Origin of the sequence: Parapedobacter soli, assembly GCF_025460835.1 — a bacterium.
In the GTDB taxonomy this organism is placed as follows: Bacteria; Bacteroidota; Bacteroidia; order Sphingobacteriales; family Sphingobacteriaceae; genus Parapedobacter; species Parapedobacter soli.
On sequence record NZ_JAMXAY010000003.1, the window covers coordinates 57672 to 114972 of the forward strand.

Below are 57301 nucleotides of genomic sequence, written 5' to 3' on the forward strand. Positions count from 1 at the left end.
AAATCCGGTGAGGTGCCTGAGTGGCCGAAAGGAACAGTTTGCTAAACTGTCGTACTGGAAACGGTACCGAGGGTTCGAATCCCTCCCTCACCGCCAAGGCAAATCAATGCGGACAGTCAACCGGATTGTCAATCAAATTGGATTTTTATTTTATGAGCCACCCTATCGGGGTGGCTTTTATTCTTTTGGTCCATTTTACCTTATGATTTCTTATATTATGCCAGCACTGTTGTTTTTCAATGGTTGGCATGAAATCGATAAAGTTGCTTTTGTGTGCAACTTTATCTAAGTTTGTGTTTGAAAGGATTTGATATGGCCACCGTGTTAAAATCACATACCGGATTGAACGAGATACAACTTACCTTATTGAAGCTGTTTAATCGCCCCATGTCCGACCAGGAAATCGTCGAATTGCGGGATGTATTGGTTGAGCATTATGATAAACTGCTAAAGGAGGAAGTTGCCAAAGTCGTTGCTGAAAAAGGGTATACCCACAAGGATTTCGAAAAAATGCTGAATAGCGACAGTTGATGCGGATAGTTATCGATACCAATTGTTTGCTTGTTTCCATCCCGCCCCAAAGTGAATTTTATTGGCTATATGAAGCTTTTAAAAGCAAACGTTTCGAGTGGGTTATCCGCAATGAAATCATAATGGAATACGAAGAACAGCTCACTGCCCGGTATTCAGGTAACACCGCTGCACTTGTGTTAAGTATTCTCACCTCCGCAGCCAATGCGACATTTGCCGAACCTCATTTCAAATGGCAATTGATAACCAGTGATCCAGACGACAACAAGTTTGCAGATTTGGCGATTTCCGAAAACGCAGATTATTTGGTTTCGAACGACAAGCACTTTAACGACTTGAAAGCCGTTGACTTTCCTAATGTCAGGGTGATCGACATTTATGAATTTAAGTGTATTTTAGGGGTGTAGTCAGCGGGACACGTTATTAAATTTTGTCCGAATCTTTTATGATTTCATCCACAACCTTCAAAATTACCTCAAGGTGTTCTAACTGAATCTCCTCTTCCCCGCCAGCCAAAACGAAGCCCGACGAAAGTGGGGTTTTTCTGTTGAGTAGGATGAGCCAAACTTGCTTGAGTAAACCCCGTAAATAGCAAATAGCAAACACATGAGCACAGCGAATGGCTTCATTTTGGTTGAAGCCATCCCCAAAAGGGGAGCTCATCGGTAAAAAAATTATCGAAACAAAAGCGGCACTTCGGTGTTTTCTTCTAAAAAATCAAAAAGAAATGAGAAGTTTCCTCTTCACGTTAGCTGTCGTCCTTTTAATCGGCTGGGGGATAGGAGTTTTTTTCTATGCACTCAAAGGACTATTCAACATCGTTATTTTATTGGCTGCGATTGCATTTATTGTCGCGATCTTCAACAAATCGCCAAAGACGTAAGCTTAGGCTTGTGCGGTAGGGCCACCGAAATTCAAAGGGAATGGTGGCTCATCTCGGGTATCGATTTTACCGTTCGCCACTTCATATTTGGCCACATTGTCTTCTAGCGCATGGAGCAGGCGCTTGGCGTGCTCGGGCGTAAGGATAATCCGCGATTTCACCTTGGCTTTGGGGATCCCCGGCATGACACGTATAAAATCAAGCACAAACTCGGTATTTGAGTGGGTTATGATCGCCAAATTTGAGTAGGTGCCTTCAGCGATGTCTTCAGCGAGTTCAATATTCAGTTGGTTTTCTTTCTTATCTGCCATGATTTGAAGCTTACATATAACGCTTGTGCCGTTACGCACACCCGCAAATGTGCAAAGAAATTTACAATTTTGCATCATTTATCGGCCAAAGCCTTGGTAGCGGTGCCTTATCCGTAGATACCCCAACCGGAATACATCAAAGAAAATAGTGGCCACAATAAGGGCTGCCGGAATCAGAAAGGCATAATAAAGGTACCGCTCGAAGAAAATTGCCCCCAGCACCCCTCCTATCAGGAAAAATAAAATGATATTGGCTTGTAACACGATCCGCTGCCGCAATCCCTTTGTCAACCGGAACTGCGCCCGGATGGCCCTGGATAGCGAGATACCGAAGTCTGTCATTATCCCGGTCAAATGGGTGGTCCGGACTACCGACCTTGAGATCACTGTTACCAGCGCATTCTGCATACCCATTACAAACAGCAGGCTGCACGCGATGTAATTATTCCGGACAGTGTCAATGCCAGATGCGCTATCTTGGAACGCAATGATAAGAAGCACCGTAAACTCTATAAATAAAGGCACCGTATAAACGTACCGTTTATGTTTTCCCATAAAACTGGTGTACCAGCCGGAAAAAATGGCACCTCCAAGGAAAAGGCATAGCCAGCCCAGCGCAATCGCAACTGCGGTTATATCACCATTTGCCGCATCGATAGCCATAGTGGCCGCATGGCCGGTGATATTCGTAGTAAGAATAGAAAATGCAAGTAGTCCCGCAGCATTCACAAAGCCCGCCACAAGGCAAAGCAGTACAGCCAGCCGAAGGTTATGCCTGTAAGTACGCCGCTGACCTGTATGACGCAACATATCTTATAAGATAGGCATTTTTATGCTAATGTGCAAACGTTCTAAAATCGTGGTCCGATTCTATCGCCAACAAGGTCTCGTAAATCAGGCGGATAACGTTGTCGACATCCTCTTTATGGATCATCTCCACCGTGGTATGCATATAACGCAGCGGCAGTGAAATCAATACAGAAGGCACCCCTTCGTTCGAATAGGCAAACGCATCCGTATCCGTACCTGTCCACCGGGAGGAAGCCTGCCGCTGGAATGGGATGCCATATTTTAACGCCGTGTCTACCAACAGCTTATTGAAATTGATCTGTACAGAAGGCGCATACGATACCACCGGGCCTTTGCCGCATGCGAGGTCGCCCTGCGTCACCTTATTAATCATCGGGGTCTGTGTATCGTGCGTCACGTCGGTTACAATCGCTAAATCGGGCTTTATACGGTGGGCAATCATTTCGGCACCGCGTAGACCGATCTCCTCCTGCACCGAATTGACAATATACAGGCCGAAGGGCAATTTCTTCTTGTTTTCCTTCAGCAATCGGGCCACCTCCGCCACCATGAAGCCACCTGCCCTATTGTCGAGCGCACGGCCTACGTAATAGCGGTCGTTCAGCACCATGAATTCGTCTTCATAGGTCACCACACAACCGACATGAATACCCAGGGCTTCGACCTCTTCCTTGCTGGTGCAGCCACAGTCCAGGAAAATGTTCTTCAATGTCGGACTCTCTTCCTTCTCTCCAGACCTGGTGTGTATGGCGGGCCACCCGAATACCGCTTTTACCGTACCCTTGTCCGTATGGATATTTACGCGTTTTGACGGGGCTATCTGGTGGTCAGACCCACCGTTTCTGATAACGTAAATCAAACCGTCTTTAGTGATGTAGTTCACAAACCAAGAGATTTCGTCCGCATGGGCTTCAATGACCACTTTAAAATCAGCCTTCGGGTTGATAACAGCCACAGCGGTCCCGTAAGCATCGGTAAACGTTTCGTCTACATAAGGTTTCAGGTAGTCTAACCACAACCGCTGCCCTTTCCACTCAAAACCGGTGGGTGAAGGATTGTTGATGTAAGTCTCAAAAAACCGGAGCGACGACGGGGTGACAACCGGGATATGCTTCTTCTCTTCTTTCTTTGTTTTGGCCATGTTATTTTTGAGATATAAGGTTACTTTATACTATGTAATTATCACTTGCATATCGCCACAACTTTGCCTAAGTTTAATGGTATCTATGCATAGGACCAATAATGGACAGGCAAAATTACAAAATAATTGCTGCTATTGTGATGACTACCGGTCAATAGAAATACGCCGAACATGAAAAAAGAATTGTTCAAACTAGTGGTCAAACTCAACAATAAACTATTGCCACGCTACGCGGGCAAGGATCCCGCAAAACTGTCGAAGGTCCAACGGGCCGTGTTGGGTTTCCGGTATTGGGCACTCATCAACTCCCTTTGATACTCATTCAGCAATAAGCGAATCGATGAAATCAGCCACCTCCGGCCGGCTGTAATCCGCCATACCCTCGTGTCGTGCCGCAATCTCCCCCCGCTTATCCAGTATCACCGTGGTGGGGATAGCACTACTCAACCAGTGGCCGGGAATATCACCGGCAGGCACATGGACCGGGAGGTTCAGATTGCGGTCTATCATGAATTGCTTGGACTTCTCATACTGGCTATCCACATCAGCCATCACGAATACGATGTTATCGTTATCTTTATACTGTTGGTACAATTTATCGATAGATGGCATTTCTGCGATACAGGGCGGACACCACGTAGCCCAGAAGTTGATAAACACCACTTTACCCTCTTGGTTAGCTGCATCGATCCGGTTCCCGTCGCCATCCGCGAAAAACACCGACGGTTTAGACGGTATCGCGTCCGTTGTTTCTTCCGCAGCGACATCGCCATTATCGGCTGCGATCCGTTCCAGGTCAGGTTTAAACAGGCCGATTTTCATCAGTCCGCGACTAACCCATGCTTTCGTGTCTGGGCTGACAATCAGCAGGACCACGAACAAACCCAGAATAATGGATACAATGGTTGAAATTTTAATTTTCTTCATATTCAATCGACTCACGAACTAAAGGAGCAAAGGTAGGCAAAAAAAGCATTCATCATGGCTAGAGTTCACCGGCCACCCCCAGTCCAAATAACGCGAAATCATACTTCACCGGATCGGTGGCATCGAGCCGCCGAAGGTTATCGGTAAGCTCACACGCGGTCTTCCAATCGGATTGCTTGCGTTGAATCAGGCCCAACTTACGTGCCACCCGCTCCACATGGACGTCGCATGGACACACGAGCTGCGATGGCTTGAATTGGTTCCATAAACCGAAGTCAACGCCGCAGTTATCCCGCCGCACCATCCAACGCAGAAACATATTCAACCGCTTGCATGCCGAATTCCGGGCTGGCGAGCTGATGTGCTTACGTGTACGTGCCGGATGCTCGGGCAGGGAAAAGAAGTAGCTCTGGAAATGATTCAATGTAGAGGTCATGTCCACCTCCCTGCCATTGCCGTGCAGCTTGCCGAGATAGCATGCCGGTGACGACAGTGACGCGTCACCGGCCCCCGCCATAAAATCATCCAGGTACTCGCTTCTGAATTCGGACTGCGCACCGGCAGGCACAAACGCCGTTTCCAAGGAAAGGTCACGGCTATAGTGGTCACGGAAAAAACGGACGAAATACAGCAAATCGGTATCGTTAAACGTGCGGTGCTTGAACCCCTCCAGTTGCTTCAGATCGAGTTCACTATGGCCGGTTACGAAATCAAAAGGCTCACCGTCCATCCTGTCGATAAGCTCCATACACTTATTGATGATGGTTTTCCGCTGACCCCACGCCAGTACCGCGGCGAAAAAACCCATGATCTCGATGTCCTGCTTACGGGTGAACCGATGCGGGATACATATCGGGTCGCCGTCGATAAATTCGGGGCGGTTGTATTCATCCACTTTCCGGTCGAGAAAGTCTTTCAGTGAGTTCATCAAATCTACTGTTGTTCATTCGTTAACCGGCCGAAAGCGCCTGCTCCAGATCGGCCAATAGGTCATCGATATCTTCCACACCCACGCTGATCCGGATCAGGTTGTCTACCACCCCTACCCGCTCCCGCACTTCTTTCGGTATGGAGCCGTGCGTCATGGTAGCCGGATGGTTAATCAACGACTCCACGCCACCCAATGACTCTGCCAGTGTAAACACCTTGAACGAGGAAGCGACTTTGAATGTCTCATGCAGCCCAGCATCCTTCAACACAATGGAAACCATCCCACCGAAGTCGCGCATCTGCCTTTTGGCGACAGCATGCCCGGGGTGGTCTTCAAATCCGGGCCAATAGATTTTCGCAACCTTTCCGTGGCCCTTGAGGTACTCGGCTACCTTCCGGCCGTTCTCGCAGTGCGCCTTCATACGCAAGTGCAGGGTTTTAATACCCCGCAACACCAGGAAACTGTCTTGTGGCCCCGGTGTACCACCACATGCGTTGTAGTAAAAAAACAGTTCGTCATACAGCGCCTTGTCATTCACCACCAATGCGCCCATCACCACATCAGAGTGCCCCCCGATGTATTTGGTCACTGAGTGCATAACGATGTCTGCCCCCAAATCCAACGGATTTTGCAGGTACGGCGACGCAAACGTATTATCTACCGCAAAAAGGACGTCGGCTTCTTTAGCTATGCGGCTTATTGCCTCGATATCGGCCAATTTCAGTGTGGGGTTTGTCGGTGTTTCCACCCAAATTAAGCGGGTATTGCCGTTTATTTTTTCGGCGATACGCTCCGGATCGGCGGTATCCACGAAGTGGAACTTAATACCATAATGTTCAAATACTTTCGTGAAGATACGGTAAGAGCCGCCGTAGAGGTCGTCTCCGGTGATTACCTCATCACCCGGTCTAAGCAGCTTGAGCACAGTTTCGGTAGCAGCCATACCACTCGAGAACGCCAATCCGTAGGTACCATTCTCCAACGCCGCAATGCAGTCTTCCAGTGCTTTGCGGGTAGGGTTTGTCCCGCGCGAGTATTCATAACCCTGGTGATTGCCCGGCGCGACCTGCCAATAGGTCGACGTCTGGTATATCGGTGTCATCACTGCACCGGTTGTCGGGTCAGGCTGCTGTCCCGCATGAATGGCCTTCGTTGCAAATTTATATCCCATAGTATCCAGAATTTTCATGATTCAATCATTCCGCCACGCGGCTTTTGAAAGGTAAGATAGCGGCCTCAATTGAAATAAACAATCAAGGTCTCCCTATCACAAACTTAGATAAACTTGCATATAAAAGCAAGTTTATCTAGGGCAGCATATAAAATGTAAGCAAATGCCCTCAATAAACAAACGGAGCAAATACCCCGTTGTTTATTTAGAACTCCAATGGCGAACGGTACTCAAACCGATAACCCAAGTCAGCGATCAACCGTTCCGGCGACACTACCTTAGCGGTGTGGTCGGTTTCCGAGAAAGCTGCGGGCATGCCATAGCCGTATTTCGCCGCGGACGCCGCAATCACATCTTTTTTCAACGGATGCTCCGGGCAAACCACGTTGTAGGTTTTTCCGCGCGATTCCGCCGCAATCATCGCCAAGACGATGCCGTGGATATCCACCACGTGCACAAAATTGGCTGTCTGGTAGCCAATTTCGCAGACCTTACCAACAAAATGCTTTGCCATTACCCGTTCGAAGCCAAACAGTCCACCCAACCGCAGTATGTTCAACCCGGGGTAGGCCGCCCGTAGTGTCTGTTCACCCGACAATAGTTTCGGTTCCAGCTCCACATCCGGAAAGGTGTCCTCACCGATTATGGCACTCACCTTGGGATAGATGCCCACCGAGCCGAAAAAGAACGCCTGCCGGAACGACAATCCACCGAGGAAAGCCACCAATCCCGCGAAACGCCGGTGTATCGTTTCGACACTATCTTTATGCGTTATGGGCACGCTGATGATTGCCAGGTCGAACGCCTGCCGCCCCAACCCGGGGGGCACCTCACCCTTGTCGAAATCGACAACCCGTGCTTCCAGCCCAAGGGCCGCCAGCCGCCCCGCCTTTTCGGCTGACGTGCATGTCGCCCAAATGCGGTGCCCCGATTTCACCAGCTCGGTAGCCATATAAGTACCCACCCAGCCACAACCGACAATCAATATATCCATCCCATTGGAGCTATATAATCAATCCTTACTATTTAGTATGCTTTGGCAAACAGCACGCGCTGCGCAGAAGGTTTGCCTGTACGGATACACACTCCCGCTTCCTGCTTGTTGTTTAGCGGAATACAGCGGATTGTCGCCTTTGTTTCTTCTTTGATGAGCTGCTCCGTTTCCACTGTTCCATCCCAATGGGCCGACACAAATCCTCCCGGACCATCAAGCACCGCCTTAAATTCGTCGTATGAATCCACCTCTACCGTATGCGAATCACGGAATGCCAATGCTTTTGCATAGATATCGCGTTGCATATCGGCCAAGAGCCGTTCCACACGGTCTGCCAGTCCCGATTGGGCAACGGTCTCCTTGTGCTGCGTATCCCGCCTCGCCAGCTCCACGGTGCCATTCTCCATATCACGGGCACCTATAGCGATGCGTACGGGAACACCCTTCAACTCCCACTCGGCAAACTTAAAGCCCGGCCGCTGTGTGTCGCGGTCGTCATACTTGACGGATACGCCTTTGGCCTTCAGTTCAGTCATCACACGGTCTGCGAGATCACCGATGGCCTGTTTTTCTGCATCTTGTTTATAAATCGGTACAATGACTACCTGGATGGGGGCCAGCTGTGGCGGCAACACCAGGCCCTGGTCGTCGGAGTGCGCCATGATGAGTGCACCGAGCAGCCGAGTGGAAACACCCCATGAGGTAGCCCACACGTAATCCAGCTTTCCCTCCTTTGAGGTGAATTTCACGTCGAATGCTTTCGCGAAATTCTGCCCCAAGAAATGTGATGTACCCGCCTGCAATGCCTTCCCATCCTGCATCAATGCTTCGATACATAGCGTATCCAGCGCCCCTGCAAACCGCTCATTCTCGCTTTTCCGGCCACGAACCACCGGCAGTGCCATCCAGTTTTCCGCAAAATCGGCATACACTTCCAGCATCTTGTTCGCTTCGGCTACGGCCTCTTCTTCAGTGGCATGGGCTGTATGCCCCTCCTGCCACAGGAACTCCGCCGTGCGCAGAAACAGCCGCGTGCGCATCTCCCACCGTACCACGTTGGCCCACTGGTTCACCAAAATAGGCAGGTCGCGGTACGATTCGATCCACCCGCGGTACGTATTCCATATAATGGTTTCGGATGTTGGCCGCACAATCAGCTCCTCTTCCAGCTTAGCCGCTTCATCCACAACAATCTGGCCGTTGCCATCGTTCTTCAGCCGGTAGTGGGTTACCACTGCACACTCCGTTGCAAAACCTTCCACATGGGAAGCTTCCTTGGAGAAAAACGACTTCGGGATAAACAACGGGAAATAGGCGTTGCTATGTCCCGTATCTTTGAACATTTTATCGAGTGCTGCCTGCATCTTCTCCCATATCGCATAGCCGTAGGGTTTGATCACCATGCAGCCACGCACGGCCGAATGTTCGGCGAGATCAGCTTTTACCACAAGTTCGTTATACCACTGGGAGTAATCTGTCTCACGGCTCGTAATTCCTTTGCTCATCGTTGATTTTCTGTGAAAATATTATAAAACTTCCTCTAAAAAACGCTTCTCATCAGCACTTATACTTTTTTTGCTTACTCGGGCAAATATATCTAAGTTTGCGGAGTGGATACGCGTTTGAATTTCGCTTAGCAAAGGTATATGCTTTTGTCAAATTACCGAATAAAAAATGATCCGGCGATTAAACCAATCGTCCCAAATTCAGTCAATTACTGTAAAGCAGTGGGCTTTAACCAAAGGAAAGGATTTTTGAAATGAAAGCCAATAGATTAAGAATCAGCGCCATAGCTCTAATAAGCTTGTTCGTGTTCGGTGCGTGTAGCACCTCCCGGCAGGTAGCGTTCCGCGATGACGTCTATAACAATAACGCGAAGGCCAGGGAAGTCAACTACCAAAGCCCCGATTATTACTATGACGAAGGCACCGCGCAGGAAGAACAGTATGCCGGTGAGGGGTACTATGCAGATGATTATACGGACGAAGGTTACTACGATGACTATTATGCCGACGAATACGGCGACAGCGAATATGCCAACCGCATAAATCGCTTTTACTACAATACACCGGGCATGAGTTACTACGACCCGTGGTTCGACCCATGGTACGGTTACGGCTGGAACAGTGGGTTCAGCCTTGGTTTGGGTTGGGGTGGCTGGGGCCTCGGTTGGGGCAGCAGCTGGTATAACCCTTATTATTATCCATACTATGGTGGCTATTGGGGTTGGGGTTCGCCCTATTACGGGCGTGGCTATTGGGGCCCATACGCTTACAACCGCTGGGGTTGGGGCGGCTATGGCTACGGTTATGGGTATTATCCCGGGACCATCATCGTGAATAACCGCCACATGGCAGCGCGCTCATCGTCCCGCGACCGGATGAACACACGCACTTCACGCGCCTCTACACGCAATGCTACACGTACAGCGATTTCACGGGATGCCAACGGACGTATTTCGACCCGTACAGCGGTTACACGCAGTTCAGGCAATAATTCGGGTGTAAGGAGCAGCTCCTCACGCAACACCGAAGGTGTCAGAAGCGGTACATCAACGCGGTCTACGGGCCGGCAAACTGCACGGCCACAAGCTACCCGGCCACAAACGACGCGTCCATCGGCTACAGGGCGCTCGTCGGGCAGCAGTGCACGTCCGGCAAGGCCAAGCAGTTCACGGCCAAGCAGCAGCGCTAGGCCAGCATCTACGACTCGGCCCAGCACCTCAGCTCCACGCTCATCTGGCAGCAGTTCCCGCGGTTCGTCCGTATCACCGCCGTCACGGTCGTCCGGTTCGAGTTCGAGCGGTAGTAGCAGAGGAAGCAGCGGCAGTAGCAGCCGGGGCGGCAGGGGCCGGTGATCGCTTTGACCGATATTGGAATTTCATGGGCCAACTGAATCGTTTCCAGAAGGGATAAATCCGGGAATTAGTTTGGTTGGCCTATTTTATGAGCTTAATCGAGAGCAACCATGAATATGTATATCAGAAAAATAGCACTATCGGGACTTATGTTGGGTACACTCGGTCTCACCGCACAAGGCCAGTATCTCCAAGACGTTCTCCGATTTTCACAACCCGAACTGGGTGCAACAGCCCGGTTTAAAGGACTGGGCAACGCACAGACGGCGCTTGGGGGCGACCTCAGCTCGATTTCAGGCAATCCCGCCGGATTGGGCTTCTTCGGCCAGTCCGACTTCAGCATATCGCTCGACTACTCCAACGACCTCAATAAGGCCAGCTACTTTGGCACCAACAGCCAATACAATGTAGACAAACTGGGCTTCAACCAGATCGGTGCCGTTTTCCATATCCCTGCCCGCCGCGCGCGCGGAAGCGACCTGACTTCAGGATGGCTGAATTTCAATATCGGCGTGGGCTACAGCAAAACGAACAACTTCAATACTACGGTGGGCTTCACCGGCATCAATAGCGAAAGCAGCATAGCGGATTTCATGATGTACGAAGCCTATGAACCGGGCAATGTATACGGCGACTTCGGCTGGGATGCCGGGTTCATCGATGAACGACCGGTAGCGGGCGACTATGAGTATGTCCCGATGACAACATTAGACAATAAACAAACGGTAACCAATCGCGAAACCGGTTTCCAATCGGAAACGAATATTTCTTTTGGCGCCAATTACAGCAACATGCTTTACATCGGTGCGGGTATCGGGTTTACCCACATCAACCACGATGTCAACTATTTGTATATGGAAGACGGCGCCATGGAGAATTTCGGTTACATATTCAGTATGAACCCTGATTCGCGCTTTGTAGACCCTACAAATGCCGATTACGATGTTTACAATCCTTTGCTGGAGTCGGAGTACGAGTACGACAACGAATACTGGTCTAAAACTACTGGGAATGGCTTCAACGCCAAGATTGGGCTCATTTACAAACCCATAGACTATCTGCAGATCGGTGTCACAGCCATCTCGCCTACATGGTACAAGCTGACGAACGATTATGAAGACTATTTGAGTGTTACCAACTACCTGACGGACGGCTCATCGGAGAGTTTCCCCAGCGAGGGGGAACCTAGCTATTTCGATTATAACTTACGGAGCCCCTACCGCATCAGCGGCGGGGTTGCAGCTATTTTCGGTGGGGGACTCATCAGTGCCGACGTTGAATATTTGGACTACGCCAGCATGACGTTCTCGTCTGTCGACTCGAATACCGACAACATCATGAACGAGCAAATCCGTGACAACTTCACCCAGGCTGTCAACTTCAGGATCGGCGGCGAATACCTCGTGGCCCCGGCATTCCTTATCCGCGCAGGGTACGGCCATACGGGCAGCCCCTACAGTGGCTTCGAATTGACCACACAACGGGTATCTGCAGGGATAGGATACCGCGTAAATAATGTCTATATCGATTTGGCCTACCAGAACCTCACACAGAAATACGGCTGGCAGGTTTACGAGCTCGACGATGCCAACGAGTTTTACAGCCCGGTGGCAGACATCAGCAACTCACGCAACAGCGTGTTCCTTACCCTTGGATTCAAATTCTAAGTGTTTAAAATAAAGCCCGTGAAAAAGGCGGCAACCGGAACCCCGGCTGCCGCCTTTCTATTTGCAGAAAATCCGATCGTCTAAGCCTTCTTATTATTCACAAACGCTCGGAGCATCCAGTTCTGCTTTTCGTTAAATTGCATAAAAGCATTGACCATATCATTGGTCCCTTCGTCTTCCGCCTCGGATGTAATTTCCAAGAGGTCGCGCTGCATGGCAATCAATGCTTCCAAATCATCGATAATAGCCTTTACCATATCAACATCTTTCATACCGATGGTGTCCACCTCTTGGAGGTCAGCATGTTTCACATAATCCGCGAATGTACTGAAAGGCGATTTTCCCAGTGTCAGGATACGTTCTGCCAGCTCGTCGATCGTGGTGAGGGCGTTGGTATACAGCTCTTCAAACTTCGCGTGCAGCGTGAAGAAATGGCTGCCGCGCACATTCCAATGGCATCCGCGCAGCTTTTGGTAATGGATATGGTAATTCGCTAACAGGTCGTTCAGGTTATCAACAACAGGCCTTAATTTTTTCGCTTCTAAACTGATTACTTTTGTGCTCATAATGTTCTACTTTATTCGTTTCGTTGATACAACACTGAAAATTACGAAATGTTTACGAGAGTATCAGGAAGTACGTTTTTTTCTGACAAACAGATTATAGTTCTCGTGCTTCTCCACGTAGACTTCCTCCCCGATATCGATAAAGCCGTCCAGTGCAACCGCATCATACCACTTGCCTTCGATCTCCACCTTGCCCGAAGGCCTGAGCACCGTCTTCGCAACCCCTTCCTTATCCACCAATTCCAGGTTTACTTTTGATGAGGTATACCCTTCGGCCGATCGTTGCTCATCCTGCAGCACCAAACGTTTGAAAGCCCGTGTGTTGAGCAGGCTTTTACCAAAAATAACCATCACGATGGTGGCCACCACCATCGAGGCGATTACCAATAGAAACGAATTGAATAACATACCGGGTTCTGCGATTGAAAAGTCAAAATAATCATTCACCACCATACTGAACGCCAATCCGCATACTAAGCAGACAATACCCAATATACCAGCCACGCCGAATCCCGGGATGACGAATAGCTCCAATAAAATCAATACTATACCTACAAAGAACAGGGCAATTTCCCAGTTGTCTGCTAGTCCCTGTATATAAAGCGGTGCAAAGAACAACGCGGCAGCAATTATCGCGACGACCAGTGCGAATCCGATACCAGGGGTCTGCATTTCGAAATAGATCCCCCCGATGATCAGCAAGATCAGAATACCGCTCACCGCCGGATTGATGAGGAACGAGACAATCCGGTCTATCGTGGTTACCTGGTGCACGGTGATGTCAGGCGCATCCACGCCTTCGGCCACCAGCACCTCGGCCACGGATGAAGTCTCTGCTTCGGCCAAACCGATATCCACGGCCTCGGTCGAAGTAAGCGTCAGTATTTTCCCCGCGGGCTTGATGCTCGGTAGGTCTACGTCACCGTCCACGAAAGCTTCGGCTATCTTCGGGTCCCGCCCCTTCGCTTCCGCTGTGGCACGCATCAGCCCACGCATGTACGACTGGTGCTTTTCGGGCAGCAGCTGGCCCGACTGGTCCACCACACTTGCTGCTCCGATGCTAGACCCCTTGCTCATGTATATCCGATCGGCAGCGAGCGATATCAGCGCACCCGCCGACGCGGCATTATGGTTGATGAGGACTACCGTCTCCAGCGGCGAATCCAATATCCGGCTGCGGATGGAGTCGGCGAAGTTGACCATACCACCAAACGTATTCATCTCAATAAGCATCAAATCGACCTTATCTCCTTCCGCTTTGGCATACGCATTTTTTACCAGGCGCCATGCGCTGGGGCCGATGTCTTCTTTGAGGTCAAATCGGTAAATATGCTGTCCTTGGGCGGTGAATGCGAACAGTATCAAACAAATGACGGCCAACAGCAGGCCCAGCAATCCCTTTTGTTGTTTTTTTTCGTGCATATGATGCAGAATCGTTATATTTTTGAAGCCAATGAGGGCACATGGATAAATATACACTAAAAGTCGCATTCAAAAAAAGTTTTTTCGGAATGGTTTGGCGCATCGAAGCGGATACCGCCCGCAATCTACTCGCAGTGGAAACGCGCAACACGGAAACCGGAAAACCCTTATTCTCGGCATTCGATAGCCGCACGGGAGTGTCGTTTATCCATGAAAAACCCTATGGCGACCGGAACTGGGCGCTGGCCGGTACGGCCGACCGGAAACTGGTGATCAGGTCGTACGGCCAAAACAGCCCCGAAGGGGCCGGCATCGCCTGTATCGATGCTAATAACGGCCATGTACTTTGGGAACAATTCCATTATGTATTGGTGGGTATGGCCGGCACACGGCTCGCCGTACGCCACCGGAACCTGGCCGGTGGCTACGAGCAGCACCTCGACCTAGCTACGGGGGATTTGGTAAAAACAGGCACAACGGCTGGACACCCCGAGGAAGCCCCACAGGTTGTCATCCCACTTCGGTATGCGTACGGTATACCCGACAGTTTAGCCAATTACCCCGCCCACGGCGATATATTCTATTGCGAAATCGGCTCCCGGCAAGTGTGGGCATTCCATGAAGCAATACAAGATATGTATCGCGTGCGGATCGTCATATCCAGCGGGTTAACTATTGTGGCAGACCGGGTTGTACTCCCCGATCTGGTTAAGATGTTACCCGAATTATTCTTCGTGATCGGCAACCAGCTTTTCATTGTGAGTGATAATAAACAAGAAATTGTATCGTATTTAGTATAATTGCAACAAAATTTAAACATGAGCATACCACCTACATATCTGTCCTATCTATATCGCATATCTTTTTCCTTACTGGCAGTCCTTGCTGGCTGTCTCGATTTGTCCGCAAGTACCCCATGGTCGCCCCCGGATTCGGTGGGCGTGGAATACGAAAATGGCCGGAAAATAATCATCCATCAACTGGAAGCCAAAGAAACGTATTATGGCCTGAGCCGAAGATACCAAGTGCCGGTAAAAGACATCATCGCGGCCAACAACAACAAGGCCCTGAAAATCGGTGATACCGTGCGCATACCACAGGAAACGGTAGCCGACGCTGCGATTACCACAGCCGTCGACACGGCCGCGCAACCGGAGGTAGTCGTTCCTATATTGGCTCAGGGCGAGTATACCGCCTATAAGGTCGGGAAAGGGGAAACACTATTTACTATCTCGAAACGCTTCATCATTTCCGTAGAAAGTATCAAACGGGCAAACGGCCTTACCAGCGAATCGATACAAGCCGGCACAATATTGAAAATACCCAACGAAGAACTCCCACCCCCTCCACCTACCATCGACGAAATCATTGTGCACGACGCCGACACTGCAGCGGAAACCGGATTGGAGATCCCGGCCAACAAGTACGGTATCCGCGAGATGTCTGAAAAAGGCATCGGCGTATGGATAGACAACCTCAGCCAGGAGGGCGGCAGCATGCTGGCGTTGCACAAAACGGCGCCCGTGGGTACGGTCATCAAAATCACCAACCCGATGACCCGGCGTACCACATTCGCCAAAGTGGTTGGCAAGTTTGCCGACACCGCCGACACCAAAGATGCCATTATCGTCATATCCAAATCAGCTGCGTCGCTGATCGGCGTCCTGGATCGGCGCTTCCAGGTAGAAATAGCATACGGTGCACCAAATGAACCGGACTAGCGCACCTTTCGTCGTCGGTATTGCCGGGAGCAGCGGGTCGGGGAAAACATTTTTCCTCCACTGCTTCCTCAACCATTTTGCAGCCCACGAAGTGGCCCTTATTTCACAAGACGACTATTACATCCCGGCCAATACGAAAACCAAAGAGGAGAATAAACTGTATAATTTCGACCTGCCCACGGCTATCGACCAGCCAGCATTCGAACGCGATATCAAGCTGCTCCTTCAGGGGGATACCGTATACCGCCAAGAATACACCTTCAATAACCCGGCGCTCAAGCCGAAGATGATCGAAACCAACCCCGCGCCGATCCTTATTGTCGAAGGGCTGTTCATTTTCTATTACAAGGAGGTCAACGCGCTGCTTGACCACCGCGTATTCCTGCACGCTGATGAGGAGGTAGCCCTGCAACGGCGGCTGAAGCGGGACCTTGTGGAGCGCGGCTACGACGAAGACGATGTCCGGTATAAATGGGTAAACCACGTGATGCCCGCGTACCGCGAATACCTGCTCCCCTTCCGGGAGCAGTGCGACCGCGTCATCATCAATAACACAGATGACCCCAAGCCGATCATAGCCATTACCAGTGAGATATCTGCACATCTACGGGAAAAGGTCCTCGGGCTCAGCGGCCAATAGCCTATAACCGCCTACAGCTGCATTTCGGGAATATCACCTTCAGCAATGAATTTTCCGGCGGTGGCATTGCGGATTTCGCTTACGCTAACCCCCGGTGCCCGCTCGCGCAGGTGGAATCCACCGTTTGCTATATCAACCTCAAAAACAGCCATTTCGGTAACTATCTTTCGGATACAGCGCACCCCAGTGAGCGGTAGCTTACAGGTGGGGAGCAACTTGCTTTCGCCCGCCTTGTTCGTCTGCTGCATCGCCACGATGATATTCTTTGCCGACGCCACCAGATCCATCGCCCCGCCCATCCCTTTTACGAGCTTCCCCGGGATTTTCCAACTGGCGATGTCGCCGTGCTCCGATACTTCCATGGCCCCCAAGATGGTCAAGTCAACCTTCTGTGCCCTGATCATCCCGAAACTCATCGCCGAATCAAAGATTGCCGCCCCGGGCAGCGTGGTAATGGTCTGCTTCCCCGCATTGATCAAATCGGCGTCTTCCTCGCCTGCCATGGGGAATGGCCCCATCCCCAGCAACCCATTCTCCGATTGGAGTACCACATCGATGGTATCGGGGATATAATTGGCCACCAGCGTCGGTATACCAATTCCCAGGTTCACATAGTATCCGTCCCTTATTTCCTTTGCGATCCGTTTCGCAATCCCGTTCTTATCAAGCATGTTTTCCGATTTAGTGGTCCTGCCGAACCGTCCGTTGCTCAATCCGTTTCTCGTAGTTTGTACCCTGAAAAATCCGGTGCACGTAGATGCCGGGGGTGTGGATGTGGTCTGGGTCGAGCTCCCCGGCCGGCACCAGCTCCTCCACCTCGGCAATCGTGATCTTGCCGGCCATCGCCATCACCGGATTGAAGTTGCGCGCCGTCATGCGGTACATCAGGTTGCCTGCTGTATCGCCTTTCCAAGCCTTCACCAAGGCAAATTCGGCCTCAAATGCCATTTCCAGCAAGTAATCTTTGCCTCCGAAATTCCGTACTTCCTTCCCTTCGGCAACTTCGGTACCCACACCGGCCGGTGTAAAGATGGCAGGCATGCCATATCCAGCCGCCATGCAGCGTGTCGCCAACGTGCCCTGCGGCACCAGTTCCACCTCCAATTCGCCGGTAAGCAGCTGCCGCTCAAACTCGGCATTCTCACCTACGTAAGAGGCAATCATCTTTTTCACCTGCCGCTTCTGGAGCAGCAGGCCTATCCCGAAGTCGTCTACCCCCGCATTGTTCGAAATACAGGTTAAACCTGAAATCCCCCGTTCCGCAATCTCATGGATGCAGTTTTCGGGGATGCCGCACAAACCAAAACCACCAAGCATCAACGTCATCCCGTCAGATATGCCGGCAATGGCTTCTTTGGCATTAGCAACTACTTTATTAATCATAAGCGTCTTCAATTGGTTACCCCCCACAACCGGGGATGTTGACAAGTTACGAAAGTTGCTTTATCCATGCAAATCGAAGTAACGAAACCGGCAGCACCTAAAAATTCAAGCCATACTAATTGGAATTTTTCTAAATAAAGTATACTTTTGCAGCGTTATGTTTGAGGAGCAATCACTTACAGGTCTCGAAGCCGCCCATGGTACCGACCCGCAGCATTTCAAAGGATTGAATCCTTATTGCGACGGATGCGGCTGTGATTTCAAGAAGTGCTGCAAAAAGTACAAACGCGGCAAACGCTGCAAGAAATGCCCCAAACGCTAATCCTCCACAAAATCCAGATCCCGGTCAAAGCTTTCTTTCAATTGACTGATTGCGAATATCGCTATCCCCGTAAGCAGGAAGATCATGATGTAGGCAGCGGTGATGATACCGGTCCGTTCCACAAAAAACTCAAAAAGCAGTGTTGACGGGATCAACGCTCCCCGTACAAAATTGGGTGCCGTGGTGGTCACGGTAGCCCTCAGGTTGGTTCCGAACTGTTCCGATGCGATGGTCACAAACGTCGCCCAGTAGCCAATGGATATCCCCATGAAAAAAGCGACCCAATGGAAGCGTGTTTCGGTAATCCCTTCGCTGCTAAGGTACCAGACCGACGATGCAATGATCATGAGCTGGAAGATGAATACCGCCAGGCGACGCGATTTTGTTATTTGGGCAAACAAGCCCGCTGCCATATCACCCAGCGAGAGGCCCAAATAGGTAAATAAAATCCCCTTGCCGGCGCTCAATGTTACCGGGGCCCCCAGTGCCTTGCCGAACTCCGGCGCCTGGGTCACCAATATGCCCACCACAAACCAGATCGGCAGGCCGATGAGCAGGCAATACACGTAACGTTTAAACCGGTCGGCATTCGTGAACAGCATACTCAGCCTGCCTTTTTCGATGGAGTTTGCCGATACCTTTTTAAACATACCCGACTCAAACGTCCCCACGCGCAGGACAAGTAGCAGCAACCCCATCCCGCCGCCAACGAAATACGCATGGCGCCAATCGAAAAATTCGGAAACAAAGTAGGCAGCAATCGCGCCCAGCACCCCCACCGATGCAACGATCATGGTGCCATATCCCCGCTTGTTTCTATCCATCGCCTCGCTCACCAAGGTAATGCCCGCACCCAGCTCGCCCGCCAGCCCCACACCCGCGATGAAACGGATAATGGCATACGAATGGATGTCGTGTACCATCCCGTTCGCAATATTGGCAATCGAATACATGAGGATAGACCCAAAGAGCACCTTAATGCGACCGAATTTATCACCCAGTATGCCCCATAGCAGGCCACCTATCAACAATCCGCCCATCTGCATATTCAGCACATATTCGCCTCCCGTACGCATATCGGCCTCCGGAATGCCGATATCGTGGAAACTCTGCACCCGGACAATGGAAAAAATCACAAGGTCATATATATCAACAAAATAGCCCAACGCGGCTACGATAACCAACAGCCATGTATTTCTGGTGCTGGTTAGGCTTTCTTTGGTCATTGCGCAATGATTTATGGTGCTAAAATAATGTTTTCATGGAAATTCAACCTCCGACCGGCCAACAAATTTTCCGTCTTTCAAAATTTGTGGCTATCTTAGTGGGGGTATACTACCCCTGGGGGACTGCATTGAAATGCATATAATCGCGCATAGTAGGCAAATACACCATTAAGCAAACAGACGTGACCATCAAGACGTTGATACTCCAAGGCGAAGGCGAGCAGCTCGACTTCAAAAACAAGATCAGCAACTGCGGAAAAATAGCCAAGACATTGGTGGCCTTTGCAAATACCAAAGGGGGTAAATTACTGGTGGGCGTAGCCGACGACGGCACCATCAAAGGCGTTAAAAGCGAAGATGAAGAGAAATATATGCTTCAACACGCCGGCCAGCACTATTGCCGCCCCACGATCGACCTGCATTTCACGGAGGTATATGTGGACGACAAACTCGTACTGGTTGGCGAGGTTCCCGAGAGCGACCTCAAGCCGCATTACGCGCTAGACGATAACGGCAAGTGGTGGGTTTATGTGCGGGTGGGCGACAAAAGCCTGCTGGCGGGCAAGGTGGTGGTCGACGTGTTGCACCAAAGCAACAGGCCCGAAGGCGTGCAATTCAGTTTTACCGAGAAGGAAAAGGCCCTTATGGAATACGTGCATACCCATACGCGCTCGAACTTACCGGAATTATGCAGCCACCTCCAGCTGTCGCGGCGGCGTACACAGCGTATCCTGGTCAACCTCATCGTTGCAGGCGTCATCGAAGTACACTGTGGCGACCATGAAGAATATTACACGGAAAAAGTCCCCTAACATTCAGGCACGGTTTCTGGTGTGCCTGATTGTATATGAACGGGAATTTAGCTAAGTTTGTCATCTAACAAAAAAACAGAAGATCATGAAGAAAACGATGTTTACAGCCGCCGCCCTCCTGCTGCTGCTTTCGGCCTGCAACAGCGGTGGCGATACCGGCGAAATCGATAGACTACGTGACGAGGCCATTGCTATCCACGACGATATCATGCCCCAAATCAGTGCATTTGACCGCAACACCATAAAAATAGACTCCCTCTTATCGAGTTTGCCGCAACTGAAGTCCGAAAACCCGGATATAGATACCGCACAGACCCGCTCAAACCTTAGCGGATTGAAAGACCGGCTCAATGAGGCCACCAATGCCATGATGGACTGGATGACGGAATTCGATGTCGACCCGCAGGATAAATCGGCAGCCGAAATCAAGACATACTACGAGGGAGAGGTGGAAAAGGTGAAACAAATGAAGCAACTCTTTGACGAGGTAGCCAAGGAAAGCGCTGAAAAACTAGCACAATTCTGAGTGGCATGCGGATAAGTGATATACTGGCAGCCACCTTTGCGTTGAGCGTGGTGGTGGCCTGCCAACAACCTACGGAGACAAGCCTGCCTATCTTGGGAGCCCGCGAACCGGTTACGAAAGTGGTGGACGGCCAAACGGTGACCGACACGGTATACCACACCATTGCCGACTTCCGGTTGCTCAACCAGGATAGTGTTTTCATTGACAACCACACTTTTGAAAACGGTGTGTACGTGGCTAATTTTTTCTTCACCCACTGCCCGAGCATCTGCCCCACCATGCAGCGCAACCTGCTGAAAGTTTACGAGAAATACAAAGGCGACGAGCGCGTACGTTTCCTGTCACACAGCATCGATTTCCGCTATGATACCCCCAGCGTACTCAAAACGTATGCTGGGAAACTCGGCGTAACGAACGACCAGTGGCAATTCGTAACCGGCAGCAAAGCTGCTATCTACGGCCTATCCGACAGCTACATGGTTTATACCAAGGAAGACGCTGCGGTGCCCGGTGGCTATGACCACTCCGGCCACCTGCTGCTAGTGGATAAGGACCGGCATATCCGCGGGGCGTATGACGGCACCGACGACGCGCAGGTACAGCTACTTATCAACGACCTGGAAACCCTGCTGAAATCATACAAGTGATGCGGAACCGCTGGTTGTACATCTGTGCGGCTTCGCTATCCATGTACCTGGCATTCCATGCGTGCCAGGGCGAGCAAGCCATCCGCACGGCACAGTATACCGTAAACGGACAGCGGGTATACGCCGCGCATTGCCAGAATTGCCACGGAGCCAACGGCGAAGGGCTCGGCACCCTGTATCCTCCGCTTACGGACAGCACTTTCCTCAACGAGCATCGGCAGCGGTTGGCATGCTTCATCAAACACGGCCTCACGGGCCCCATCGAGGTAGGTGGGATAACATTCGACACCGAAATGCCCCCCACGCCTACGCTCACCCCGATCGAAATAGCCTACGTGCTCACCTACATCGGCAATTCGTTCGGCAACTCAATGGATATGTTCACCATCGAGGAAGTACAAGCCGGGCTCACCGCATGTAGCGGCGATAGCACAATCAAGTAAAGGGATAATTTACAGCACCAGCTCCTGGAATAGGCGTTCCAAGGTCTCCGCCGCATGGACGCACAATCCGGGGTGCACGGGCGATGTCTGGACAACCGTGCTCCGCTTAGCGGTAAGCCACCTGAAACGTTCGGCCATGGGCAAGGTCGCAATGGGCCCTCCCACCGGTTCGCCGTGGCATATATGCCCGAAGGCCCGCAGGTAAGCCTCCAGCTCGCCGATAGACACCGGAAGGCGGAATGCCGCTAGCCGCTGTGCGTCCAGCGCATACCGCATGGCCAGCAGCCGCTGCCCGCGGCAATACAGTACTACACCGATATTCAGGAATTCCTCACGCTCCACCTGCGGCACCAAGCGGATAACCGCGTATTCAAATAATTCTCTCCCGGGCATCTTGTGCTTCTTTTACAAAAACCTCCGAAGCGGCTACCCGCATCTTCAAAAACTGCCGGTAAACATCCCGCGCAGATGCCGGCGTCTCACCATCCACCGCAGCCAGCCACTCATCGGGCACCTGCTCTACAATGTGGTCAATCAGCGAGTTGGTAAGCTTGGTTTTCAGCAATTTATCAGCTTCTTCCAACTGAGATGCCCACGGCAGGAGTACATGGTCTTTTACACGCACGAAAGGTTTGGTGGCTTGCTCCTGCCAGTTATCCCACGTATGGTGGAAGTAGAGGGATGCCCCATGGTCGATGAGCCATAACTCCTTGTGCCACATCAGCATGTTGGTATTCTTCGCCGTCCGGTCCACATTAGTCAGCAGGCAGTCAAGCCACACAATCCGCGAAGCCAGCGCCGCATCCAGCTGCGTTACGGCAGGGTCGAACGTGATGGCGCCCGACAGGTAGTGCAACGCCAGGTTCAGTCCGGTGCTGGCCCGCAGCAGATCCTGTATTTCTTCATCGGGCTCAGTCCGGCCGAACGCCTCATCGAGCTGTGCAAATACCAGCTCGGGAACACGGAAACCGAGGGCATGTGCAATTGCACCGCCCAGCAACTCGGCGATGAGCGCCCTGCCGCCCTGCCCCGCACCACGGAACTTCAGCGCATAAAGGAAGCCATCATCGGCCTCCACAATAGCGGGCAGCGACCCGCCCTCACGCAGCGGCGTCACATAACGGGTTACCTGCACGGTTCGTATCATCGAATTTTCCACGTCCCAAACTTAGTCAAATTCACTTTATATGCAAACCTTATCCTTGCTCCTCCAATCCTTACTCTTTCTTCTTTCCCTAAGGCTAATCGGCAAATCTTTTTATCTTTGTCACTACCATGGATACATCAACACAGTACGACCGCATTATCGAGCATTGCCAACAATTATTTGCAAAGAAGACTGCCGACTACGGCACCTCTTGGCGGATTATGCGGCCGGCCTCGATTACCGACCAACTTTACATCAAAGCACAGCGTATCCGCACCCTTGAAGAAAAAAAAGTATCCAAGGTGGGCGAAGGGGTCACGGACGAGTACATCGGAATCGTCAACTATTGCATAATCGGCATCTTACAGCTGGAGCTCGGCACCAGCATGAATGAGCAACTGGCACCTGAAGCCGTGGAGCAGGGATACCGCGAGGCCGTCCGGGAAACCAAGGAACTGATGTTTGCCAAAAACCACGATTACGGCGAGGCATGGCGCGACATGCGCCTTACGTCGCTCACCGACCTCATCCTCACCAAGATTTACCGTGTAAAGCAAATCGAAGACAACGAGGGGCAGACGGTGGTTTCCGAAGGTGTAAAAGCAAACTACCAAGATATGCTCAACTATGCGGTCTTTGCGCTCATCAAACTCGGACTGGCCGACAGCAAATCTTAAACAAGTAGCCTATGAACACCACAACTACTCCAAACACACGCACCAATTACCTGCTCGTATTCGCACGGATAGTCACCGGGCTCCTCTTTATCTTTTCGGGACTGATCAAGGCGAACGACCCTACCGGTTTCGGTTACAAACTCGAAGAATACTTCCATGTATTCGGCACCCATTTCCTGAACGATTATGCCGTTATCATAGCGATCATCGTGTGCGCACTAGAAATCCTGCTCGGCGCGCTGCTACTGCTGGGCTATTGGGGGCGCACCGTTGCCTGGGGCCTACTGCTGCTCATCCTCTTTTTCACGTTTTTAACCTTCTATTCCGCCTTTTTCGAGGTGGTTACCTCCTGTGGGTGCTTCGGCGATGCCATACCCCTCACCCCTTGGCAATCGTTTGGCAAAGACCTGGTACTGCTGGTACTTATCCTGATTATCTTTGTCAACAGGGCAGCCATCCGCTCCATCACAAAAAGCAGGGGCACACAGGTGTTCATTACCGTGGTATTGACCATTTTAGCTGCCGGCATCGGCATCTACACCGTCAACTATCTGCCATTCATCGACTTCCTCCCCTACAAAAATGGCAATAACCTCCCCGAACTGATGACGCTGCCCGAGGGTGAAGTAGGCGATCAATACGATATCCTTTACACCTTGCGCAACAAAACAACAGGCGCCGAAAAACAGGTGTCAGACAAAGTTTACCTAGCCGATGAGCTTTGGAAGGATGAAGCATGGGAAATCGTCGGCGACCCCGAAACCAAGCTGGTCAAGAAAGGCTATCAGGTGCCCATACCCGACCTGCTGATCAGCGATGCCAACGGCGAGGATGTCACCCAGCAACTCGTCGAAAACCCCTATTACAACATCGTGGTGGTTGCCTGGAATCTGGATAAGGCCAACCTCCCGGCGCTGGACCGCATAAACAAGCTGGTTACCGAGGTGACCGACTCATACAATATCCGCGCGATATTACTCACCGCCAGCGGCACGCAGACAGCCGAGCAAGTGAGCCGGGAGCTGAGCCTGCTCACCGAGATATTCTATGCCGATGCCGTGCCGCTCAAAAGCATGGTGCGTGCAAATCCGGGTGTGTTGCTGATGCGCAACGGTACGGTCATCAACAAGTGGCATTATAACACCCTGCCCGATTTCAACACGTTAGACAAGCAGTATTTCGAAAAAGCCTATCAAGATGAATAATTCCAAATCTATTTTCCTCATCGGTTTCATGGGCAGCGGTAAGACGACCTGGGGGCGCAAGCTAGCCGCGAAAACGTCGCGTGTGTTTATCGATCTCGACGACGAAATCGTCAACGCGTCGGGCATGCCCATCCCGGCATATTTCTCACAGTACGGCGAAGCGGCCTTCAGGGAATTGGAGAGCCGGGTACTCAAGGGCCTGCCGTTGCAGCCGCCTGCAATTATTGCCACTGGCGGCGGTACACCTTGTTATTTCGACAACATGGCGTGGATGAATAAAAATGGCAAAACCATTTACTTTTACCTCACTCCCAGGGCCCTATGGTGCCGGCTCATGCAGACCGATATCGCTTCGCGCCCGGCACTCCGTGGGCTCACCGGAAAACCACTGCTGGACGACATCACGGCGAAACTCGCCGAAAGAACCCCCCATTACCAGCAGGCCACCCACATTGTCGATCAGCTCTCGCTGCGATTAGATGACCTCATCAGCTTATCGAAGTGACCCCACTATGTCGATCCACGTAGCCAACCTCCATAAACACTACGGCTCGCACCAAGCGCTGAAAGGCATTTCATTCGAAGCAAAACCGGGTCGCGTGCTCGGGTTCCTCGGACCCAACGGTGCCGGCAAAACCACCACCATGAAAATCCTGGCCGGCAGCCTCACCCCCACCTCGGGGGAGGTCACCCTATCGGGCATACCCATCCAAGAAGATAGTATCGCCGCCCGCCGCCGCACAGGTTACCTACCCGAAGACAATCCGCTTTACCAAGACATGTACGTGCGCGAAGCACTCGCCTTCATGGCCGGCCTCCACGGTATAGCCAACCGCAAGGCCCGTATCGCTGAGGTCATCGCCCTTACTGGCATCACCACCGAGCAGCACAAAAAAATACACCAGCTGTCCAAAGGCTATCGCCAGCGCGTGGGACTGGCACAGGCCATCCTCCACGACCCCGACATCCTGATCCTCGACGAGCCGACCTCGGGGCTGGACCCCAACCAACTCCAGGACATCCGGTCGTTGATCAAAAACCTTGGCCGCGAAAAAACACTGTTACTGTCTACCCACATCATGCAGGAAGTGGCCGCCCTCTGCGACGACGTCATCATCATCCACCGAGGCCTGATTGTAGCCGATTTCCCGCTGGACCAATTGGAAACGAGGTACGGCGAGGAGCACCTGGAGGCATTATTCACCCGCCTCACCTCCAACTGAATCAACCCGGTTAACCTAAGCCTGGAAACAATATGGCACGTTTTATGTTATTTAACCAAACAGTTAAATTAGTTAAACGAGTATTTAACACGAACATTTACATTTAAACAAAAGACCATGAAACGTGCATTTTTATTTTCAGCATTATTCCTAGCTGGCATATTAGCAGCTAGTGCACAAGACATCAACAAACCGCAGACATCGGCCAACGTCGGCATTACCCCGGTTCAAAAAGGAAATTGGATTGTGGGCGGGAGCTTAGGAAGTTTAGGATACAGCTTCGAGGGAGAAAATTTCAATATTACGATCAACCCCAGGGCAGGCTATTTCGTATCAGACGGCGTGGCAGTTGGTTTAAGTCTGATCGGTTCGTTAGCCACCGTTCCCGACAGCGACAACCTGTGGGGGTATGGTGTTGCACCATTTGTACGCTATTATTTCCCGCAAGGCTCAAGCGCAAGTGGCCGTTTCTTTGCACAGGGTGATGTGGGAATCTCAGGCAGCTCTCCGGGGTCGGGTGCGTCCTTAGCATTGGGTGCGAATGTCGGTTATGCGCATTTCATTACCCAAAGTGTGGCATTGGAAGCCACCGCCGGCTACAACTACAGTAAAGCCACGGTTTCAGGTTCGACCGGACAAAGCGGTCTGGGGGTGGCCCTAGGCTTCCAAGTGTACCTGCCCGGGCAACGGTAGATTGCACTTTTGACACGAATATTATAGGAAAGCATCGGATATCATCCGGTGCTTTTTTTTACCTTTGCCCCATGCAAGTATATCTGGACAATGCAGCAACCACTCCCCTGGACCCACAGGTCATTGCTGCTATGGTAGAAGTGATGGAAGGGAACTACGGCAACCCGTCATCCATCCATGCACACGGCAGGCGGGCAAAAACTATTGTTGAGAAAGCCCGGAAAACGGTTGCCGGATTGCTCAACGTATCACCCGCGGAAATATTTTTCACTTCCGGAGGCACGGAGGCCGATAACACCGCCATCGTAAGGGGCATCATCGATCACGGCATCACCCACGCCATCACCTCCCCTTTGGAGCACCATGCCGTATTGCATACGCTCGAAGAACTCGAGAAAAACGGCACCATCCGGCTGAGCCTGCTATCGGTCGATACCAACGGAAATGTCGACCTGCGCCAATTGGAGCAGCTGCTGAAAGAGAACCCACGATCGCTCGTTTCACTGATGCACGCCAACAATGAAATCGGCACCATCACCGATATCGAGTACGTTTCGGCGCTATGCAAGCAGTACCAGGCGCTGTACCACTCCGATACGGTGCAAACCATGGGGCATTATGTGCACGACCTCAATAAGTTGCAGATCGATTTCGTAACAGGTGCAGCCCACAAATTCCACGGCCCCAAAGGTGTGGGCTTCCTCTACGTGAACCACCACACCAAAATCAACCCATTCATTTACGGCGGCGCCCAGGAGCGCAACATGCGCGGCGGTACCGAAAACGTGTATGGTATCGTGGGACTCGCGAAAGCCCTTGAGCTCTGCTATACACACATGGATGAACACCGGCAGTATATACAGGGCCTCAAAGACTACATGATCGGCCGGTTGAAAACACACATCCCGGATGTGCGGTTCAACGGCGACATCACTCCGGACAACAGCCTGTATACCGTGCTCAACGTTTCGTTCCCCTGCACAGACCTGGGTGATATGTTACTGTTCAACTTAGACATATCGGGCATATCCGCTTCGGGGGGCAGCGCATGCAGCTCCGGGTCGGATATTGGTTCACACGTGCTCCACGCCATCCAAGCCGATACCGGGCGGCCCAGCGTACGCTTCTCATTTTCCAAAATCAATACGAAAGCGGAAATTGATTTTGTGGTCAGTAAACTACGTGAACTCTGTCTGGAGAAGGCTTAATCGTCGTCGTCATCATCACCGGCTGCCAGGTGGTATGCCCCCTGCAGTTCGGATAGTGCGTGCATATCACGCTTAGCACGCGCAGCCTGCATCCCTTTTTCATACGTATCCACCGCATCCGCTTTGCGCCCCAGGGCTTCGTATAGCTTACCGAGGTGGTAATAGGTACCCACATAGTCGGGGTGGTCATTCACCAACGCTTCGTAGTGGTGAAGTGCATCTTCCGTTTGCCCCAGTTTGAGGTGTTCCGTAGCCAAGGCATAGGTTAAGAAGGGGTCGCCGGGGCTTTCCGCCAGGAATTCGATCAGCTGTTGTAATCGGTTGCTCATGCTGCAAACATAGTGATTTTTCGGTTTTATGCAGCACCTCATCGAAGTAGACACCATCCCACCGGATTTTCATAAAGCGTCGGATGATAGCCCCGTGGCCATGTATTTAATTGCCGTTCCCAGGAATAACAAAAGGTTGAATCACAGTGCCATAGACTGATAATCCTTTTTATTGATGGCCATAGATACCTCTTTCAATTCGGTGCAAATCATCCGGACGTTGCCTTTTTTTCTATTTTTGGGGGTATACTCCATTTCCATGAACAGTGCTTTGGGCCCTAGATTGGGCAGTCCCTCCGGGATATAATCGCCTTTCAATGCACCGCCCATCAAACCTACGGGCGTTTCATCCGTTACCCATACCTTCGATACGCCGTCTTCGGTTTCCATTTGGAACCCCTTGCAGCGATAACCGAGTATGGTCTTGCTTTCAATTGGTGTGATTTTCACGTCAGCAGCATCTTCATCGGTAGCTTTCTTCATGTATTGGTCTATCAGCTTTTTATCACCACTGAGGCGCATGGCCGTCTTTTGTTCGCCGTCGTCCATGAACATGATCATACTTTTGAGGTCCATATCCATCACGGCCAGCTGGCCGGATCCCTCACCGGCCTGCACTTCCGTGCCGAAATAGGCAGCATCCGGTTCCAACCAGTACAACACGTTGGTTTCGGCCTGCTGGCTTTCGTCTATTATTGTCATCGTAGCACGATAAGAGAATGTATATGCGTTGGGCACGTCTTCCATGCTACCGCCGCCGAGTAGTGCTGCCAGTGCTGATTGGCGCTTGGCCGCCGCATCATTCTCTGCGGTGGTACCTTTCTCGTCCGTGCTTGCTTTTTCTTTGCTGCCCTTTTCTCCGCCTTCAAACACTTTGTCCAGGGCTTTGTCCGTCTTCTTCTCCGTTTCGCGCTCTACGCGGCGTTCCACGGTCCGTTCGGCAGCCTTTTCGGCCTTTTCGCCCAATTTTTTTAAAAACTGGCCATTTGCTGCGCCCATACTTCCTACTGCCAGCGCCGCCATCAATACGATTGCTTTATAATTCATAATCCACTCTTTTTACATGGTCGTTTCAAACAAACAAAGGTCTCCAGAAAAAACCCGGAATCCAATACACCAAATTAGGTATTTATAGCTCCTATCCGTATTCCAGCAGGCTTATACCGGCACGTGTTCAGCGCAATCTACCCGTAGTTCGGTCGGTGCCAGCGATTGGTTCAGCAATTGGCAGAAGTGGCCTTGTCCGCCGGACCCCGGCCGATAGTGTGAACAGGTGAAGCACATCCGTTGCGGGGTGATGACCCCTACCCTGTTCAGGTGACGGATAATCCCAATTAGACTCAACAGCAGATTTTCCTTATCACCGGCATCCAATTCGTCGAGGGGTGCCCGTAGCTCGCGCGTGAACAGGGAAGTCTGGCTGGCAATGTCTTTCCCTTTATCAGAGAGACGTATGGCATAACTCCTCGTATCTCGTTCGGTATACTCCTTGCTAATCAACCCTTTCTGTTCCAATGATTTAACCGTGTCACTGATGGTCGCTTTGGTCATATTAAATTCCGAAGCCAGGTAGCTCACTTTCCGTTTCTCCTCACTATGGTGCAATAAAAAAATCAGTACCTGGACCTGTATAGGACTTAAGGCGTGCTCCTTACTCTCCGTCCACAGCAATACCCGGAACGCCTGTGCTATGCGTTCTAGAGAAGCAATTATCTTGCTGTCCATGCGCTGGTTCTGCGGATCGAAATCAGAATGGCTCATCCGTCGCAATTTTCCATTTCATAGATATAATAGCCCTTTTCCTTAATGGTGGCCTCCCACAGCGGTCTTACGGTCTCGACATGACAGAACCTACACTCCCTAGACGTGAGTGGCTGCCCTTCCTGTCCCTTACGTACTAAATAATCCCGGCCATAGGTGTGGATAGTTGCCGCGTCTGTTACTTCCACAGGGGCGATGATATCGAAGTGCATCGTGGTACCATCTTTTTTTTCAACGTATGTATCCCAAACCGATACTTGCATATTATCTTGGTTTTGCGCGTCGGGCTGCTATCGTATGCAACCATCCGCTGTTATAAACATCATTCGATTCAATCAAAGGGAAGGGCACCCTTGCAAAGCCAGCGTCGGTAGTCCCTTCCCATCGTGGTAGCCCCGCTAGCCTTTTACATCGGCCATGGATGCACCGAAATTAATGTGCAGCACATTGCCCTGGGGGGTAACCAAAGCAGGAACGGATTTTACACCCGCAGCTTCCGCCTCCGCGATCCGTCCACTGTCATCGCCCAAGTGTACTACTTCCACCTTTTCCGTCCCGATAAGGTTGATGATGTCCTGTTCTGCACTTACACAAACCGGACATCCAGCATGATAAAAAATTGATTTGCTCATCATTGGTTGTTAATTTATCCGACGGCAATATTGCCGGAACAAATATAGTTAGGATTCCTAACAATGCAAATTTTATTTTCAATCCGATACTGATTGGCAACTACCGATCTACCCGGTTATCACTGAGAACGGTGGAGATCTCTTCCACATCCATAAGGACGACACGGCACTAATGCGCAGGCCGTAGAAGCTGCCTCATCCGTAGACCTGCCAGTCCGGAAAACCCACCCACGAGTGCGGCCACTAAGGCTGCCAGAGCCATCATCAGCACAATTCCTAGCGTGCCGGCGGCCCACGGTGCACTCCCGGTGAAGATACCTGCCACCTGGGCAGCCAGGCCCGACCCTGTGCTGACATGTAGGTAAATACCATAACCTACCCACAGCAGGGCACTGGTGCCTGCCGACTGCCAAAAGGCGCTCCGGGCACAGCGCGACAGCCACCAACAGCCCACAAAGCAAACCGGTGCCAAAACCCACCACGGGCCGATAAACGATAACAACGCACCTACTACGAGTATAAAAAGGAACAGCATATCGTGTTAATTTTTCGGTTTCAATATCATGTCCCGTTGCAGCCTCGACGACTGTTCATCCACAGTTTTCATGAACAATAGCGTATCCAAATCGCCATTGGCCCATCGGTCGATCATATTGTCATAGTAAATGCTTCCGGGGTTGCCCGACTGCCCACCGGGATAAAGGCCGTACGCTATCGGCCAATCGTTGTCCAGCTGTACCACCATCCGCCACGAAGGGCCGTGGGTATGCGATGTGGCGTTAACAATGCCGTCGCCACCGCCGGTAACAATGCCCGAGCGCCCGAACGACACGAAATTGGGCACCAGGTGCATCACGTGTGTGTTTTTTACACGGCCCCACGCCCAATCGGTAGCCGACAGCTCACCGTACCGCTTACGCAATGTATCGATGGCCTGCCGGAAGCTCTGGCAGATGATGCCGTCAATCGTCTCGACAGTATCTATTGTGAGCACGTTGTCGAACCATTTGGCACCGGGCTCATTGTTGATGAGCCGGTATGTACGGTCGAGGCTCGGGTATAGCAGCTGTTCATCCCGCGGGAATTCGTCGCCCCAGATGGCGGTGAGCAGCTTGTCCAGCCACGCGTCAAAAATCGTAGCCCCCACTGCATCGGCATTATTCAGGTAGTCCCAGCGGTCGAGCGCGTCGTACTCCACCGTCCGTCTGATGGAGTCGTCGGTAGCCAAGCCACGCATCAGCCGTGGCAGTATCCGCCGGGCATCCACATTGAAGTTATCGTTCTGCAGGCTGCGCAGGCTATCGGCCGTGGCAGCGGTCATGGCTTCCAGCCGCTCATTGATACGGATGGCCCTGCTGTCGTGGGCGAATTGCCAATCAAGGTAGTAGGGGTAAGTGGTATCTGCAGGGAATTGGTTTGCCGAGCTCACAAAGCCCTGTGGTGGATTCTTCACGGTAGGGTTCTGTTCCGGTGGGATCCATCCCTGCCAGTCGTGCGCCGCCAGTGTGCCATCCAGGAGATACTTCCCCTGCCCTTTCCATTTGAGGGGAAGCTTGCCGTTCGAGGTAATGGCGATATCATCACCGTTGCTCGAAAAAATGAAGTTCTGTGCCGGCGCGGTGAAATAGGCCAGTGCTTCGCGATAATCATCGTAGTTTTCGGATCGGTTGAGGTAATAGAACGTCAGCACATCGGCCCCGTCGGTCTCGTTGGCGATCCACCGCATAGCATAGCCTACGGGAATCCGCTTGGTATAGCCGCCTTCAACGGGCTTATGGTACACCACCGGTCCGTGGTGGGTATAGTAGAGAGTATCGCGTAACGGTGCACTGCCCTTTATTCGGAAGGTTTCTACATACATCGTGGTGGGTTTCCATTGCCCATCGTGCCAATACTCGGCAAATGTACTGTCGCGGAAATGGATGCGGTAGAAATCCATCACATCCGAACCGACATTGGTGACACCCCAGGCCACGTCTTTATTGAAGCCGATGATGATAGCCGGCGTACCCGGAAGGGTCACACCATATACATTTACTCCGGGCGCCGACAGCTGCAACTGGTACCAAATAGATGGCAATGTGAGTTGCAGGTGCGGGTCGTTGGCCAGGATGGGCAGGCCCGTGGCCGAACGCACACCTCCCACAGCCCAGTTGTTGCTACCCACTTCGGGCCGCGGTGCCGGTACCGAGAATGCGAGCAAGCTGCTATCAGGCATGACGGCCACCTCGTGTGGTACCGGCGGAACTGCCAGCGGATCGAAATTCCATGGCGTTCCCGGCGGTACAATGGGCGACGCCATGGCGGGGTACGCTGGGAAAAGGTCGGCCACCACATCGGCCCCGTACCTGGCCAGCACCTCGGTGAGCCGGTAGTCGTTGCTGCCCCCATTCAGCGTGCTGCGCATATTCATCAGCATCAGGATGGACTTGTAGGGCGACCACGGCTCCGGCCGGTAGTTCAGCAGTTTGTATTCAACGGGCAGGTCCTTGTAGGTCAGCTGGTCGATGTAAGCATTCACACCGGCAGCGTATGCCTCCAGCATCCGATGCGCTACGGTGTCGGCTGCCAGCCGCTCGGCAATGGTGGCAGCAGACCGCGCCATACCCAACCGCCTATTGAAGCGGTCGTACTCGAGTGCAGCTCCACCCACCACCTCCGTAAGGCGGCCTGCCGCAACAAGCGTATAAAATTCCATCTGCCACAGCCGGTCGCGCGCAATCACATACCCCTGTGCAAAATAGAGGTCGTCGTCATTCCGGGCAAAAATATGCGGCACCGCATTATCGTCGTACCGCACCACCACGTCGTCGGTGATTCCGGACAATACAATTTCGCTACCGCCAGACTGCGGCTCTGCTTCGGCGTTCTGCAGGTATCCCTGGAATGGGCTGAGTAACTTACCTAGTGGTGGCAACACGCCCCAAGCATGGTGGAAGCCATAAGCCAATACTACGGCAACGACCAGGGGCCAAAGGTGTTTGATGGTTTTCATTCCGCTATGTGGTTTTGAAAATCATGTCGGGTTCATAATGGCGGCACAACTGAGTTCAAACTTAGTTAAAGTAAGGGAAATAAAAAAATCCAGCCCCATGGAATGGAGCTGGATTATACCGGTATGCTGGCGGATCAGTTTGCCAACGAATTGATGTATGCTGCAATCTTGAGTGCATCTGCCTTGGGCACATGCGGCATCGGTGCCATGGGAGTGGCGTAGCCGGGCCAGTTTTGCGGTTGCGGATTGTAAATCAATTCGACGATTTTCTCGTCCGAATACTTCCGCTTGGCGATATCTGCATACGAGGGCCCTACTTGTCTTTTATCCGGGTTGTGGCAGGCGATGCAGGTATATTTTGTGAGCAGCCCCTCAACCTCTTTGAAGGTGGGCGCCTTGGCAACTGCTTTTTTCACTGCCGGTGCTTTCACCGCAGCGGCCGCCGTGCCTGACTGCTTTGGCACCACCACAGGCTCCGGTTCGGGTTCCGGCAGCGGGATAGAGCTGTCTTTGGTGCTTACCTCATCCATCGCCAGCTTCGCCCCCTGGGGGACGCTATGCAATGTGTAATAAGCCGTTGGGTGGATAAGCGAATAGAAGCGGTCCTTTTCGCGGATGCCATCCAGCGTGATGGTATGAATATAGTGTTCTTTCAGGCCATCTACGATGATGCGTGCACGCAAGCCATCGGCAGAGACCTTTACGCCTTTAACCGGATGCGATTGCACGTCTACTGGCGGACTGCCGTAAACGGGATGGTATTTATAGGTATAGCTTTCTACATGGTACGACGCCAGGTCATTGGCCGAGGCGGTATCGACCGGGAGCGTGAAGGTGATTTCAAACCCATCGGGCATCGCTTTCACGGTTTGCATCTCAAAGGGTATTTCACCGTTCCATTCCAGCCGCTCCAGTCCTTCGTTGGCATCGCCGGCCGAGCCCCAGCCACGGTTTGTCTCGCCCACGAACAGTGAGCCGTCTGGGGCCCACTCGATGCGCAGCACGCCCGACCGGAAGCCACTACGGAATCCAATAGCAGCCCCCTGCAACTGGCCGTTCACCTCTTCTAGCATCACACGCGACAGCATGCTCATCCCTTGGTCGCCCACCAGTACCTGGCCTGCAAACGGACCGAATACGCCGTCAGGGATGACGGTAGGCTGCGAAGAAGAGATCCCGAGGATGCCATGCGGCAGCCATACGGCTGGCAGCCTGAACTCGCCGAACTCCTGCTTGGCATCGAATGCGGTCTTATACTGCTCATTGATGATATTTTCGGGCTTGATAAAGCGGCCTTGGTCGTTCTTCACCCGGCGTTCGTCCATTTTTGAAACGAACTGCTCAGTAGTGAGCTTCACGGGCGATCCGGGGAGGCCCGCCCACCGCAAGCCGGCGGGGTGTCCCATAAAGTCACCTTTGTTCACTTGCCATAGTCCGCCCGAGCCGATCCAGTCGCCCTGGTTTTCTGTATAGAAAAACTGGCCGTTGAGCAGCCCCGGTCCGGCCGGTGAACGCATGCCCGTAGCCCACGGGGTGAGTTTGCCGTCTTCGGTGATGTTTACCGCCCAGCCACGCCACGGCACACGGCTTTCGCCGCGCCACCACTCTTCATCGCCGAAGGCTACATTGCCCGTCACAAAGAAAGACCCGTCGGGTGCAATGATCGGGCCGAACGAATATTCGTGGTAATGGCCCGACAGGGGCCACGCGTAAATCGTTTCGTAAACATCGGCCTTACCGTCGTTGTCGGTATCCACAAGTTTGGTCAATTCGCCCCGTTGGGCGCAATACAATGCACCATCTTTATAGGCCAGCCCGAGTATCTCGTGCAGGCCCGAAGCGAATTTCCGGAAATAGGGATTGCTGCTGGTCGGGTTCTCGATGATATATACGTCGCCACGCCGCGTGCTCACCCCGAGGTTGCCGTTTGGGAGCATGGCCAGGCCACCCACTTCCAGGATGATGCCCTCCGGCGTGCGTACTTTGCGGATCCGGAAATAGTCTTCTTCCTTGGGGCTCTCCTGCGCCGCGAGGCCGGATGCCCACACAAGCGCCACCACCATTGCCGCAATCAGTTTCAGGTATCGTGTCTGTTTAATCTTAGTCGTCATGGTCAAGGGATTAGAAAATGATGGAATAACGGATTACTGCGCTTGCTGGGACGAGCAATTCCTGACCATCCTGCTGGCTGCGGATGAACGGTTTGCCCTTGCCGGCTTCTTCTACCCGGAGGTACCATGCATTGTCGCCGATGAGGAACACACCCTTACCTTGGTCGGTGATGGCAGGCGCTGCCGCCAACCGTACATATAAACCATCGGTATCACCTGCAACGGCCACAGTGCGTGTGAATCCATCGCCCTTCGCCAATGGACGGATCGCATCTTCGACCTGCCGGCCGTACACCTGGTAACGGAATGTAGGTAGGTCTGCCGCATCCACCGCATATCCTTTCGGTTTATAGCCTGTGCCGGTAGTATCGGCGGGCCAGGGCTCACCGGTGGTAGCCAGCCGACCTACTGTAAGTGCGGGCACACCGAAATATAGGGGACTTCCCAGTACGCGCGAGGTGCCGTTGCCGCGGCTGTTCCACATCGGGGTCGCATCCAGGAATCCGCCGCGCCACACTTGGAACAGGCTGCCCTTGTCGAGATCGTACGTATAGTGCACCTGTTCGGGGTGCCCCACCGAGATGGCGTGTACCACGCGGGATCCGCCGGGGACGTCCATAAAGCTGCGAAGCATGGTGTTCACCTGGGCAGTGACCAGAATCGGGTCGGCACCGCCCCACTCGCCCGAAGGGTTAGCCTCGGGCAGGCTATCGGCCGTGAAATTCTTAATCGCCACCCCTCCCCGGGATACCGCAAGGCGCAAGGGCGCCTCTGCGCGGCCACTGCTGGCCCCGGGGGCCGGCAACTGCACGTCTTCGTGGATGACGACGCCATTCAACTCTGCTCGCAGGAGGCGTGCCGGCGCAATGTTGTGCCCTTGGCTGTCGAACCGCGGTGCGCGGAACCGGATGCGCAACTGCTGCCAAATTCCAGGTGCGCGGACCACCTGCTGCCGCGGCGGATACACGCCGGCCTTGGCGTCGGCCAACGCAATGGGATAAGCATCGTGCAAATACAAGGTCGCCTCGGCCCCATCAGCAAGGAGGTAGTCGAATGCAAGCTCGATATCGCCATACGCCGCCGTCGACACCAGATCATCCGGGCGGCCCCTTCGGTCGGATGCATGGGCCAAAATGGCATCACCCGGCGCGGTGACCAGAGCCCGCTGCTTGGACAAGGGGACGGTAACCTTACCCACAGACTCCCAGCCCTTGACGGACGTAGGGAAAACTTGTGCCTGCGCATCCACCGCAAAACTTCCTAATACAGTGGTTAGCACAAAAAACACAGCTGATTTCGAAGCATACTTCAGTAAAATCATGAATTGTTTGTTTTTGTATGTTAAAATTCGGGCGCTAAGATAAATGTTAATCCAATATTTCCATGAAATGTTAACAGGTCTTAACAAAAGCGATGGAAATGCCTTCGATTTTATCCAAGCGACCCAGCACCCGCTCTACATGCAACTGCCGGATTCCGAGCTCTATCGTACAGCGGGTGTCGAAATCCTGCTTCAACACATCGAGGTCTTCCGTTTTGACGATCCGCATTACATCGTTGAGCTGGTCGTACGCAAATGTCATCCGGTATATATCGTTGACTGTCAGCTCTACGATATCGGCCACTGAAAGCGCCGCTTGCGTAGCCGATTTATAGGCATGGATAAGGCCCGGTACGCCCAGCAGGGTACCGCCGAAATAACGGACCACTACTACGAGCACATTGGTCACGTCGTGAGACAGCAACGTGTTGAGGATAGGCCGTCCGGCCGTGCCCGACGGCTCGCCATCGTCGTTGATACGGAAAACGGAGCGGTCGGGTGTGAGCCGATACGCCCAGCAGTGGTGGCGGGCCTTGGGGTGCTCGGCTTTCACCGCGCTCACCAATTCCTTTGCCGTCGCCTCATCTTTCAGCGGATAGGCATAGGCAATGAACTTGCTGCCGCGGTCCTTAAACTGCCCCTCCACAGGCGCAGCAATGGTTTTATATGTATCATCAAATAAACTCATAAATAAGCAATTATCAATACGGATACCAATGCCAAAACAATCCCAACTTTATTGATAGGAGATAGCTTCTCCTGGAACAGATATATCCCCACCAGGGCGCCAAGTGCGATGACACCTACGTTCATGCCGGTGAAAACGACGGACGGATTATCGGGCACTGCCCGATGGGCTTTCATGTAAAATAAGATATTGGCAAAATTGAACCCACCCAATACCACCCCCCAGAAGATGGCATGCATGGAGAATTTCTTGCGCAACACGATGAGGTGGTACGCCAGCAGGGCGAACGCAGCAACCATGGCCAGACTGAAGACCACAAGCATAGACGTGGTGTAGGGTACGCCGGTGTGCTGTGCCACGTGCTTGAAAAGGATATCGATAACGCCGTACCCGAAAAACACGATCATGGGAAATATCCATACCCGGTGGTTGGGGCCGTACTGGTTCCTGCCCTTGTGCCAGCCGATGCTACACAAGATGCCCGCGACACCGATGGCAACCCCTACCAGCTTACCGGCCTGCGGCGACTCGTTGAACAGCCAGAAGGCAGCAATCAGTGTGATGAATAGCGAAAGGCGTTGTGCCACCTCGGTGCGCACGATGCCCGCATAGCGGATGGAGGCGCTCAGTGCCAAAAAAATGCCGGGCAGCAGGATAGCCAGTGCACCGTATAGCGGCCATGGCACAACACCGGTATAGACGGGCGACAATTCGGGCTGCAGGAAAAACCATGCGCTGCATACCGCAACTGGATAGTTCCACACGATAAGCTGTGTGGTATCCACAGCATAACGCCGCGCCAGCTTCAGGATAACAGAAACAGTGACACTGCAAAGGACACTGAACAATACATATACCATCGTTGCACTGCTTAGGGGGGCAAAGTTAGCAATACTTCCCGTACAGGGCAGATTCGATTTGCTTTAACACGTATCTTTCGCTAATTTTGCGTCCCTAAAAACGCAGACGATCCCATGCAGATATCCAAGACATACAACCCCAGGGAAGCCGAAAGCAAATGGTATTCCTTTTGGAAGGAAAATGGCTTTTTCAGGTCAGTACCCGACGAGCGGGAGCCTTATACCATCGTGATGCCTCCGCCGAACGTGACGGGCGTGCTCCACATGGGCCACATGCTCAACAACACCATCCAGGATGTATTGATCCGCCGGGCCCGCATGCAGGGAAAGAATGCCTGCTGGGTGCCGGGTACGGACCACGCTTCCATCGCCACGGAAGCCAAGGTAGTAGCCATGCTTAAAGAGCGTGGTATCAGCAAAAAAGAACTAACACGTGAACAATTTCTTGAGTATGCATGGGAGTGGAAGGAGAAATACGGCGGCATCATCCTGAAGCAGCTGGAAAAGCTTGGGGCCTCCTGCGACTGGCAACGGACGCGGTTTACGATGGACCCTGACCTGTCGGACGCGGTAATCGACACATTTATCCGGCTGTACCGCAAAGGGTACATCTACCGTGGGGTACGGATGGTAAACTGGGACCCGCAGGGCCGCACGGCGGTATCGGACGAAGAAGTAATACGCCGCGAAGTGAACCAGACGCTGTACTACGTCCGGTATGCGGTGAAGGGAGAGCCGGGCGATATACCCACCTACCTTACCATTGCCACCACACGGCCTGAGACCATCATGGCCGACAGTGCCGTTTGCATCAATCCTAACGACGAACGCTGGGCCCACCTGAAAGGGAAAACGGCCATCGTGCCGCTCGTGAACCGCGAGATACCCATCATCGAGGATGAGTACGTGGACATCGCCTTTGGTACGGGCTGCCTGAAGGTAACGCCGGCGCACGATCTGAACGACTATGAGCTGGGACAAAAACACAACCTGGAGGTCATCGACATCCTCAACGACGACGGAACACTCAACGATAAAGCGGAGATTTTAGTGGGCGAAGACCGCTTCAGCGCACGCAAGGCCATTGCCAAGCTACTCGACGAGGCGGGCTTACTGGAAAAGACGGAGCCCTACACCTCACAGGTGGGTTTTTCCGAGCGCACGGATGCTGCTATCGAGCCGAAGCTTTCCATGCAATGGTTCTGCCGTATGCAGGAGCTGGCCAAGCCAGCGCTAGACTACGTGGTGAATGGCGACGTGAAGCTCATCCCCGACAAGTTCATCAACACCTACCGCTACTGGATGGAAAACATCAAAGACTGGACCATCAGCAGACAGCTATGGTGGGGGCAGCGCATCCCGGCCTGGTACAACGCCGAAGGCGAGTGGGTGGTAGCCAAGACGGAAAAAGAGGCGTCTGAAGAGTTTATTGCACAGGGAAAAACCACCGACGGCCTCCGGCAGGAAGACGATGTGCTCGACACGTGGTTTTCCTCGGGTCTGTGGCCGATGTCGGTATTCGACGGCACAAGACACCCCGACAATGCAGATATCAACTACTACTACCCTACCAACGACCTGGTCACTGCACCGGAAATCCTGTTTTTCTGGGTGGCCCGTATGATCATCTTTGGCCACGAATTCCGCGGCACCCCCCCCTTTCGGAACGTTTACCTCACGGGTATCGTGCGCGACAAGCTGGGCCGTAAGATGTCCAAATCGCTCGGTAATTCGCCCGACCCCATCGAGCTAATGGAGCAATACGGCACCGACGGGGTGCGCGTGGGCATGCTCCTCTCCTCTCCTGCCGGCAACGACCTGATGTTCGACGTGGCCTACTGCGAGCAGGGGCGTAACTTCGCCAACAAGATCTGGAATGCCTTCCGCTTGGTGAAGGGCTGGGAAGTGAGTGGCGAAACAGCCTCTTCCGCACAACGCGAGGCCGCCGTTTGGTTCGGCCACCGCTTCAACCAGGCGCTTGCCGAAATCGAAGGCCATTTCGCCAACTACCGGATATCAGACGCCTTGATGGCGACCTACAAGCTGGTATGGGACGACTTCTGCTCGTGGTACCTCGAACTGGCGAAACCGGCTTACCAGCAACCTATCGCTAAAGGGGCTTTCGACACTACTGTCGGTTTTTTCGAGTCGGTGCTTAAGCTTATACACCCGTTTATGCCGTTCATCAGCGAGGAGCTATGGCACGATGACCTCTTCGGCACACGGGCGGCACATGACTGCTGCATCGTGGCCGAATACCCCAAATGCAGCGAGTACGACAGCAAGGTACTGGCCGACTTCGCAGTGGTACAGCACGTGGTATCGGAAATACGGAACCTCCGCAATGCCAAACAGCTTTCGCCCAAGACCACGCTGCCGCTGGCCATCCACGCCACTTCAGATGTAAATTATGCCCGCTATACCGAGGCACTGGAAAAAATGGCCAATGTATCGGATATCCGCTTCACAACGGAAAAACCGGCAGGCTCAACGAGCTTCCTCGTAGGCAAAGACGAATGTTATGTGGATATCGCTCAAAACATCGATGTACATGCCGAAAAGGAACGGATCGCAAAAGAAATCGCCTACCTCAACGGCTTCCTGAAATCAGTGAACGCCAAGTTGGCCAATGAACGGTTCGTGCAAAATGCGAAGCCCGACGTTGTGGCCAACGAGCGCAACAAGAAAGCGGATGCCGAGGCCAAGCTCCAACTCCTCACAGAGAATTTGGCAAGCCTTTAGTTATTTGCGGTTTTCTACGTAACTTTGGCACCCGAACATGAGCAAGAGCGTCGCTTTCTATACCCTTGGATGTAAGCTGAATTTTTCAGAAACGTCTGCTATTGGTCGGATTTTCCAAAATGCTGGCTACAGACCCATCCCTTTCCATGACCCTGCTGATATCTATGTTATCAATACGTGCTCGGTAACAGAGAATGCCGACCGGAAATGCCGTAAAGTGGTACGCGAAGCGCTCAGCCATTCCCCCGATGCCTACATCGTGGTGGTGGGCTGCTATGCGCAGTTGAAACCACGCGAAATTACCGAAATACCGGGTGTAGATATGGTACTCGGTGCCGCCGAAAAGTTCAATATCATTGAGCATATCAATGAATTAACAAAATCAACTGAACCGATTATACATAATGCCCCGATTGCCGAGACCAATGTATTCATCCCCGCATTTTCTGTGGGCGACCGGACCCGGACGTTCCTGAAGGTACAGGACGGCTGCGACTACTCCTGCACGTTCTGCACCATCCCGTTGGCACGGGGTGCCAGCCGGAGTGGCACCATTGCCGACATTATGAAGCAGGCGGAAGATATCGGGGCTTCGGGCGTCAAGGAGATTGTGCTCACCGGGGTGAACATAGGCGATTTCGGCATCCGGGATGGTGAACGCTGCGACCGGTTCATCGACTTGGTGAAAGCGTTGGACGAGGTGGAATCGATATCACGTTTCCGGATATCCTCCATCGAGCCTAACCTCCTTACCGACGAGGTCATCGCGTTCGTGGCACAATCCAAGCGGTTTGTGCCCCACTTCCATATCCCGCTGCAGTCGGGTTCCAACCGGATACTCGGACTCATGCGCCGGCGCTATAAGCGCGAGTTGTATGCCGACCGCGTAGCACGGATTAAAGCGTTGATGCCCGACTGCTGTATTGGCGTGGACGTGATTGTCGGCTTCCCCGGCGAAACGCGCGAGGACTTCCTGGAAACCTACCAGTTCCTCAACGAACTGGATATTTCCTACCTGCATGTATTCACCTATTCAGAACGCGAAAACACCATTGCCGCCCAAATGGAAGGTGCCGTGCCGGGGGCACAGCGCGGCGAGCGCAGCAAGATGCTCCATATCCTATCGGAAAAGAAACGGCGGGCTTTCTACCAGACCCAGCTAGGTAAAGAGGGCGACGTGTTGTTTGAAAGTGACGTCAAAGACGGATACATGCACGGGTTCAGCCGCAATTATGTGAAAGTACGCACGCCATACGACCCGCTACTGGTGAACGAAACCGTTACCGTGAAATTTACCGAAATCACCGACCAGGGTGAAATGGATGTCGAGGAACTGCCGGAGGTACTCGTGCACGAGGGGGACGTCAGCACTCAGCGAATGCATGCCTCGGATTAGATGGCTACAACCTAGCTAATACGATACTCGGCAAATCGTCGATATCCCAGCTGATTCCCACCCTTTTATCGCATAAGGATACGCTCCCCAAAGGATACTACCACCCCGTTTGACATACTACAATAGTGCACCGACATATATCGATAGCGCGTTGTTGTCTTACAAAAGCACGCTGTGATAGGTCAAAGGGGCGTTATTTTTTCGTAGCGTTTAGAATGGCTCACGGAGATGTAAGCCATAGTTTCCCTAACGGCCGTCATTGCCGTTTGAGATGAAAACATTATCTTCGGCTGCATGACGATCTTGCTGGTAGAAGACGACACCCGCATCAGTGATTTTGTAATCAAGGGTCTGGAAGAAGCCGGGCACACGGTAACCCTGGCCGCCTCGGCCGAGGTGGCCAGGACATACATCAATGAGCAGGAGTGGGACATCATCCTTATGGATATCATGTTGCCGGGGATAGATGGCGTACAGCTTACGAAACTGATTCGTTACCGACGAAACCAGACCCCTATCCTCGTATTGAGCGCACTGGACTCCGCAGACAACAAGGTAGATGCCCTGGATAGTGGGGCTGACGACTACTTGGTAAAGCCCTTCCATTTCAACGAGTTGTTATCGCGAATAAATGCGTTGATCCGACGTGCTACGCTGGCACACCGGTCTGACAGGGAGGGGCTAAGCAGCGGACCACTACTGGTCAACGTGGACGAACACCGGGTCACGGTGCACGGTGAACAGGTTGATCTTTCGCCAAAGGAATACAAATTGTTAGTCTATTTCCTGGAACATCCGAACCGGGTTATCGCGCGCACCCAGCTACTCCGCGCGGTGTGGGGCATCGACTTTGAAAACAGCACAAACGTGGTGGATGTGTACATTTCATACCTTCGTGGCAAGATCGAACGGCCTGGGACCAAATTCATCCATACGGTAAAAGGGGCCGGATATCTCTGGAAAGCACCTACCCATAATCAAGACCAATGACCCTCCGCAACCGGCTTACGCTCATTTCATCACTGACGTTCGGCGTGGTTTTCGCGTTCGCAGGGTTTGTGGTTTACTACACGTTCCAAGTCACGTCCGAACGTATCATTTTCAGTGAGCTGCAGAAAACAGGCTTGCTATCGGCCATGTTTTACCTCGATGAAGACGAATTATCGACACGCGAACATAACCGTATCCGGGCTGATTTCGAAGCGGAAATGCAGCAGACCGACGTAAAGGTATACGATGGAGAAAATCAACTTCGATATGGAAACGGCCAATCGACGGTACAGGTAACAACGGCCACGCTCCAGCGTGCCCGGGAAGAAGGCCGACTGCAATTCAGGACGGGCGAAAACTATTTTTACATCCTCCATTACCCGGATAACCAAGGGGATTTCGTCGTAGTCGTTGCTTCGAGCAACACATTCTTCCTCTCCCAACGCACGCAACTGTTGGCCATGATGGGAATCGCACTTGGAACCGGGCTTATCATCATTTTCTTACTGAGCCGTTGGCTTTCCCGGCTTGCTTACCAACCGATCTCTTCCGTCATCGATCAAGTGACCCGACTGCAAGCAGACAACCTCGATACCGCACTGACGCTTCCACATGCGAAGGACGAGCTCCACGACCTCGTCAGCACGTTCAATGGCTTATTGAGCCGCCTGGCCGATACCTTCGTGATCCAGAAAAATTTCATCAATTACGTGTCCCACGAGTTTAAGACGCCGCTGGCCGCCATTACCGGAAACCTGGAAGTGTTCGGCAAAAAAGACCGCACACCCGCCGAGTACCATCAGGTCTGCCAAACCGTGTTGGTACAGGCCTCGCAATTGGAGCGTATCCTGAACAACCTGATGATACTGGCAGGCCTCCGAGACGATCCCTTACGTAATGCTACCTACCGTGTCGACGACATGTTGTGGGAAGTGCTGGACCGGATATTCGAGCGCTGGCCCGCTGCGAAACAGCTGATAAAGGTAAATATGTCGGTTTCGCAGCCGGAGCAGTTAATAACCACAGGCAACGGCAACCAACTGCAATTGGCGGTGTTTAATCTCGTTGACAACGCCGTTAAATATGCAGACGGCCGCACCGTTTCAATCAAGCTCGACCAGCGTGGGCAATCCCTTCGGCTCACCATCAAGGATAACGGCCGTGGCATTGCCGCGGAAGAGCTGGCGTCTGTATACCAGCCCTTTTACAGAGGCAGCAACATCGGCGACACCAAGGGAAGTGGCATCGGCCTCTCGCTCGCCGTACTCATCTGCAAACAGAACGGCGTGGCCTTTTCATTGACGTCCGAAGCGGACCGCGGGACAACCGCCATGCTGGAGTTTGGTCAACTCTAATCCCCCGTTAAGGCCATTCTAATGTTGCGGGATTACCTTTGCCGCAATACGATCGACCATGTGCTATAAAAACGTGAAAATAACGGTATTGGGTGTATTGTGCTGCTTTGCCACCACCATCCGTATCCAAGCAGCCTTGCCAGACACGTTGATGCTGCACCCTGCGGAAGCCGAGGTAATCTTTCTGGAAAACAACCTGAAACTATTGGCAGGGAAACTGGGAATCGATGAAGCGAAAGCAAGGGTTATCCAAGCCAAACGTTGGCCAAACCCTACCCTTTCCATCGGCGAAATCAACGGATGGGCGAACGCGGGATCGGAAAATCTCGGACGGCTAGCCGGTAGATGGGGCAACCATGCCCAAGTGGCCGTTGATATCGAACAATTGATCCAGATCGCCGGAAAACGGAGAAAGCTGATCGCTATTGAAGAGACGGGGCTACGGCTAGCCGAACAGGAATTTGACATACTGCTGCGCAGCTTACAGGTCGAATTGCGTGCCCAGCTCGCATCACTACGTCATACACAGGGCCGCGTTGTTATCTATGAGCGCGTGTTAGCGGAGCAGCAGCGGCTCTTGAGCGGCTACGAACGGCAACTGAAGCAAGGGAATGTGGGGCGCGGGGATTATGTGCGTTTGAAAGCGTCTGTGGTAACATTACAACGTGCGTTAGACGATGTCCGTGCGGAAAACCGCAACGTGCAACGGGCACTGAGAAACCTCCTGGGGTTTGCTCCGCCCCTGGCCGTTAAGGTGACCGGAGAACGGCCAATGACACCGCCGGCCTCGATTATCAACGCACTGACGGCCGACACAATCGCACAATGGGTTTATCAATACCACGCCGCGCTGCAACCCCTGCAGACGAACATCACCCAGGCCGAGCAACGACTGCGTTTACAAAAGGCAAATCGTACCCCGGATCTGACGGTTGCAGTGGGGTATGACCGCGGGGGAAGCATTATGCGCGACTTTATCGGCGTTGGCATATCCATGGACCTGCCGCTCTTCAACCGCAACCAAGAGCAGATCAAGGTCGCCCGCTTGGAAGTGGAACGGCGGCGGCTGGACCTGGAATACACACGAAACCAAGTAACCGGTACAGCGATCGGTGCGTGGCAGGACCTGCTAGCCACCGTTAAGCGCGCCGAGCAGCTTGGAGGGCGGTATAACGCAGACATCGACACCGTCTTACAGGGATACCGCAACAGCTTTAGCGAACGGAACACCAGCTTACTGGAATACCTCGATTTTCTCGACGCATACCTCGCCACCAAAGACCTTTTGCTTGAAACGGATAAGCAGCTTTTAACCCAATACGAAACTCTCCGATACTACGTCGGGGACCGGCTCCCGGCACTAGAATAACGAAAAAATAAACTCATGAATTGTAGGTCAATAACATACCGCTGGATTTTGCTGGCTTTCGTGGCCATAACCGCATGCAGCCCCGGCCGACAACCGGCAGTGGAACAGGCAGAAGCATTTTGCCTCAGCGAAAACTTACGTAATGAATTGGTTGTAGACACCTTGCGGGAACGAGCCGCGACCCAGCACATCCAGCTGACCGGAGAAGTCTCGTATAATCCTGAAAAGGTGGTGCAGTTTGTAAGTTGGATAGCTGGAGTCGCTGTAAAGACGAACTTTCTCCTCGGCGACTATGTAAAAAAAGGACAAACACTCGCCGTCATAAACAGCCCCCAGCTCCGTACGCTACTTGCCGAGCAACAACGTCTCGAGTCCCAGCGGAATGTACTTGAACGTGAATACGTGGCGGCACAAGGGATGTTTGACGATCAGATTACGTCCGAACGGGAATTACTGGAAGCCAAGGCTACACTCGATGCGCTCCATGCCGAGCTCGCTTCGGTGACAGCCAATCTCGCGTTATTCCACCCCGACACTGAACAGGGGCTTTTCGAAATCCGTGCCCCAGCGGACGGTTACATTGTCGAAAAAAACATCAACCCCGGCACCCCGATTAACGAGGGCGACAACCTATTTACCGTATCCGGACTCGATGATGTGTGGGTGATGGCCAATGTGTACGCTACCGACATGCAGTTTGTACGAGCAGGCATGGATGTGCAGATACGCACCTTGGCATATCCCGGGGCGGTATTCCATGGGCAGATAGCTGCGCTACCACTCGTATTTGACAAGAACGAGCGTGTACTAAAGGCCCGTATCACCATCGGGAACGACGGGCTTCGGCTCAAGCCCGGCATGTCTGCCGATATCACGGTTGAAAAGCGCAGCGACGATACCGCCGTCGCACTACCGGCCGATGCTGTAATTTTTGACGACAACCAATACTTCGTGGTGGTGTATCGCGGCGATTGCGATCTACAACTCCGGCGTTTTTCCTTCGCTGCGCGCAATAGCGAATGGTATTTCGTGCGAGACGGGCTGGAAGCGGGCGAACGCGTAGTGACCAAAAACCACCTGCTCATCTACGAAAGGATTAAAGGATGAACAAAATCGTACAAGGGATTGTATCCTTCTCACTGAAGAACACATTCATCGTTTTCTTTTTCACGGCCGTGCTATTCGGTGTGGGCGTGTATTGTCTGGTACAAACCCCCATCGAGGCGTACCCCGATGTGACCAACACCCGGGCCCGGATCATCACCCAGTGGCCCGGCCGAAGCGCCGAAGAGGTCGAGAAGTTTGTCACCCTGCCCATTACAAAGGAGGTGAATACGATTCCGCGTAAAACGGAAGTCCGCTCCATATCCTTATTCGGCCTTTCGGTAGTAACCGTACTCTTTGAAGATGGCGTGGATGATTTTTTTGCCCAGCAGTATGCATCCAACCGGTTACAAGGGATCGACTTGCCCAGCGGCGTATCGGCCGATATTGAGCCGCCCTCCGGTGCGACAGGCGAGATTTTTAGGTATGTGGTGAAGAGCGATCTGCCGATCCGCGAAATAACGGCAATCCACGATTGGGTTATTGAACGCGAACTGGTAGCCGTTCCGGGGGTAGCGGACGTGGTGAGCTTCGGCGGAGAGGAAAAAACCTATGAAATCAAAATCAACCCGACCGAGCTGGTCAACTACGACCTATCGCCACTGGATGTCTATGAAGCGGTAAGTAAAAGTAATATCAATGTGGGCGGCGACGTGATCCAGCGGGGCGACCAGGCCTACGTGGTACGGGGTGTGGGGCTGCTTGATAAAATCGAAGACATCGAAAACATCCTTATCACCGTCAAAGGCAGTACGCCGATACTTGTTAAACACGTGGCACACGTGGAAATATCGGCTAAACCGCGGCTGGGGCAGGTCGGCTTACAAGACAACGACGACCTCGTACAGGGTATCGTCATCATGCTCCGGGGTGAAAACCCCGGTGCGGTTATCACACGCCTGAAAGCCAAAATCGATGAATTGAACGACCGGATCTTACCGGCAAATGTTGAGATCGAACCTTTTATCGACCGCACGGAATTGGTAGATGCGACGGTAAACACAGTTACCAGAAACCTGACTGAGGGCATCGTATTGGTATCGGCCATCGTGTTTATTTTCCTGTTCAACTGGCGTACCACCGTAATTGTAGCGTCGGTCATCCCGTTATCGTTCCTGTTCGCCATCATCATGCTACGCATCCAGGGGTTGCCGGCCAATCTGATTTCGATGGGTGCGTTGGATTTCGGCCTGCTTCTGGAAGGCACGCTGGTGATTGTAGAAAGTGTCTTTGTGGGGATGCGTAACCGCGCGAAACGCATGGGGATGGAACGATTCAACAACACTATCAAACTGGGCATCATTAAAAAGAGTATATCCAGTGTGGCTACGTATGTATTCTTTGCTCAGCTCATCCTGATCGTAGCCTTGCTACCCATATTTTCCTTTCAGAAGGTGGAGGGGAAAATGTTTGCGCCGCTCGCATTTACGTTGGGATACGCACTACTGGGTTCGCTCCTACTCAGCCTGACCTACGTGCCGGCCATGTGCAAGGCGCTCCTCCGGAAAAACATCCGGGAGCGGGAGAATAAAGTTTCCAGGGGATTCCATCTCGCTGCCACATGGCTGCTTTCATGGGGCCAGCGTAGACGTAAACTCGCGCTGGGCGGCTTTGCCGTATTGCTCGTCGTCTGTGTGGCACGCTTCGTTTTCTATGGGTCGGAATTTATCCCTAACCTCAACGAAGGGGCCATCTATGTACGGGCTACCTTACCCAACAGCATCAACCTCGATGAATCGGTGGAGCTGGCCCAGGCCATGCGCCAGCAATTGCGCTCCTTCGAAGAGGTCGAGTTCGTGATGAGCCAGGCCGGGCGGCCCAACGACGGGACCGACCCCACGGGGTTTTTCAATATCGAATTCCACATCCAGCTCCACCCCGAATCCGATTGGACACGGCGGATAACCAAGGACCAGTTACTTGGCGAAATGCGGGAAAAACTGGAAACATATCCCGGCATCAATTTCGGCTTCAGCCAACCCATCCAAGACAATGTGGAAGAATATGTCGCAGGGGTAAAAAGCGCCTTGGTCGTGAAGATCTTCGGTGACGACCTTTACCAATTGGAAGACCACGCCGGGCAAGTGGAACGTGTACTCGCCACGGTACCGGGTATTACCGACCTGACCGTCTACAAGAATATCGGCCTTCCGGAACTGCGCATCCAGCTACATGACCATAAAATGGCGCGCTACGCGGTAAACACGGCCGACGTGCAGGCCGTGGTAACTATGGCTATCGGCGGCCAGGCTGCCACCCAGTTTTATGAAGACGAACGTATTTTCGACGTACGTCTGCGGTTTCAGGAAACATACCGCGATGACGACGTCAAAATTGGAAATATCCTCATCCCTACTATGGATGGCAAATCCGTTCCGTTGCGGGAAATAGCAACCATCGGATTCCATACCGGCCCGGCGTTCATCTACCGTGAGGGGAGTAGCCGTTACATCGGCGTGGGCTTCAGCATCGAAGGCCGTGACCTCGGCAGCACCATTGCCGAGGCGCAGCGACGGGTATCCGAAACCGTCAATATCCCACGCGCGAACAGAATCGTTTGGGCCGGCGAATTCGAAAGCAAGGAACGGGCGACCCGCCAACTCGCCTTGGTGGTACCCGTGGTACTCCTGTTGATCCTCTTCTTACTGTATTTCAATTTCGGAAACTACAAGGACACGCTCGTGGCGGTGGGTGCTATCCCTTTTGCCTTTATCGGTGGATTTATATCGCTATGGGCTACGGGAACGGTCTTTGGCATATCGGCTGGGATTGGCTTTATTATCCTTTTCGGGGTGAATACCATCAGCGCCATCATCCTGGTGGCAGTGATGCGTTCCAACCTGCTGCAGAAAAAGATGCCGTTGCGGCAAGCCATACAGCTGGGGGTCGAAAGCCGCATCCGGCCCGTTGTCATGATTGCGTTGATGGGGTCGATGGGCCTGCTTCCCGCGGCGCTCTCAACCGGTATGGGATCTGAAATCCAGAAACCGCTTGCCATCATGATCGTGGGCGGATTGCCCATCTGTATGTTGCTATCGTTCACGGTTTTGCCACAGCTCTTCTATTTGGCATATCGGCGGAGCCATGCACCGGAATAAGCGAGCGCATCACGGATTGGTGTTATTAATTGAATCGCGCTCAGCCTTTCGGGCTTGTTTGCGGAAAAACCCACGGAACAGGAAGTTATGCTGTAGCGCTTCCATGTTCTGGTCGAGCTTCTCGGTACTTGTTTCGAGGTTTATCAATGTCTGCCTGATGTTTTCAGCGGCTTCCGGGTCGTTGAGGAGGACACCGATGGCGTTATCCTTGTCATCCAGCTTGCCGGCAGTTTGGTTGAGGTTACTCACCAGTGCCGACGCTGTTTGGGTGATACCCTGCAGCTCAGCCACAGCACCGCGGAGGTTCGCGTAGACCACGGTATCCGTCAGCAGGTCGTTGATCAGTGTACCTTCGGCATTCAGCTTGGTGGTCAACTGGTTGAGTGCTGCCGATGCCTGAGCCGTGTTGGCGGCCGTTTGGTTCAGGTTGCTGATCATCTGCTTGACCTGGAGAGCCATCAACGAGTCGGTCAACACCGCTCCCATTGTGCCTTCGCCACGCGCGATACGTCCGCTGATTTCGCCGAAGTTACGCGTAATCTCCACGAGGTTCTCATTATTGACCTGCAACGTGGCCATCATGGCATCCAGGCCGCCGGCTTCCGCTGCCTGTAGCACATCACCGTCCTCGATGGCCGGCACATCACTGCTCCCCCCCTTGATGACAATCAGCTTGTTGCCGATGAAACTTTCCGATCCGATTTCGGCCACGGCATCTTTGCGGATGTACTCGCGCGACGACGCCTCGATAACCATCGCTATTTCCACATCCTGCAGGTTCTTAAAACGGATGCTTTTGATCGTTCCGATTTTGACACCCGAAAACCATACGTTGTTGCCCGGTTTCAGTCCGCTGACATCATCAAAAACAGTGGTTACCGTAACGGTCTTTGAAAAACGGTTTTGCTGTCCGCCGAGCACCAGGATGCCGGCCACCAGGATGATAATCCCGATCAGCACAAACAACCCAACAATCACCGAACGTCTATTTTCACTCGCACTCATAGTTAATTGATAAAATTGTAGTCATGAAACGGCTTTACGCGGCCGTCGTCTGTATCAAAAATCTGATCGAAACTTCCCTCACGTTCAAACCGGCCATCCAGCAGCATCACGATACGGTCGCCCACGCTTTTGGCACAAGCGAGGTCGTGCGTGATGATGATCGACGACGTCTTGTACTTTTCCTGCACCTCATTGATCAGTCCGTTGATCTCGATACAGGTGATGGGGTCGAGGCCGGCGGTCGGCTCGTCATACAGCATGATCTCGGGCCTCAGGATCAGCGTGCGGGCAATCCCGATACGCTTACGCTGTCCGCCCGACAGCTCTGAAGGCATCTGGTTCAGCGTATGCAATAACCCTACCCCATCTAATACGTCTTCCACTTCATAGTTAATTTCCTTTCGCGAAAGGTGGCGTTTGTTCCTCACGAGCGGGAACTCCAGGTTCTCACGTACGGTCATACTATCATACAATGCACTATTCTGGAAGGAAAAGCCGATTTTCAGCCGCAGCTCCTGCAACGCTTTCTCATCGAGCTCATCCACATGCTCGCCCAGCACCTCAATGGTGCCCGCGTCGGGCTTCAACAGCCCCGATATCAGCTTGATAAGCACCGACTTACCAGTGCCTGAGCGCCCCAATACCACAAGGTTCTCACCATCGAACAGATCCAGGTCGACTCCGTGCAGCACATGCAGGTCGCCGAATGATTTGCTCACGTTACGCACGGTGATCACCCGCTTGTCGTAGTTGATATGTCCTCCTGTTTTTAACATTATGCCCGCATTGCTTGGATAATCTGCACAATGAGTATTTCTTCAATAAACACCAGAAACATCGACATGACCACGGCCCAATTGGCCGCACGACCCACCCCCTCGGTCCCTTTCGACGAATGGTAGCCTTGGTAACAGCCCACGATTCCGATCGTAAATCCGAATACGACAGCCTTCAGCACCAACGAAAACACGTCGAGGAAGGTCACCGCGTCGAATACTTGGTCGAAATATACCCGGAAGCTCGTATTTTCGACCTGGTTGACGCTGAGGAATGCCCCCAGCAGGCCTACCGCCGCCGTATAAAAAGACAGTATGGGTATACCGATGGTGGTAGCCAATACCCTGCTCACCACTAGGAATTTGAATGGGTTGGTGCCCGATACCTCCATAGCATCGATCTGCTCGGTCACTTTCATCGAACCCAGCTCAGCACCAATCTGCGAACCAACCTTGCCGGATGCAATCAATGCAGTGACCAGCGGGGCCAGCGCCCGGATGATGGCGATGGATATCAATGCCGGCAACCAGGATGTAGCACCGAATTCGGCAAGAGACGGGCGCGACTGGTTAGTGAATACCACCCCCGTGATAAAGCCGGTAAGCGAAATCAACGGTAGGGATTTCCACCCTATTTCATAACATTGCCTGATGATTTCCTTAAATTCGTACGGCGGGCGAAATACCTCTCGAAAGAACCGCATCACAAACCGGTGGATATTGGCCAGTTCGACGAGGGTGCGCTGTATCTTCTTTTTTACCATCCGGATATTTTGGCTGCAAACTTAGCTAAAATGCTGTTAATTTCCCTATGTAAACGCAGATTTAGCCAAATTGTTCTGCAACTTTAACAACGCAATCCAACCATCTTCCGGAGGCCCGATTAAACCATCGGGGTACAGGCGCAGTCATACCTACACAACGAACAAGAGTGTTTCACCTTTAAAATAGCAGGTCATGAAAACGATTAAAAAAACCGGACTAACGCTACTAACCGCAATTGCTTTCTTAGTAATTGCCGCAACAAGCACCGTGAAAGCCCAGCCCGGCATGAGTGTTTCGTTCCAATTATTTTACGACGAACTGGCACCTTACGGTGAGTGGATAAACGACCCGGAATACGGATATATCTGGCTTCCGGATGCGGAGCCAGGCTTCCAGCCCTATGCTACCAACGGCTATTGGGTGATGACCAGCTATGGAAACACTTGGGTATCCAACTATTCCTGGGGATGGGCGCCCTTCCATTACGGCCGCTGGGCGTATACCGATTATTACGGTTGGGCTTGGGTGCCCGGTTACGAATGGGGGCCTGCATGGGTAGGCTGGCGCAGTGGCGGCGGTTACTACGGCTGGGCACCGCTCGGCCCCCGCATGAGCATTAATGTCCATATCGGCATCCCGCACCATCACTGGGTATTCGTACCTCAGCGCTACATTGCCAGCCCGCGGTTGTACAGCTACTATGCGCCCTACCGCAACCGGGTGCGGATATACAACAACACTACCATCATCAACAACACGTATGTTTACAATAACCGTACGTATGTAAGCGGCCCTCGCCGGAGCGAAATCGAACGCGCAACCGGCAACCGGGTGGCGGTCCGGGAGATCAACCGGGCTTCACGCCCCGGTCGGGCAGCTGTAGATAGCCGCTCTGTCAGCCTTTACCGCCCGGATGTAGACCGCAATAGCCAGTCGTCTGCACGGCCCGCACGCGTTGCAGATGCCTCGACGGTGCGCGCAGCCAACCGTGCAACAAGTGGACGTACAGCCACGGCTCAGACTACAGGAAACAGGGGTACTGCCACGGTTACACGCAGCGCCACTTCGAACAACGCCGATAACCGCAATATACGGTCGGCAAGCAGCCGCAACACAACGGCGACCCGATCAAACAGCAACCGCGAAGCTGTACGTAACAATGGCAGTAGCCGGGGGGGCGGCACAGTAACCGTACCGGCAACCCGTACAAAGGCCACTACGCAGACCACGAATTCGGCGCGTAACGCAAGTAGCACCACCAACCGTGCTGCTACACCTACGGCAAGAACGCGGTCGACATCCAGCACGCAACGGGCAACGCGCCCCACGGTGAACCAAAGCAACCGGGCACCTAGGCAGGCGCAACAGACCACGCCGACACGGACCCGCAGCACTACGGTGAAGAGCCAAACCTCGTCATCGCGTCCGAAAGTATCAACAAGCAGCCGCTCGCAAAATAGCCGTAGCAGTGCGACGCGCAGTAATACTACCGAGCGGAAGGGCTCATCAGGCAGAGGCCGCTAATAAGCCCCCGCCTGAATACCATCATTGAAGCATAACAATAACCCGTCCCCCGATCTGGCGAGACGGGTTATTTTTTTCCGCATAAATCCCTACCTTTGGAACTGTCAAAACCAAATAACGACCATGGATAACAGCAGAAGAAAATTTTTAGGAACCTCGCTAACCGGCGCAGCGATGGCTATCAGCTTGCCCGAAATCGTAAAGGCAGCCATCGCACCGACCGCCGCCGCACCGAAAATCCGGATTACGGACAATGATGTCATCCTGTTTCAGGGCGACTCGATTACGGATGCCGGCAGGGACAAAGAAAACACATCGCCCAACAACAGCCGCGCCCTGGGAGCAGGCTACGCCATGCTGGCCGCCGCCAAACTGCTGCATACACATGGACCGAAACAGCTCTCCATTTACAACAAGGGCATCAGCGGCAACAAGGTACACCAACTCGACGCACGCTGGGATGCCGATTGTATTGCGATAAAACCAGATATCCTCAGCATACTGATCGGGGTTAACGACTACTGGCACACGCTTTCGGGCAACTACGATGGCACCATCCAAGTGTATCGCGACGATTACCGGAAACTGCTCGACCGCACGATAAAAGCACTCCCCAACGTGAAACTGATTATCGGCGAGCCCTTCGCAGTGAACAACGTGAAAGCTGTCACCGATGCATGGTTTCCAGCATTCGACGAATACCGTGCGGCGGCACGCGAGATAGCCAATGAATACGGTGCGGCATTCATCCCCTACCAGCGGGTATTTGATGAAGCCGCGAAAAAAGCACCTTCCTCTTATTGGACCGGCGATGGCGTGCACACAACGCTGGCTGGGGCGCAGTTGATGGCCGAGGCTTGGCTGCAAACGGTTAGGTAATGGGTAATTGATAGTGGACCGAAATGATTAACTCCATTCTGGATAACGACTTTTACAAATTCACCATGCAGCATGCGGTGATCAAGCTTTTCCCAAAGGCACGGGCGAAGTATCGGTTCATCAACCGTGGCGAGCATATGTTTCCACCGGGCTTCGCTTCAGCCTTGCAGGAGGCCATCGCGGAGTTGGCCAAGCTGCAACTGACCAACCGGGAGAAAGACTTCTTTGCAACCACCTGCCCGTACATCGACCCAACGTATTTCGACTTCTTGCAGGGGTACCGGTATGACCCCACGGAGGTGCGTATCGAGCAAAATGGGGGCGAATTGCATATTGCCATTGAAGGCTATTGGTACCGGACCATCCTCTGGGAGGTGCCCATCATGTCGTTGATTTGCGAACTGTATTATGAACTGACCAGCCAAGTGCGGCAGGGCGATGATGAGGTGGCGGAAAAGGCGCGGCAGAAAATAATGCGATACAAGCAGCTGGGCATCACAATCGCTGAGTTCGGCACGCGGCGGCGCCATTCCTATACGGCGCACCGGTTGGTCGTACAGGCGCTCCAGGCAGCCGGCGAAGGTACATTCATCGGCACGAGCAATGTCCACATGGCGATGCTCAACCAAACGAAACCCATCGGTACGCATGCCCACGAATGGTTTATGTTCCACGCTGCGAAATATGGCTTCAAAATGGCCAACCTCTTGGGGCTGGAACATTGGTCTGACGTTTACCGTGGCGACTTGGGCATCGCCCTGTCAGACACGTACACCACGGACGTGTTTTTCACGCAATTCGACAAAAAATTAACAAAGCTATTCGACGGCGTGCGGCACGACAGCGGCGACCCGTTGGAGTTCGCCGACAAGGCCATTGCCCATTATCAGCAAAACGGCATCGACCCCCGCTCGAAGACCATCATTTTCTCGGATGGGCTGGACGTGGAAAAGGTGACGCGAATCGCCGAATATTGCCGCGGCCGGATCGGCATCTCCTTCGGTATCGGAACCAATTTCACCAATGACGTAGGCTTGCCGCCTATGAATATTGTGATTAAGATGGTTGAAGCGTACCCCGAAGAGGCCCACTGGACACCGGTCATCAAACTTTCTGATAAGCCGGGCAAGCATACAGGCGACGAAAACATGATTGCCCTGGCCAAGCAGATCCTTGAAATCCCTTAACCACAATATTTCCCGGATTACGTATGTCACTCGATGTTCTAGGCCAAGCCCTCCATGATTACCTGCGAGGGTCCCGTGGCGATAAGCTACTAACTCACACCAGCTTCGGCGGCATCGAAGAGATGCCCGTGGCCGAGTTTTTCCGGCAGCCTTTTGATTTTCCGGAGCTGGAACATATCGCACTATCGTTGTGCGACGGGCGGGTATTGGATGTAGGTGCAGGTGCGGGTAGTCATGCGCTGCTCCTGCAGCAGCGCGGCATAGACGTCACCGCATTGGAGCGCTCACCGCTAGCCTGCGAGGTCATGCGCGCGCGTGGTGTGAAACGGG

General features: G+C 52.8%; 59 protein-coding genes and 1 tRNA gene (1 of these 60 running past the window's edge). 31 read left to right on the forward strand and 29 right to left on the reverse strand.

Translation table 11 applies throughout. From position 1 onward, the window contains the following. Nucleotides 1-6: 6 nt before the first annotated feature. The 4 genes from NGM62_RS02355 (at nucleotide 7) to NGM62_RS02370 (ending at nucleotide 1414) form a co-directional block, all read left to right on the forward strand. A tRNA-Ser gene (locus tag NGM62_RS02355) sits at nucleotides 7-96 on the forward strand. 216 nt (nucleotides 97-312) lie between these two features. Beyond that, complete coding sequence (locus tag NGM62_RS02360) at nucleotides 313-531, forward strand: hypothetical protein (protein ID WP_262245585.1); 219 nt, start codon at nucleotides 313-315, stop codon at nucleotides 529-531. Beyond that, on the forward strand, nucleotides 531-938 hold the full coding sequence (locus NGM62_RS02365; protein WP_262245586.1) for a putative toxin-antitoxin system toxin component, PIN family: 408 nt from the start codon (nucleotides 531-533) through the stop codon (nucleotides 936-938). Before NGM62_RS02360 ends, NGM62_RS02365 begins: the two co-directional genes overlap by 1 nt. Before the next feature lie 212 nt (nucleotides 939-1150). Then, on the forward strand, nucleotides 1151-1414 hold the full coding sequence (locus NGM62_RS02370; protein ID WP_262245587.1) for a DUF5670 family protein: 264 nt from the start codon (nucleotides 1151-1153) through the stop codon (nucleotides 1412-1414). Between the two features lie 2 nt (nucleotides 1415-1416). On the opposite strand, the gene NGM62_RS02375 is transcribed toward NGM62_RS02370, so the two are convergent. The 3 genes from NGM62_RS02375 to NGM62_RS02385 all read right to left on the reverse strand — a co-directional run bounded on the left by NGM62_RS02375 (nucleotide 1417) and on the right by NGM62_RS02385 (nucleotide 3676). Continuing rightward, nucleotides 1417-1725, reverse strand: a complete 309-nt coding sequence (locus NGM62_RS02375; protein ID WP_262245588.1) for a DUF3467 domain-containing protein — start codon at nucleotides 1723-1725, stop codon at nucleotides 1417-1419. A gap of 78 nt (nucleotides 1726-1803) precedes the next feature. Next, nucleotides 1804-2535, reverse strand: a complete 732-nt coding sequence (locus NGM62_RS02380) for a YoaK family protein (protein ID WP_262245589.1) — start codon at nucleotides 2533-2535, stop codon at nucleotides 1804-1806. A gap of 25 nt (nucleotides 2536-2560) precedes the next feature. Further along, nucleotides 2561-3676 (reverse strand): M42 family metallopeptidase, encoded by a 1116-nt coding sequence (locus NGM62_RS02385; RefSeq protein ID WP_262245590.1) that lies wholly within the window; start codon nucleotides 3674-3676, stop codon nucleotides 2561-2563. 171 nt (nucleotides 3677-3847) lie between these two features. Between NGM62_RS02385 and NGM62_RS02390 the strand changes: the two genes are divergently transcribed. Further along, nucleotides 3848-3991, forward strand: coding sequence for a hypothetical protein (locus NGM62_RS02390; protein ID WP_262245591.1), 144 nt, complete (start codon nucleotides 3848-3850; stop codon nucleotides 3989-3991). A 3-nt stretch (nucleotides 3992-3994) separates the two neighbouring features. Here NGM62_RS02390 and NGM62_RS02395 read toward each other — a convergent pair whose 3' ends face one another. From NGM62_RS02395 to proS, 5 genes are all read right to left on the reverse strand, one after another. Then, nucleotides 3995-4603, reverse strand: coding sequence for a TlpA family protein disulfide reductase (locus NGM62_RS02395; protein ID WP_262245592.1), 609 nt, complete (start codon nucleotides 4601-4603; stop codon nucleotides 3995-3997). Nucleotides 4604-4661: 58 nt separating this feature from the next. Further along, on the reverse strand, nucleotides 4662-5531 hold the full coding sequence (locus NGM62_RS02400) for a TIGR02757 family protein (RefSeq protein WP_262245593.1): 870 nt from the start codon (nucleotides 5529-5531) through the stop codon (nucleotides 4662-4664). A 22-nt stretch (nucleotides 5532-5553) separates the two neighbouring features. Then, on the reverse strand, nucleotides 5554-6705 hold the full coding sequence (locus NGM62_RS02405; RefSeq protein ID WP_262245594.1) for a cystathionine gamma-synthase: 1152 nt from the start codon (nucleotides 6703-6705) through the stop codon (nucleotides 5554-5556). A gap of 205 nt (nucleotides 6706-6910) precedes the next feature. Continuing rightward, nucleotides 6911-7699 carry a GDP-L-fucose synthase gene (locus tag NGM62_RS02410; protein ID WP_262245595.1) on the reverse strand — a complete coding sequence of 263 codons (789 nt, stop codon included), beginning with the start codon at nucleotides 7697-7699 and terminating at the stop codon, nucleotides 6911-6913. 32 nt (nucleotides 7700-7731) lie between these two features. Next, the gene (gene proS / locus NGM62_RS02415) at nucleotides 7732-9204 is read right to left on the reverse strand and encodes a proline--tRNA ligase (protein WP_262245596.1); all 1473 of its coding nucleotides are present in this window, start codon (nucleotides 9202-9204) and stop codon (nucleotides 7732-7734) included. Nucleotides 9205-9458: 254 nt separating this feature from the next. Here proS and NGM62_RS02420 point away from each other — a divergent pair, with 254 nt between their 5' ends. Together NGM62_RS02420 and NGM62_RS02425 are read left to right on the forward strand one after the other, a co-directional pair. Continuing rightward, nucleotides 9459-10556: a hypothetical protein gene (locus NGM62_RS02420; RefSeq protein WP_262245698.1), complete on the forward strand. Its 1098-nt coding sequence runs from the start codon at nucleotides 9459-9461 to the stop codon at nucleotides 10554-10556. 110 nt (nucleotides 10557-10666) lie between these two features. Further along, nucleotides 10667-12223 (forward strand): OmpP1/FadL family transporter, encoded by a 1557-nt coding sequence (locus NGM62_RS02425; RefSeq protein ID WP_262245597.1) that lies wholly within the window; start codon nucleotides 10667-10669, stop codon nucleotides 12221-12223. 80 nt (nucleotides 12224-12303) lie between these two features. Here NGM62_RS02425 and NGM62_RS02430 read toward each other — a convergent pair whose 3' ends face one another. Continuing rightward, nucleotides 12304-12789, reverse strand: coding sequence for a Dps family protein (locus NGM62_RS02430; RefSeq protein WP_262245598.1), 486 nt, complete (start codon nucleotides 12787-12789; stop codon nucleotides 12304-12306). 63 nt (nucleotides 12790-12852) lie between these two features. Further along, nucleotides 12853-14211, reverse strand: a complete 1359-nt coding sequence (locus NGM62_RS02435) for an NfeD family protein (RefSeq protein ID WP_262245599.1) — start codon at nucleotides 14209-14211, stop codon at nucleotides 12853-12855. 41 nt (nucleotides 14212-14252) lie between these two features. Between NGM62_RS02435 and NGM62_RS02440 the strand changes: the two genes are divergently transcribed. The 3 genes from NGM62_RS02440 to NGM62_RS02450 are packed head-to-tail and all read left to right on the forward strand — an operon-like array spanning nucleotide 14253 to nucleotide 16572. Beyond that, nucleotides 14253-15011: a DUF4905 domain-containing protein gene (locus NGM62_RS02440; protein WP_262245600.1), complete on the forward strand. Its 759-nt coding sequence runs from the start codon at nucleotides 14253-14255 to the stop codon at nucleotides 15009-15011. 18 nt (nucleotides 15012-15029) lie between these two features. After that, nucleotides 15030-15932, forward strand: a complete 903-nt coding sequence (locus NGM62_RS02445; protein WP_262245601.1) for a DPBB and LysM peptidoglycan-binding domain-containing protein — start codon at nucleotides 15030-15032, stop codon at nucleotides 15930-15932. Then, nucleotides 15919-16572: a uridine kinase family protein gene (locus tag NGM62_RS02450; protein WP_262245602.1), complete on the forward strand. Its 654-nt coding sequence runs from the start codon at nucleotides 15919-15921 to the stop codon at nucleotides 16570-16572. The genes NGM62_RS02445 and NGM62_RS02450 overlap by 14 nt, the downstream gene beginning before the upstream one ends. An 11-nt stretch (nucleotides 16573-16583) precedes the next feature. Here NGM62_RS02450 and NGM62_RS02455 read toward each other — a convergent pair whose 3' ends face one another. From NGM62_RS02455 to NGM62_RS02465, 3 genes are all read right to left on the reverse strand, one after another. Next, nucleotides 16584-17243 carry a 3-oxoacid CoA-transferase subunit B gene (locus NGM62_RS02455; protein ID WP_262245603.1) on the reverse strand — a complete coding sequence of 220 codons (660 nt, stop codon included), beginning with the start codon at nucleotides 17241-17243 and terminating at the stop codon, nucleotides 16584-16586. Nucleotides 17244-17253: 10 nt separating this feature from the next. Continuing rightward, nucleotides 17254-17955, reverse strand: a complete 702-nt coding sequence (locus NGM62_RS02460) for a CoA transferase subunit A (protein WP_262245604.1) — start codon at nucleotides 17953-17955, stop codon at nucleotides 17254-17256. 318 nt (nucleotides 17956-18273) lie between these two features. Further along, entirely contained in the window at nucleotides 18274-19503 is a 1230-nt protein-coding gene (locus tag NGM62_RS02465; RefSeq protein ID WP_262245605.1) for an MFS transporter, read from the reverse strand. 182 nt (nucleotides 19504-19685) lie between these two features. Here NGM62_RS02465 and NGM62_RS02470 point away from each other — a divergent pair, with 182 nt between their 5' ends. From NGM62_RS02470 to NGM62_RS02485, 4 genes are all read left to right on the forward strand, one after another. Further along, a complete protein-coding gene (locus tag NGM62_RS02470) occupies nucleotides 19686-20315 on the forward strand; it encodes an AlbA family DNA-binding domain-containing protein (protein ID WP_262245606.1) in 630 nt (209 codons plus the stop codon). An 85-nt stretch (nucleotides 20316-20400) separates the two neighbouring features. Beyond that, nucleotides 20401-20841 carry a transposase gene (locus NGM62_RS02475; RefSeq protein WP_262245607.1) on the forward strand — a complete coding sequence of 147 codons (441 nt, stop codon included), beginning with the start codon at nucleotides 20401-20403 and terminating at the stop codon, nucleotides 20839-20841. 5 nt (nucleotides 20842-20846) lie between these two features. Then, on the forward strand, nucleotides 20847-21488 hold the full coding sequence (locus tag NGM62_RS02480) for an SCO family protein (protein WP_262245608.1): 642 nt from the start codon (nucleotides 20847-20849) through the stop codon (nucleotides 21486-21488). Further along, nucleotides 21488-21931 carry a c-type cytochrome gene (locus NGM62_RS02485; RefSeq protein WP_262245609.1) on the forward strand — a complete coding sequence of 148 codons (444 nt, stop codon included), beginning with the start codon at nucleotides 21488-21490 and terminating at the stop codon, nucleotides 21929-21931. The genes NGM62_RS02480 and NGM62_RS02485 overlap by 1 nt, the downstream gene beginning before the upstream one ends. Nucleotides 21932-21940: 9 nt before the next feature. Here NGM62_RS02485 and NGM62_RS02490 read toward each other — a convergent pair whose 3' ends face one another. Next, on the reverse strand, nucleotides 21941-22324 hold the full coding sequence (locus NGM62_RS02490; protein ID WP_262245610.1) for a DUF3037 domain-containing protein: 384 nt from the start codon (nucleotides 22322-22324) through the stop codon (nucleotides 21941-21943). Next, complete coding sequence (locus NGM62_RS02495) at nucleotides 22302-23078, reverse strand: HipA family kinase (RefSeq protein ID WP_262245611.1); 777 nt, start codon at nucleotides 23076-23078, stop codon at nucleotides 22302-22304. Before NGM62_RS02495 ends, NGM62_RS02490 begins: the two co-directional genes overlap by 23 nt. A gap of 128 nt (nucleotides 23079-23206) precedes the next feature. On the opposite strand from NGM62_RS02495, the gene NGM62_RS02500 reads away from it, so the two are divergent. From NGM62_RS02500 to NGM62_RS02525, 6 genes are all read left to right on the forward strand, one after another. Continuing rightward, the gene (locus NGM62_RS02500) at nucleotides 23207-23755 is read left to right on the forward strand and encodes a DUF1599 domain-containing protein (protein WP_262245612.1); all 549 of its coding nucleotides are present in this window, start codon (nucleotides 23207-23209) and stop codon (nucleotides 23753-23755) included. An 11-nt stretch (nucleotides 23756-23766) separates the two neighbouring features. Then, nucleotides 23767-24960, forward strand: coding sequence for a BT_3928 family protein (locus tag NGM62_RS02505; RefSeq protein WP_262245613.1), 1194 nt, complete (start codon nucleotides 23767-23769; stop codon nucleotides 24958-24960). After that, entirely contained in the window at nucleotides 24953-25465 is a 513-nt protein-coding gene (locus NGM62_RS02510; protein WP_262245614.1) for a shikimate kinase, read from the forward strand. Before NGM62_RS02505 ends, NGM62_RS02510 begins: the two co-directional genes overlap by 8 nt. 7 nt (nucleotides 25466-25472) lie before the next feature. Continuing rightward, nucleotides 25473-26183, forward strand: a complete 711-nt coding sequence (locus NGM62_RS02515) for an ATP-binding cassette domain-containing protein (RefSeq protein WP_262245615.1) — start codon at nucleotides 25473-25475, stop codon at nucleotides 26181-26183. Nucleotides 26184-26300: 117 nt separating this feature from the next. Further along, nucleotides 26301-26876 carry a hypothetical protein gene (locus tag NGM62_RS02520; RefSeq protein WP_262245616.1) on the forward strand — a complete coding sequence of 192 codons (576 nt, stop codon included), beginning with the start codon at nucleotides 26301-26303 and terminating at the stop codon, nucleotides 26874-26876. A 71-nt stretch (nucleotides 26877-26947) separates the two neighbouring features. Then, nucleotides 26948-28084, forward strand: coding sequence for a cysteine desulfurase family protein (locus tag NGM62_RS02525; protein WP_262245617.1), 1137 nt, complete (start codon nucleotides 26948-26950; stop codon nucleotides 28082-28084). Here NGM62_RS02525 and NGM62_RS02530 read toward each other — a convergent pair. The 11 genes from NGM62_RS02530 to NGM62_RS02580 all read right to left on the reverse strand — a co-directional run bounded on the left by NGM62_RS02530 (nucleotide 28081) and on the right by NGM62_RS02580 (nucleotide 38781). Beyond that, on the reverse strand, nucleotides 28081-28413 hold the full coding sequence (locus NGM62_RS02530; protein WP_262245618.1) for a tetratricopeptide repeat protein: 333 nt from the start codon (nucleotides 28411-28413) through the stop codon (nucleotides 28081-28083). The two genes, NGM62_RS02525 and NGM62_RS02530, sit on opposite strands and share 4 nt — an antisense overlap. A 141-nt stretch (nucleotides 28414-28554) precedes the next feature. Continuing rightward, nucleotides 28555-29460: a DUF4412 domain-containing protein gene (locus NGM62_RS02535; RefSeq protein WP_262245619.1), complete on the reverse strand. Its 906-nt coding sequence runs from the start codon at nucleotides 29458-29460 to the stop codon at nucleotides 28555-28557. 111 nt (nucleotides 29461-29571) lie between these two features. Further along, entirely contained in the window at nucleotides 29572-30174 is a 603-nt protein-coding gene (locus tag NGM62_RS02540) for a MarR family winged helix-turn-helix transcriptional regulator (protein WP_262245620.1), read from the reverse strand. Beyond that, nucleotides 30171-30437, reverse strand: coding sequence for a DUF2024 family protein (locus tag NGM62_RS02545; RefSeq protein ID WP_262245621.1), 267 nt, complete (start codon nucleotides 30435-30437; stop codon nucleotides 30171-30173). Before NGM62_RS02545 ends, NGM62_RS02540 begins: the two co-directional genes overlap by 4 nt. 135 nt (nucleotides 30438-30572) lie before the next feature. Beyond that, nucleotides 30573-30809: a thioredoxin family protein gene (locus tag NGM62_RS02550; RefSeq protein ID WP_262245622.1), complete on the reverse strand. Its 237-nt coding sequence runs from the start codon at nucleotides 30807-30809 to the stop codon at nucleotides 30573-30575. A 166-nt stretch (nucleotides 30810-30975) separates the two neighbouring features. Then, nucleotides 30976-31341: a hypothetical protein gene (locus tag NGM62_RS02555; protein WP_262245623.1), complete on the reverse strand. Its 366-nt coding sequence runs from the start codon at nucleotides 31339-31341 to the stop codon at nucleotides 30976-30978. Between the two features lie 6 nt (nucleotides 31342-31347). Continuing rightward, entirely contained in the window at nucleotides 31348-33801 is a 2454-nt protein-coding gene (locus NGM62_RS02560; RefSeq protein ID WP_262245624.1) for a penicillin acylase family protein, read from the reverse strand. Nucleotides 33802-33935: 134 nt separating this feature from the next. After that, nucleotides 33936-35912, reverse strand: a complete 1977-nt coding sequence (locus NGM62_RS02565; RefSeq protein ID WP_262245625.1) for a c-type cytochrome — start codon at nucleotides 35910-35912, stop codon at nucleotides 33936-33938. A gap of 10 nt (nucleotides 35913-35922) precedes the next feature. Further along, nucleotides 35923-37233, reverse strand: coding sequence for a DUF1080 domain-containing protein (locus tag NGM62_RS02570; RefSeq protein ID WP_262245626.1), 1311 nt, complete (start codon nucleotides 37231-37233; stop codon nucleotides 35923-35925). A 70-nt stretch (nucleotides 37234-37303) separates the two neighbouring features. Beyond that, nucleotides 37304-37921, reverse strand: a complete 618-nt coding sequence (locus NGM62_RS02575) for an IMPACT family protein (RefSeq protein ID WP_262245627.1) — start codon at nucleotides 37919-37921, stop codon at nucleotides 37304-37306. Beyond that, the gene (locus tag NGM62_RS02580) at nucleotides 37918-38781 is read right to left on the reverse strand and encodes an EamA/RhaT family transporter (protein WP_262245628.1); all 864 of its coding nucleotides are present in this window, start codon (nucleotides 38779-38781) and stop codon (nucleotides 37918-37920) included. Before NGM62_RS02580 ends, NGM62_RS02575 begins: the two co-directional genes overlap by 4 nt. 114 nt (nucleotides 38782-38895) lie before the next feature. On the opposite strand from NGM62_RS02580, the gene NGM62_RS02585 reads away from it, so the two are divergent. From NGM62_RS02585 to NGM62_RS02615, 7 genes are all read left to right on the forward strand, one after another. Continuing rightward, nucleotides 38896-41523, forward strand: a complete 2628-nt coding sequence (locus NGM62_RS02585; RefSeq protein WP_262245629.1) for a valine--tRNA ligase — start codon at nucleotides 38896-38898, stop codon at nucleotides 41521-41523. A gap of 37 nt (nucleotides 41524-41560) precedes the next feature. After that, nucleotides 41561-42919 (forward strand): tRNA (N(6)-L-threonylcarbamoyladenosine(37)-C(2))-methylthiotransferase MtaB, encoded by a 1359-nt coding sequence (mtaB, locus tag NGM62_RS02590; RefSeq protein WP_262245630.1) that lies wholly within the window; start codon nucleotides 41561-41563, stop codon nucleotides 42917-42919. A 294-nt stretch (nucleotides 42920-43213) separates the two neighbouring features. Beyond that, nucleotides 43214-43909, forward strand: a complete 696-nt coding sequence (locus tag NGM62_RS02595; protein ID WP_262245631.1) for a response regulator transcription factor — start codon at nucleotides 43214-43216, stop codon at nucleotides 43907-43909. After that, the gene (locus tag NGM62_RS02600; RefSeq protein ID WP_262245632.1) at nucleotides 43906-45264 is read left to right on the forward strand and encodes a sensor histidine kinase; all 1359 of its coding nucleotides are present in this window, start codon (nucleotides 43906-43908) and stop codon (nucleotides 45262-45264) included. The genes NGM62_RS02595 and NGM62_RS02600 overlap by 4 nt, the downstream gene beginning before the upstream one ends. A gap of 58 nt (nucleotides 45265-45322) precedes the next feature. Continuing rightward, a complete protein-coding gene (locus NGM62_RS02605) occupies nucleotides 45323-46633 on the forward strand; it encodes a TolC family protein (protein ID WP_262245633.1) in 1311 nt (436 codons plus the stop codon). Nucleotides 46634-46648: 15 nt separating this feature from the next. Next, a complete protein-coding gene (locus tag NGM62_RS02610; RefSeq protein WP_262245634.1) occupies nucleotides 46649-47740 on the forward strand; it encodes an efflux RND transporter periplasmic adaptor subunit in 1092 nt (363 codons plus the stop codon). Further along, nucleotides 47737-50835: an efflux RND transporter permease subunit gene (locus NGM62_RS02615; protein ID WP_262245635.1), complete on the forward strand. Its 3099-nt coding sequence runs from the start codon at nucleotides 47737-47739 to the stop codon at nucleotides 50833-50835. The genes NGM62_RS02610 and NGM62_RS02615 overlap by 4 nt, the downstream gene beginning before the upstream one ends. A gap of 9 nt (nucleotides 50836-50844) precedes the next feature. Here the strand turns inward: NGM62_RS02615 and NGM62_RS02620 are convergent, their stop codons facing one another. From NGM62_RS02620 to NGM62_RS02630, 3 genes are read right to left on the reverse strand one after another with little or no spacing between them, the layout of a single operon-like run. After that, nucleotides 50845-51840, reverse strand: a complete 996-nt coding sequence (locus tag NGM62_RS02620; protein ID WP_262245636.1) for an MlaD family protein — start codon at nucleotides 51838-51840, stop codon at nucleotides 50845-50847. 2 nt (nucleotides 51841-51842) lie between these two features. Continuing rightward, complete coding sequence (locus tag NGM62_RS02625; RefSeq protein WP_262245637.1) at nucleotides 51843-52616, reverse strand: ABC transporter ATP-binding protein; 774 nt, start codon at nucleotides 52614-52616, stop codon at nucleotides 51843-51845. After that, nucleotides 52616-53380, reverse strand: a complete 765-nt coding sequence (locus NGM62_RS02630; protein ID WP_262245638.1) for an MlaE family ABC transporter permease — start codon at nucleotides 53378-53380, stop codon at nucleotides 52616-52618. Before NGM62_RS02630 ends, NGM62_RS02625 begins: the two co-directional genes overlap by 1 nt. 193 nt (nucleotides 53381-53573) lie before the next feature. On the opposite strand from NGM62_RS02630, the gene NGM62_RS02635 reads away from it, so the two are divergent. The 4 genes from NGM62_RS02635 to NGM62_RS02650 all read left to right on the forward strand — a co-directional run. Then, entirely contained in the window at nucleotides 53574-54905 is a 1332-nt protein-coding gene (locus NGM62_RS02635) for a DUF6600 domain-containing protein (RefSeq protein ID WP_262245639.1), read from the forward strand. A 123-nt stretch (nucleotides 54906-55028) separates the two neighbouring features. After that, complete coding sequence (locus tag NGM62_RS02640) at nucleotides 55029-55784, forward strand: SGNH/GDSL hydrolase family protein (RefSeq protein WP_262245640.1); 756 nt, start codon at nucleotides 55029-55031, stop codon at nucleotides 55782-55784. Nucleotides 55785-55807: 23 nt separating this feature from the next. Further along, a complete protein-coding gene (gene pncB / locus NGM62_RS02645) occupies nucleotides 55808-56971 on the forward strand; it encodes a nicotinate phosphoribosyltransferase (RefSeq protein ID WP_262245641.1) in 1164 nt (387 codons plus the stop codon). A 23-nt stretch (nucleotides 56972-56994) separates the two neighbouring features. Beyond that, nucleotides 56995-57301, forward strand: partial view of a class I SAM-dependent methyltransferase gene (locus NGM62_RS02650; protein WP_262245642.1) — the start only. Its footprint extends 395 nt past the window's final position; the window shows 307 of its 702 coding nt (coding positions 1-307); the start codon lies at nucleotides 56995-56997; the stop codon falls past the right edge of the window.

Coding starts and splice junctions, on each gene's coding strand:
- NGM62_RS02400 (WP_262245593.1), bottom strand. CDS start 5,531: ATGAACTCACTGAAAGACTTTCTCGACCGGAAAGTGGATGAATACAAC.
- NGM62_RS02440 (WP_262245600.1), top strand. CDS start 14,253: ATGGATAAATATACACTAAAAGTCGCATTCAAAAAAAGTTTTTTCGGA.
- NGM62_RS02365 (WP_262245586.1), top strand. CDS start 531: ATGCGGATAGTTATCGATACCAATTGTTTGCTTGTTTCCATCCCGCCC.
- NGM62_RS02580 (WP_262245628.1), bottom strand. CDS start 38,781: ATGGTATATGTATTGTTCAGTGTCCTTTGCAGTGTCACTGTTTCTGTT.
- NGM62_RS02425 (WP_262245597.1), top strand. CDS start 10,667: ATGAATATGTATATCAGAAAAATAGCACTATCGGGACTTATGTTGGGT.
- NGM62_RS02640 (WP_262245640.1), top strand. CDS start 55,029: ATGGATAACAGCAGAAGAAAATTTTTAGGAACCTCGCTAACCGGCGCA.
- NGM62_RS02460 (WP_262245604.1), bottom strand. CDS start 17,955: ATGATTAATAAAGTAGTTGCTAATGCCAAAGAAGCCATTGCCGGCATA.
- NGM62_RS02635 (WP_262245639.1), top strand. CDS start 53,574: ATGAAAACGATTAAAAAAACCGGACTAACGCTACTAACCGCAATTGCT.
- NGM62_RS02625 (WP_262245637.1), bottom strand. CDS start 52,616: ATGTTAAAAACAGGAGGACATATCAACTACGACAAGCGGGTGATCACC.
- NGM62_RS02445 (WP_262245601.1), top strand. CDS start 15,030: ATGAGCATACCACCTACATATCTGTCCTATCTATATCGCATATCTTTT.
- NGM62_RS02620 (WP_262245636.1), bottom strand. CDS start 51,840: ATGAGTGCGAGTGAAAATAGACGTTCGGTGATTGTTGGGTTGTTTGTG.
- NGM62_RS02595 (WP_262245631.1), top strand. CDS start 43,214: ATGACGATCTTGCTGGTAGAAGACGACACCCGCATCAGTGATTTTGTA.
- NGM62_RS02520 (WP_262245616.1), top strand. CDS start 26,301: ATGAAACGTGCATTTTTATTTTCAGCATTATTCCTAGCTGGCATATTA.
- NGM62_RS02600 (WP_262245632.1), top strand. CDS start 43,906: ATGACCCTCCGCAACCGGCTTACGCTCATTTCATCACTGACGTTCGGC.
- NGM62_RS02475 (WP_262245607.1), top strand. CDS start 20,401: ATGAAGAAAACGATGTTTACAGCCGCCGCCCTCCTGCTGCTGCTTTCG.
- NGM62_RS02545 (WP_262245621.1), bottom strand. CDS start 30,437: ATGCAAGTATCGGTTTGGGATACATACGTTGAAAAAAAAGATGGTACC.
- proS (WP_262245596.1), bottom strand. CDS start 9,204: ATGAGCAAAGGAATTACGAGCCGTGAGACAGATTACTCCCAGTGGTAT.
- NGM62_RS02370 (WP_262245587.1), top strand. CDS start 1,151: ATGGCTTCATTTTGGTTGAAGCCATCCCCAAAAGGGGAGCTCATCGGT.
- NGM62_RS02410 (WP_262245595.1), bottom strand. CDS start 7,699: ATGGATATATTGATTGTCGGTTGTGGCTGGGTGGGTACTTATATGGCT.
- NGM62_RS02615 (WP_262245635.1), top strand. CDS start 47,737: ATGAACAAAATCGTACAAGGGATTGTATCCTTCTCACTGAAGAACACA.
- NGM62_RS02550 (WP_262245622.1), bottom strand. CDS start 30,809: ATGATGAGCAAATCAATTTTTTATCATGCTGGATGTCCGGTTTGTGTA.
- NGM62_RS02435 (WP_262245599.1), bottom strand. CDS start 14,211: ATGCACGAAAAAAAACAACAAAAGGGATTGCTGGGCCTGCTGTTGGCC.
- NGM62_RS02515 (WP_262245615.1), top strand. CDS start 25,473: ATGTCGATCCACGTAGCCAACCTCCATAAACACTACGGCTCGCACCAA.
- NGM62_RS02525 (WP_262245617.1), top strand. CDS start 26,948: ATGCAAGTATATCTGGACAATGCAGCAACCACTCCCCTGGACCCACAG.
- NGM62_RS02530 (WP_262245618.1), bottom strand. CDS start 28,413: ATGAGCAACCGATTACAACAGCTGATCGAATTCCTGGCGGAAAGCCCC.
- NGM62_RS02450 (WP_262245602.1), top strand. CDS start 15,919: ATGAACCGGACTAGCGCACCTTTCGTCGTCGGTATTGCCGGGAGCAGC.
- NGM62_RS02560 (WP_262245624.1), bottom strand. CDS start 33,801: ATGAAAACCATCAAACACCTTTGGCCCCTGGTCGTTGCCGTAGTATTG.
- NGM62_RS02455 (WP_262245603.1), bottom strand. CDS start 17,243: ATGCTTGATAAGAACGGGATTGCGAAACGGATCGCAAAGGAAATAAGG.
- NGM62_RS02480 (WP_262245608.1), top strand. CDS start 20,847: ATGCGGATAAGTGATATACTGGCAGCCACCTTTGCGTTGAGCGTGGTG.
- NGM62_RS02490 (WP_262245610.1), bottom strand. CDS start 22,324: ATGCCCGGGAGAGAATTATTTGAATACGCGGTTATCCGCTTGGTGCCG.
- NGM62_RS02540 (WP_262245620.1), bottom strand. CDS start 30,174: ATGAGCCATTCTGATTTCGATCCGCAGAACCAGCGCATGGACAGCAAG.
- NGM62_RS02385 (WP_262245590.1), bottom strand. CDS start 3,676: ATGGCCAAAACAAAGAAAGAAGAGAAGAAGCATATCCCGGTTGTCACC.
- NGM62_RS02575 (WP_262245627.1), bottom strand. CDS start 37,921: ATGAGTTTATTTGATGATACATATAAAACCATTGCTGCGCCTGTGGAG.
- NGM62_RS02465 (WP_262245605.1), bottom strand. CDS start 19,503: ATGACCAAAGAAAGCCTAACCAGCACCAGAAATACATGGCTGTTGGTT.
- NGM62_RS02495 (WP_262245611.1), bottom strand. CDS start 23,078: ATGATACGAACCGTGCAGGTAACCCGTTATGTGACGCCGCTGCGTGAG.
- NGM62_RS02500 (WP_262245612.1), top strand. CDS start 23,207: ATGGATACATCAACACAGTACGACCGCATTATCGAGCATTGCCAACAA.
- NGM62_RS02420 (WP_262245698.1), top strand. CDS start 9,459: ATGAAAGCCAATAGATTAAGAATCAGCGCCATAGCTCTAATAAGCTTG.
- NGM62_RS02605 (WP_262245633.1), top strand. CDS start 45,323: ATGTGCTATAAAAACGTGAAAATAACGGTATTGGGTGTATTGTGCTGC.
- NGM62_RS02360 (WP_262245585.1), top strand. CDS start 313: ATGGCCACCGTGTTAAAATCACATACCGGATTGAACGAGATACAACTT.
- NGM62_RS02555 (WP_262245623.1), bottom strand. CDS start 31,341: ATGCTGTTCCTTTTTATACTCGTAGTAGGTGCGTTGTTATCGTTTATC.
- NGM62_RS02485 (WP_262245609.1), top strand. CDS start 21,488: ATGCGGAACCGCTGGTTGTACATCTGTGCGGCTTCGCTATCCATGTAC.
- NGM62_RS02405 (WP_262245594.1), bottom strand. CDS start 6,705: ATGGGATATAAATTTGCAACGAAGGCCATTCATGCGGGACAGCAGCCT.
- NGM62_RS02430 (WP_262245598.1), bottom strand. CDS start 12,789: ATGAGCACAAAAGTAATCAGTTTAGAAGCGAAAAAATTAAGGCCTGTT.
- NGM62_RS02390 (WP_262245591.1), top strand. CDS start 3,848: ATGAAAAAAGAATTGTTCAAACTAGTGGTCAAACTCAACAATAAACTA.
- NGM62_RS02630 (WP_262245638.1), bottom strand. CDS start 53,380: ATGGTAAAAAAGAAGATACAGCGCACCCTCGTCGAACTGGCCAATATC.
- pncB (WP_262245641.1), top strand. CDS start 55,808: ATGATTAACTCCATTCTGGATAACGACTTTTACAAATTCACCATGCAG.
- NGM62_RS02395 (WP_262245592.1), bottom strand. CDS start 4,603: ATGAAGAAAATTAAAATTTCAACCATTGTATCCATTATTCTGGGTTTG.
- NGM62_RS02375 (WP_262245588.1), bottom strand. CDS start 1,725: ATGGCAGATAAGAAAGAAAACCAACTGAATATTGAACTCGCTGAAGAC.
- NGM62_RS02535 (WP_262245619.1), bottom strand. CDS start 29,460: ATGAATTATAAAGCAATCGTATTGATGGCGGCGCTGGCAGTAGGAAGT.
- NGM62_RS02585 (WP_262245629.1), top strand. CDS start 38,896: ATGCAGATATCCAAGACATACAACCCCAGGGAAGCCGAAAGCAAATGG.
- NGM62_RS02505 (WP_262245613.1), top strand. CDS start 23,767: ATGAACACCACAACTACTCCAAACACACGCACCAATTACCTGCTCGTA.
- NGM62_RS02510 (WP_262245614.1), top strand. CDS start 24,953: ATGAATAATTCCAAATCTATTTTCCTCATCGGTTTCATGGGCAGCGGT.
- mtaB (WP_262245630.1), top strand. CDS start 41,561: ATGAGCAAGAGCGTCGCTTTCTATACCCTTGGATGTAAGCTGAATTTT.
- NGM62_RS02380 (WP_262245589.1), bottom strand. CDS start 2,535: ATGTTGCGTCATACAGGTCAGCGGCGTACTTACAGGCATAACCTTCGG.
- NGM62_RS02565 (WP_262245625.1), bottom strand. CDS start 35,912: ATGACGACTAAGATTAAACAGACACGATACCTGAAACTGATTGCGGCA.
- NGM62_RS02570 (WP_262245626.1), bottom strand. CDS start 37,233: ATGATTTTACTGAAGTATGCTTCGAAATCAGCTGTGTTTTTTGTGCTA.
- NGM62_RS02610 (WP_262245634.1), top strand. CDS start 46,649: ATGAATTGTAGGTCAATAACATACCGCTGGATTTTGCTGGCTTTCGTG.